Annotated in this window: 65 protein-coding genes and 1 riboswitch (2 of these 66 only partly in view); of the genes, 61 read left to right on the top strand and 4 right to left on the bottom strand. The window is 42.8% G+C overall.

Annotated features, from left to right (window positions below):
* From M0696_RS11495 to ribT, 3 genes are all read left to right on the top strand, one after another.
* A protein-coding gene (locus M0696_RS11495; protein WP_248601969.1) for a bifunctional 3,4-dihydroxy-2-butanone-4-phosphate synthase/GTP cyclohydrolase II crosses the window boundary here: on the top strand, positions 1-785 show its 3' portion. 412 nt of this gene lie to the left of the window's left edge; 785 of the gene's 1,197 nt are visible here — the last part of the coding sequence; the start codon falls outside the window, past its left edge; its stop codon occupies positions 783-785.
* Between the two features lie 33 nt (positions 786-818).
* Positions 819-1,283 (top strand): 6,7-dimethyl-8-ribityllumazine synthase, encoded by a 465-nt coding sequence (gene ribH, locus M0696_RS11490; RefSeq protein ID WP_024121911.1) that lies wholly within the window; start codon positions 819-821, stop codon positions 1,281-1,283.
* 112 nt (positions 1,284-1,395) lie between these two features.
* A complete protein-coding gene (gene ribT / locus M0696_RS11485) occupies positions 1,396-1,770 on the top strand; it encodes a GNAT family N-acetyltransferase RibT (RefSeq protein WP_003223910.1) in 375 nt (124 codons plus the stop codon).
* Positions 1,771-1,986: 216 nt separating this feature from the next.
* On the opposite strand, the gene M0696_RS11480 is transcribed toward ribT, so the two are convergent.
* Positions 1,987-2,511, bottom strand: a complete 525-nt coding sequence (locus M0696_RS11480; RefSeq protein WP_166851219.1) for a DUF309 domain-containing protein — start codon at positions 2,509-2,511, stop codon at positions 1,987-1,989.
* 291 nt (positions 2,512-2,802) lie between these two features.
* On the opposite strand from M0696_RS11480, the gene M0696_RS11475 reads away from it, so the two are divergent.
* The 15 genes from M0696_RS11475 (at position 2,803) to aroD (ending at position 16,680) form a co-directional block, all read left to right on the top strand.
* Positions 2,803-3,558, top strand: a complete 756-nt coding sequence (locus M0696_RS11475; protein ID WP_166854640.1) for a segregation/condensation protein A — start codon at positions 2,803-2,805, stop codon at positions 3,556-3,558.
* Complete coding sequence (gene scpB, locus M0696_RS11470; RefSeq protein WP_166851222.1) at positions 3,548-4,141, top strand: SMC-Scp complex subunit ScpB; 594 nt, start codon at positions 3,548-3,550, stop codon at positions 4,139-4,141. The genes M0696_RS11475 and scpB overlap by 11 nt, the downstream gene beginning before the upstream one ends.
* A gap of 54 nt (positions 4,142-4,195) precedes the next feature.
* Positions 4,196-4,735, top strand: coding sequence for a YpuI family protein (locus M0696_RS11465; protein WP_019714821.1), 540 nt, complete (start codon positions 4,196-4,198; stop codon positions 4,733-4,735).
* A gap of 124 nt (positions 4,736-4,859) precedes the next feature.
* On the top strand, positions 4,860-6,008 hold the full coding sequence (dacB, locus tag M0696_RS11460) for a D-alanyl-D-alanine carboxypeptidase DacB (protein ID WP_019714820.1): 1,149 nt from the start codon (positions 4,860-4,862) through the stop codon (positions 6,006-6,008).
* Positions 5,996-6,586 carry a spore maturation protein SpmA gene (spmA, locus tag M0696_RS11455; protein WP_014114249.1) on the top strand — a complete coding sequence of 197 codons (591 nt, stop codon included), beginning with the start codon at positions 5,996-5,998 and terminating at the stop codon, positions 6,584-6,586. The genes dacB and spmA overlap by 13 nt, the downstream gene beginning before the upstream one ends.
* 4 nt (positions 6,587-6,590) lie before the next feature.
* Complete coding sequence (spmB, locus tag M0696_RS11450; protein WP_003223896.1) at positions 6,591-7,127, top strand: spore maturation protein SpmB; 537 nt, start codon at positions 6,591-6,593, stop codon at positions 7,125-7,127.
* Positions 7,128-7,219: 92 nt separating this feature from the next.
* A complete protein-coding gene (gene rluB / locus M0696_RS11445) occupies positions 7,220-7,954 on the top strand; it encodes a 23S rRNA pseudouridine(2605) synthase RluB (protein WP_019714819.1) in 735 nt (244 codons plus the stop codon).
* 93 nt (positions 7,955-8,047) lie between these two features.
* Positions 8,048-8,587, top strand: a complete 540-nt coding sequence (resA, locus tag M0696_RS11440; protein WP_019714818.1) for a thiol-disulfide oxidoreductase ResA — start codon at positions 8,048-8,050, stop codon at positions 8,585-8,587.
* A complete protein-coding gene (gene resB, locus M0696_RS11435; RefSeq protein ID WP_019714817.1) occupies positions 8,584-10,212 on the top strand; it encodes a cytochrome c biogenesis protein ResB in 1,629 nt (542 codons plus the stop codon). The genes resA and resB overlap by 4 nt, the downstream gene beginning before the upstream one ends.
* A 19-nt stretch (positions 10,213-10,231) precedes the next feature.
* Positions 10,232-11,407 carry a cytochrome c biogenesis protein ResC gene (resC, locus tag M0696_RS11430; protein ID WP_248601968.1) on the top strand — a complete coding sequence of 392 codons (1,176 nt, stop codon included), beginning with the start codon at positions 10,232-10,234 and terminating at the stop codon, positions 11,405-11,407.
* Positions 11,408-11,488: 81 nt separating this feature from the next.
* The gene (gene resD / locus M0696_RS11425; RefSeq protein ID WP_019714815.1) at positions 11,489-12,211 is read left to right on the top strand and encodes a DNA-binding response regulator ResD; all 723 of its coding nucleotides are present in this window, start codon (positions 11,489-11,491) and stop codon (positions 12,209-12,211) included.
* A complete protein-coding gene (gene resE / locus M0696_RS11420) occupies positions 12,208-13,977 on the top strand; it encodes a sensor histidine kinase ResE (RefSeq protein WP_222143089.1) in 1,770 nt (589 codons plus the stop codon). The genes resD and resE overlap by 4 nt, the downstream gene beginning before the upstream one ends.
* Before the next feature lie 203 nt (positions 13,978-14,180).
* Positions 14,181-14,765 carry an RNA polymerase sigma factor SigX gene (sigX, locus tag M0696_RS11415; RefSeq protein WP_166851242.1) on the top strand — a complete coding sequence of 195 codons (585 nt, stop codon included), beginning with the start codon at positions 14,181-14,183 and terminating at the stop codon, positions 14,763-14,765.
* A complete protein-coding gene (locus tag M0696_RS11410; RefSeq protein WP_248601967.1) occupies positions 14,701-15,807 on the top strand; it encodes a sigma-X negative effector in 1,107 nt (368 codons plus the stop codon). The genes sigX and M0696_RS11410 overlap by 65 nt, the downstream gene beginning before the upstream one ends.
* 111 nt (positions 15,808-15,918) lie before the next feature.
* The gene (gene aroD / locus M0696_RS11405) at positions 15,919-16,680 is read left to right on the top strand and encodes a type I 3-dehydroquinate dehydratase (protein WP_222143087.1); all 762 of its coding nucleotides are present in this window, start codon (positions 15,919-15,921) and stop codon (positions 16,678-16,680) included.
* Positions 16,681-16,729: 49 nt separating this feature from the next.
* Here aroD and serA read toward each other — a convergent pair whose 3' ends face one another.
* Positions 16,730-18,307 carry a phosphoglycerate dehydrogenase gene (gene serA / locus M0696_RS11400; protein ID WP_014114240.1) on the bottom strand — a complete coding sequence of 526 codons (1,578 nt, stop codon included), beginning with the start codon at positions 18,305-18,307 and terminating at the stop codon, positions 16,730-16,732.
* Between the two features lie 206 nt (positions 18,308-18,513).
* Positions 18,514-18,648: riboswitch (FMN riboswitch) on the top strand.
* Positions 18,649-18,800: 152 nt separating this feature from the next.
* On the opposite strand from serA, the gene fmnP reads away from it, so the two are divergent.
* Positions 18,801-19,373: a riboflavin transporter FmnP gene (gene fmnP, locus M0696_RS11395; protein WP_222143086.1), complete on the top strand. Its 573-nt coding sequence runs from the start codon at positions 18,801-18,803 to the stop codon at positions 19,371-19,373.
* Between the two features lie 38 nt (positions 19,374-19,411).
* Here fmnP and M0696_RS11390 read toward each other — a convergent pair whose 3' ends face one another.
* The gene (locus M0696_RS11390; protein WP_003225461.1) at positions 19,412-19,660 is read right to left on the bottom strand and encodes a ferredoxin; all 249 of its coding nucleotides are present in this window, start codon (positions 19,658-19,660) and stop codon (positions 19,412-19,414) included.
* A gap of 265 nt (positions 19,661-19,925) precedes the next feature.
* Here M0696_RS11390 and M0696_RS11385 point away from each other — a divergent pair, with 265 nt between their 5' ends.
* The 17 genes from M0696_RS11385 (at position 19,926) to fni (ending at position 35,836) form a co-directional block, all read left to right on the top strand.
* The gene (locus M0696_RS11385) at positions 19,926-20,984 is read left to right on the top strand and encodes a YpbB family protein (protein ID WP_222143408.1); all 1,059 of its coding nucleotides are present in this window, start codon (positions 19,926-19,928) and stop codon (positions 20,982-20,984) included.
* Positions 20,977-22,467 carry a RecQ family ATP-dependent DNA helicase gene (locus M0696_RS11380; protein WP_248601966.1) on the top strand — a complete coding sequence of 497 codons (1,491 nt, stop codon included), beginning with the start codon at positions 20,977-20,979 and terminating at the stop codon, positions 22,465-22,467. Before M0696_RS11385 ends, M0696_RS11380 begins: the two co-directional genes overlap by 8 nt.
* 26 nt (positions 22,468-22,493) lie before the next feature.
* Positions 22,494-23,096 (top strand): CPBP family intramembrane glutamic endopeptidase, encoded by a 603-nt coding sequence (locus M0696_RS11375; protein ID WP_019258774.1) that lies wholly within the window; start codon positions 22,494-22,496, stop codon positions 23,094-23,096.
* The gene (locus M0696_RS11370) at positions 23,047-23,802 is read left to right on the top strand and encodes a LysM peptidoglycan-binding domain-containing protein (protein ID WP_248601965.1); all 756 of its coding nucleotides are present in this window, start codon (positions 23,047-23,049) and stop codon (positions 23,800-23,802) included. Before M0696_RS11375 ends, M0696_RS11370 begins: the two co-directional genes overlap by 50 nt.
* A gap of 62 nt (positions 23,803-23,864) precedes the next feature.
* Positions 23,865-24,308, top strand: coding sequence for a YpbF family protein (locus tag M0696_RS11365; protein WP_166851265.1), 444 nt, complete (start codon positions 23,865-23,867; stop codon positions 24,306-24,308).
* A gap of 83 nt (positions 24,309-24,391) precedes the next feature.
* Positions 24,392-25,171, top strand: a complete 780-nt coding sequence (locus M0696_RS11360) for a metallophosphoesterase (protein ID WP_166851268.1) — start codon at positions 24,392-24,394, stop codon at positions 25,169-25,171.
* 159 nt (positions 25,172-25,330) lie between these two features.
* On the top strand, positions 25,331-25,915 hold the full coding sequence (locus tag M0696_RS11355) for a genetic competence negative regulator (RefSeq protein ID WP_003225475.1): 585 nt from the start codon (positions 25,331-25,333) through the stop codon (positions 25,913-25,915).
* 156 nt (positions 25,916-26,071) lie between these two features.
* Positions 26,072-27,346, top strand: a complete 1,275-nt coding sequence (gene gudB / locus M0696_RS11350; RefSeq protein ID WP_166851271.1) for an NAD-specific glutamate dehydrogenase — start codon at positions 26,072-26,074, stop codon at positions 27,344-27,346.
* Positions 27,347-27,455: 109 nt separating this feature from the next.
* Entirely contained in the window at positions 27,456-28,430 is a 975-nt protein-coding gene (locus M0696_RS11345) for a YpdA family putative bacillithiol disulfide reductase (protein WP_222143084.1), read from the top strand.
* A 119-nt stretch (positions 28,431-28,549) separates the two neighbouring features.
* Positions 28,550-29,206 carry a glutamic-type intramembrane protease PrsW gene (gene prsW, locus M0696_RS11340; RefSeq protein WP_166851277.1) on the top strand — a complete coding sequence of 219 codons (657 nt, stop codon included), beginning with the start codon at positions 28,550-28,552 and terminating at the stop codon, positions 29,204-29,206.
* A 152-nt stretch (positions 29,207-29,358) separates the two neighbouring features.
* Positions 29,359-30,273, top strand: a complete 915-nt coding sequence (gene sleB, locus M0696_RS11335) for a spore cortex-lytic enzyme (RefSeq protein WP_222143082.1) — start codon at positions 29,359-29,361, stop codon at positions 30,271-30,273.
* 35 nt (positions 30,274-30,308) lie between these two features.
* The gene (ypeB, locus tag M0696_RS11330; RefSeq protein WP_166851283.1) at positions 30,309-31,661 is read left to right on the top strand and encodes a germination protein YpeB; all 1,353 of its coding nucleotides are present in this window, start codon (positions 30,309-30,311) and stop codon (positions 31,659-31,661) included.
* Positions 31,662-31,754: 93 nt separating this feature from the next.
* Complete coding sequence (gene dgrA, locus M0696_RS11325; protein ID WP_248601964.1) at positions 31,755-32,408, top strand: cyclic di-GMP receptor DgrA; 654 nt, start codon at positions 31,755-31,757, stop codon at positions 32,406-32,408.
* Between the two features lie 44 nt (positions 32,409-32,452).
* Complete coding sequence (locus M0696_RS11320; protein ID WP_222143080.1) at positions 32,453-32,629, top strand: YpfB family protein; 177 nt, start codon at positions 32,453-32,455, stop codon at positions 32,627-32,629.
* A gap of 78 nt (positions 32,630-32,707) precedes the next feature.
* The gene (gene cmk, locus M0696_RS11315) at positions 32,708-33,382 is read left to right on the top strand and encodes a (d)CMP kinase (protein WP_248601963.1); all 675 of its coding nucleotides are present in this window, start codon (positions 32,708-32,710) and stop codon (positions 33,380-33,382) included.
* Between the two features lie 243 nt (positions 33,383-33,625).
* Complete coding sequence (gene rpsA, locus M0696_RS11310; protein WP_003225495.1) at positions 33,626-34,774, top strand: 30S ribosomal protein S1; 1,149 nt, start codon at positions 33,626-33,628, stop codon at positions 34,772-34,774.
* 12 nt (positions 34,775-34,786) lie between these two features.
* Positions 34,787-35,836: a type 2 isopentenyl-diphosphate Delta-isomerase gene (fni, locus tag M0696_RS11305; RefSeq protein ID WP_248601962.1), complete on the top strand. Its 1,050-nt coding sequence runs from the start codon at positions 34,787-34,789 to the stop codon at positions 35,834-35,836.
* 42 nt (positions 35,837-35,878) lie between these two features.
* Here fni and M0696_RS11300 read toward each other — a convergent pair whose 3' ends face one another.
* Entirely contained in the window at positions 35,879-36,010 is a 132-nt protein-coding gene (locus M0696_RS11300; RefSeq protein WP_003225499.1) for a YpzI family protein, read from the bottom strand.
* A 77-nt stretch (positions 36,011-36,087) separates the two neighbouring features.
* Between M0696_RS11300 and M0696_RS11295 the strand changes: the two genes are divergently transcribed.
* The 25 genes from M0696_RS11295 to trpA all read left to right on the top strand — a co-directional run.
* Complete coding sequence (locus M0696_RS11295) at positions 36,088-36,687, top strand: YphA family membrane protein (RefSeq protein ID WP_166851298.1); 600 nt, start codon at positions 36,088-36,090, stop codon at positions 36,685-36,687.
* A complete protein-coding gene (locus tag M0696_RS11290) occupies positions 36,684-37,577 on the top strand; it encodes a YIEGIA family protein (RefSeq protein ID WP_166851301.1) in 894 nt (297 codons plus the stop codon). The genes M0696_RS11295 and M0696_RS11290 overlap by 4 nt, the downstream gene beginning before the upstream one ends.
* A complete protein-coding gene (locus M0696_RS11285) occupies positions 37,574-37,768 on the top strand; it encodes a capping complex subunit for YIEGIA (protein WP_004398137.1) in 195 nt (64 codons plus the stop codon). Before M0696_RS11290 ends, M0696_RS11285 begins: the two co-directional genes overlap by 4 nt.
* Positions 37,769-37,921: 153 nt before the next feature.
* A complete protein-coding gene (gene der / locus M0696_RS11280) occupies positions 37,922-39,232 on the top strand; it encodes a ribosome biogenesis GTPase Der (protein ID WP_166851303.1) in 1,311 nt (436 codons plus the stop codon).
* Positions 39,233-39,249: 17 nt separating this feature from the next.
* Positions 39,250-40,287, top strand: coding sequence for an NAD(P)H-dependent glycerol-3-phosphate dehydrogenase (locus M0696_RS11275; protein ID WP_222143078.1), 1,038 nt, complete (start codon positions 39,250-39,252; stop codon positions 40,285-40,287).
* Positions 40,288-40,625: 338 nt separating this feature from the next.
* Positions 40,626-40,829 (top strand): DUF2768 domain-containing protein, encoded by a 204-nt coding sequence (locus M0696_RS11270; RefSeq protein ID WP_003225508.1) that lies wholly within the window; start codon positions 40,626-40,628, stop codon positions 40,827-40,829.
* A gap of 21 nt (positions 40,830-40,850) precedes the next feature.
* On the top strand, positions 40,851-41,579 hold the full coding sequence (locus tag M0696_RS11265) for a hypothetical protein (RefSeq protein ID WP_248601961.1): 729 nt from the start codon (positions 40,851-40,853) through the stop codon (positions 41,577-41,579).
* 188 nt (positions 41,580-41,767) lie between these two features.
* Positions 41,768-43,246, top strand: coding sequence for a stage IV sporulation protein A (spoIVA, locus tag M0696_RS11260; protein WP_222143076.1), 1,479 nt, complete (start codon positions 41,768-41,770; stop codon positions 43,244-43,246).
* Positions 43,247-43,620: 374 nt separating this feature from the next.
* Positions 43,621-43,899, top strand: a complete 279-nt coding sequence (gene hbs / locus M0696_RS11255; RefSeq protein WP_003153447.1) for a non-specific DNA-binding protein Hbs — start codon at positions 43,621-43,623, stop codon at positions 43,897-43,899.
* 188 nt (positions 43,900-44,087) lie between these two features.
* Complete coding sequence (gene folE, locus M0696_RS11250) at positions 44,088-44,660, top strand: GTP cyclohydrolase I FolE (protein ID WP_019714786.1); 573 nt, start codon at positions 44,088-44,090, stop codon at positions 44,658-44,660.
* A gap of 21 nt (positions 44,661-44,681) precedes the next feature.
* Positions 44,682-44,909: a trp RNA-binding attenuation protein MtrB gene (gene mtrB, locus M0696_RS11245; protein ID WP_003230576.1), complete on the top strand. Its 228-nt coding sequence runs from the start codon at positions 44,682-44,684 to the stop codon at positions 44,907-44,909.
* Between the two features lie 163 nt (positions 44,910-45,072).
* On the top strand, positions 45,073-45,828 hold the full coding sequence (hepS, locus tag M0696_RS11240; protein WP_064812849.1) for a heptaprenyl diphosphate synthase component 1: 756 nt from the start codon (positions 45,073-45,075) through the stop codon (positions 45,826-45,828).
* Positions 45,829-45,834: 6 nt separating this feature from the next.
* Positions 45,835-46,536, top strand: a complete 702-nt coding sequence (gene menG / locus M0696_RS11235) for a demethylmenaquinone methyltransferase (protein WP_166851315.1) — start codon at positions 45,835-45,837, stop codon at positions 46,534-46,536.
* Positions 46,537-46,561: 25 nt separating this feature from the next.
* Positions 46,562-47,524, top strand: a complete 963-nt coding sequence (gene hepT, locus M0696_RS11230) for a heptaprenyl diphosphate synthase component II (RefSeq protein ID WP_003246013.1) — start codon at positions 46,562-46,564, stop codon at positions 47,522-47,524.
* Between the two features lie 115 nt (positions 47,525-47,639).
* Positions 47,640-48,089 carry a nucleoside-diphosphate kinase gene (gene ndk, locus M0696_RS11225; RefSeq protein WP_079287909.1) on the top strand — a complete coding sequence of 150 codons (450 nt, stop codon included), beginning with the start codon at positions 47,640-47,642 and terminating at the stop codon, positions 48,087-48,089.
* 236 nt (positions 48,090-48,325) lie between these two features.
* The gene (gene cheR / locus M0696_RS11220; RefSeq protein WP_222143074.1) at positions 48,326-49,096 is read left to right on the top strand and encodes a protein-glutamate O-methyltransferase; all 771 of its coding nucleotides are present in this window, start codon (positions 48,326-48,328) and stop codon (positions 49,094-49,096) included.
* Between the two features lie 74 nt (positions 49,097-49,170).
* A complete protein-coding gene (gene aroC / locus M0696_RS11215; protein ID WP_222143073.1) occupies positions 49,171-50,343 on the top strand; it encodes a chorismate synthase in 1,173 nt (390 codons plus the stop codon).
* Positions 50,343-51,431 carry a 3-dehydroquinate synthase gene (aroB, locus tag M0696_RS11210; protein WP_222143072.1) on the top strand — a complete coding sequence of 363 codons (1,089 nt, stop codon included), beginning with the start codon at positions 50,343-50,345 and terminating at the stop codon, positions 51,429-51,431. Before aroC ends, aroB begins: the two co-directional genes overlap by 1 nt.
* Positions 51,428-51,811, top strand: coding sequence for a chorismate mutase (gene aroH, locus M0696_RS11205; RefSeq protein ID WP_019258756.1), 384 nt, complete (start codon positions 51,428-51,430; stop codon positions 51,809-51,811). Before aroB ends, aroH begins: the two co-directional genes overlap by 4 nt.
* A gap of 215 nt (positions 51,812-52,026) precedes the next feature.
* A complete protein-coding gene (gene trpE, locus M0696_RS11200; RefSeq protein WP_222143071.1) occupies positions 52,027-53,574 on the top strand; it encodes an anthranilate synthase component I in 1,548 nt (515 codons plus the stop codon).
* Positions 53,546-54,562, top strand: a complete 1,017-nt coding sequence (trpD, locus tag M0696_RS11195) for an anthranilate phosphoribosyltransferase (protein ID WP_222143070.1) — start codon at positions 53,546-53,548, stop codon at positions 54,560-54,562. The genes trpE and trpD overlap by 29 nt, the downstream gene beginning before the upstream one ends.
* Complete coding sequence (gene trpC / locus M0696_RS11190; RefSeq protein ID WP_222143069.1) at positions 54,555-55,307, top strand: indole-3-glycerol phosphate synthase TrpC; 753 nt, start codon at positions 54,555-54,557, stop codon at positions 55,305-55,307. Before trpD ends, trpC begins: the two co-directional genes overlap by 8 nt.
* Positions 55,308-55,311: 4 nt before the next feature.
* A complete protein-coding gene (locus tag M0696_RS11185) occupies positions 55,312-55,959 on the top strand; it encodes a phosphoribosylanthranilate isomerase (protein WP_222143068.1) in 648 nt (215 codons plus the stop codon).
* Entirely contained in the window at positions 55,940-57,142 is a 1,203-nt protein-coding gene (trpB, locus tag M0696_RS11180; RefSeq protein ID WP_166851356.1) for a tryptophan synthase subunit beta, read from the top strand. The genes M0696_RS11185 and trpB overlap by 20 nt, the downstream gene beginning before the upstream one ends.
* A protein-coding gene (gene trpA, locus M0696_RS11175) for a tryptophan synthase subunit alpha (RefSeq protein ID WP_166851359.1) crosses the window boundary here: on the top strand, positions 57,135-57,243 show its 5' portion. Its footprint extends 695 nt past the window's final position; only the first 109 of its 804 coding nucleotides appear in the window; the start codon lies at positions 57,135-57,137; the stop codon falls past the right edge of the window. Before trpB ends, trpA begins: the two co-directional genes overlap by 8 nt.

Genomic DNA, 57,243 nt, shown 5'->3' with positions numbered 1-57,243 from the left:
GAGCGGGTCATACAGAAGCTGCTGTAGATCTTGCTGAAGCCTGCGGATCTCAAGGAGCCGGCGTCATTTGTGAAATTATGAATGAAGATGGATCAATGGCAAGAGTGCCTGAGCTCATTGAAATTGCAAAAAAACATCAATTAAAAATGATTACTATTAAAGATTTGATTCAATACCGTTACAATCTAACAACACTAGTCGAGCGTGAAGTCGACATTACGCTGCCTACTGATTTTGGCACATTTAAGGTTTACGGATACACAAATGAGGTAGATGGAAAAGAGCATGTCGCATTTGTGATGGGAGATGTGCCCTTCGGTGAAGAACCGGTGTTGGTCCGGGTGCATTCAGAATGTCTCACAGGTGACGTGTTTGGATCTCATCGCTGTGACTGCGGCCCGCAGCTGCACGCCGCGCTGACGCAAATTGCTGCAGAAGGCCGGGGAGTGCTCTTGTATTTGCGCCAAGAAGGCCGGGGCATCGGTTTAATCAATAAATTAAAAGCTTATAAGCTTCAGGAACAAGGCTATGACACCGTAGAAGCCAACGAGGCGCTTGGATTCTTGCCTGACCTTCGCAACTATGGCATCGGTGCACAAATGTTACGCGATCTCGGTGTGCGGAATATGAAGCTTTTGACGAATAATCCGCGAAAAATCGCAGGCCTTGAAGGTTATGGACTCAGTATTTCAGAAAGAGTGCCGCTTCAAATGGAGGCGAAAGAGCACAATAAAAAATATTTGCAAACCAAAATGAACAAGCTGGGTCATTTACTTCATTTCTAATCACAAATATCACAAAAAAAGGATGGGAATCATATGAATATCATACAAGGAAATTTAGTTGGTACAGGTCTTAAAATCGGAATCGTAGTAGGAAGATTTAATGATTTTATTACAAGCAAGCTATTGAGCGGTGCAGAAGATGCGTTGCTCAGACACGGCGTAGACACAAACGATATCGATGTGGCTTGGGTTCCAGGCGCATTTGAAATTCCGTTTGCCGCGAAAAAAATGGCGGAAACAAAAAAATATGACGCCGTCATCACATTGGGCACTGTAATCAGAGGCGCGACAACACATTACGATTATGTCTGCAATGAAGCTGCCAAAGGCATCGCGCAAGCAGCAAACACTACTGGTGTGCCTGTCATCTTTGGAATTGTGACAACTGAAAACATCGAACAGGCAATTGAGCGTGCCGGCACAAAAGCCGGTAACAAAGGTGTAGATTGTGCCGTTTCTGCCATAGAAATGGCAAATTTAAACCGTTCATTTGAATAATTTGCTGAAAACAGTTTAAAAATATGGCGAAAATGATATAATGTGAGAAAACGGATCACCTATTCGTATCCGTTAATAGCAGACTGGACATTTTGGATATAGAGGGGTTTTTATGTTAATTCGTTATAAAAAATCGTTTGAAAAGATTGCGATGGGACTTCTTTCGTTCATGCCGAATGAAAAAGACCTTAAGCAGCTTCAGCAGACAATTAAGGACTACGAAACGGATACAGACCGCCAGCTCTTTCTTTGGAAAGAGGACGAGGATATCGTCGGAGCAATCGGAGTCGAAAAAAAGGATTCTGAGGTTGAAATCCGGCATATCAGTGTGAATCCTTCTCATCGCCATCAAGGAATCGGAAAACAGATGATGGATGCCTTAAAGCATTTATTCAAAACGCAGGTACTGGTTCCGAATGAATTAACGCAGAGCTTTTTCGAACGTTGTCAAGGTCAGCAGGATCAAGACATTTCATACAATAATTAAACAGAGGCTGTTATAGCCTCTGTTTCAGATTGGTGGCAAAATCCTAAAACAGTTTTCGTTTTAGGATTTTGCCATCCTTTTCTATCGTGATTAATGCCCTTGAAGTCTAGGAAAGCTGAGCATTAGAGCGGAGCGAATGTTTTAATTCGTGAGCGCCAACGCACAGGCTTGACAACGAATGCGAGGGTTTGTCGACACGCTGAGCAGAGGCTGAAATCAGCCTCTGCTTTTTTTTCTGCGTTCTATTTCTTTTTCACGTTCAAGGATGACGTCAGTCCGATCCCGCAAACGGTGCTTGTCGATAAGAAATGAATCGGTGAGTGTGCTGGGCTGCCCCCATGTGTAGCCTTTTTTCTTGCATTCGATGCGGCATGCTTCCTCCAGCTTCTCATCTTTGATGGGCAGCATAATGCTTTGATAGGAAGAGCCTGTTTCGATTTGTTCGTAAACCGATTGCATAAGCTGGAGTAAACGGATATGATCAAGTCCCAAGTCTTCGACCGCTTGTCTTTCTGCTTGAAGAATCCTTATGCTGTTCGTCATCAATCTTTTTGCCCCGGCAGTATTCTGCCTTCTATAATGATACAAAGCAACCGCAAGCTGAATAAAGCCGACCCAATAAACTTTTCGTTTATTTGGAGGATCTTTCTTCCAATATTCTTCTAATATTTCATGGCATTCAAAATAATCCCGTGTCGCGTGAAATTCAACGAGATAATCGATATAAGCTTTCGGGTACAAGATGCTTCCTCCTTTAATCTGCCTTTAGTGTAACACAGGAAGGATAAAAGGAAAAAAGAACGCTAAGCCCTGATTGCTTCTTTTTAGCACGGTAATGGAAGGGGATCCGTCGCTAAGGCTTTTCCTCCTTTGTTATAGTCAAATCGAATGTCTTTGTTGTTTTGAATATTCTGTACAAACTGCTTCAAAACGGGAAATGAAATAGTATTGGACGAGAGCTTTTTGGTGGCTTATACTAAAGGGTAGCCAGTTTATTTGGCAATGAGAGTGATACTTGAAAATGGTGAGATGATGGAAGAATATCAAGTGAAAATTGATACGTTTGAGGGCCCATTGGACCTGCTGCTTCATTTAATCAATCGTCTTGAAATTGACATATATGATATACCTGTGGCGAAGATCACTGAACAATATTTATTATATGTACATACGATGCGTGTGCTTGAGCTCGATATTGCCAGCGAGTATTTGGTCATGGCTGCCACGCTGCTCAGCATTAAAAGCAGAATGCTGCTCCCGAAGCAAGAGGAGGAGCTTTTTGAAGATGAATTACTTGAAGAAGAAGATCCGCGGGAAGAATTGATTGAAAAGCTTATTGAGTATAGAAAATATAAAGATGCGGCGAAGGATTTAAAAGAACGGGAAGAAGAAAGACAAAAATCGTTCACGAAACCGCCGAGTGATTTGAGTGAATATGCCAAAGAAGTAAAACAATCGGAGCAAAAGCTCTCTGTCACGGTCTATGATATGATCGGGGCTTTTCAAAAAGTGCTGAAACGCAAAAAAATAACAAGGCCGATGGAAACAACAATTTCCAGGCAGGACATACCAATCGAAGACAGAATGAACGAAATCGTGCATAGCCTAAAATCAAGAGGAACGAGAATCAACTTTATGGACCTGTTTCCGTATGAGCAAAAAGACCATTTGGTTGTGACTTTCCTAGCCGTTCTCGAGCTGATGAAAAATCAGCTCGTTCTCATTGAACAGGAGCACAATTTTTCAGATATTTACATTACGGGGAGTGAATCCATTCATGGGGCTTGATATCGTGAATTGGAAAGCTATAGTGGAAGCCCTTCTTTATGCGGCAGGCGATGAAGGGCTCACAAAAAAGCAGCTGTTAACAGTGCTTGAAATCGAAGAGCCTGAACTGAACACCATCATGGCGGAAGTGGCGGACGAATACCGGGGGGAGACAAGGGGCATTGAACTTATTGAATATGCAGATACGTACATGCTCTCTACCAAAAAAGACTTTGCGCCTTATTTGAAAAAACTGATTGAAGTGCCGTCAAAGGGCCTTTCTCAAGCATCTTTAGAAGTGCTGGCCATTGTTTCATATAAACAGCCGATTACGAGAGCAGAAATTGAAGAAATCAGAGGCGTGAAATCAGAGCGGATTTTACACAGTCTTGTCGCGAAGGCGCTACTGTGTGAAGTCGGACGGGCTGACGGTCCGGGACGGGCTATTTTATACGGCACAACGCCGACTTTTCTTGAACAATTTGGTCTAAAAACGCTGGACGAGCTTCCGCCGCTGCCTGAAAATGCGGAAGAAGACGTTCTTCAAGAAGAAGCAGATTTATTTTTTGAAAACTTTAACCAAACCTTCGAAGATATAAAATAGAAGTTTAATGAATCGCGCTTTTTCATCATCATAAGATATAAGGAAGAAGCTATCATGAAAGAAGCAAAATGTGAGAGACAAAGACATGAGGGGAAGATACCAAACGAAATGGGACATTCGATTGTGCGAGCGCAGACTCAAAAAACAGGCGAATTCTTATCAATGGTTGTCAATACCGTTAACGATTACCTAAATCAAACGACGCTGGAGTCCTTACAGGCTGAATTGCCTACTGAGAAAGGGTATTGCTGTGATGTGCTGAGCACTCTGAGAAGAATGACAGTATTTTGTGAAGGAGGCGCAGAAGCGTGCCGCCGTCTCCTGACGCAGGAGCCTTTTCAGGAAGCCAGGGCGGAAAAAACACTTTATAATGTATATCACCAATGCATTGAAGAGTTCTTTATGCCGAAAAAAGACACGTGGTGTGAAAATAGCCGGGCATCTTATACCGGGGTCAGCGCAATTGAGTTTTACCATGCTGTTCCTGCATCCCTTGAGCAATTATTATTGCCGCTGAGCGCAGCCTTTCTGAAGATGAGGGAAGAGCTGGCTCATTACGAGGCGTCCGGATCAAGCATGGCGCCAATCAGATAATTTTTACTCTCCCTTTTTCAGGGAGAGTTTTTTTATGTTTGCCTGCAGATCCATATTTGTTATTCATAACTGGTGGACATGCGCATAAACTTGTACAAACCACCACAAGGACGTGAGAGCAAACATGCGCATTTTCAAAAAAACAGTATTTATGGTCATGATTTTATTTCTGATTGCAAATGTAAATGTGAACACAGCACATGCTGCTATAGATGTCAGTGCAAAAAGCGCGATCGTTATTGACGGAGCGTCAGGCAGAGTGTTATTTGCCAAAGATGAGCATCAGAAAAGGCGGATTGCAAGCATCACAAAAATCATGACGGCCGTTCTCGCCATCGAATCCGGCAAAATGGATGAAACGGTGACGGTTTCGTCAAATGCTGTCAGAACAGAAGGCTCTGCCATTTATTTAACAGAAGGTCAAAAAGTGAAATTAAAAGATCTTGTGTATGGCCTCATGCTGAGATCAGGAAACGACGCCGCTGTCGCAATTGCTGAACATGTCGGTGGAAGCCTCGATGGATTTGTTTATATGATGAATCAAAAAGCCGAGCAGCTTGGCATGGAGAATACCCGTTTTCAAAATCCGCATGGATTGGACGACCATGAAAATCATTACTCAACAGCTTATGACATGGCCATATTAACCAAATACGCTATGAAGCTGAAAGACTATCAAAAGATTTCCGGTACGAAAATATACAAAGCAGAATCGATGGAAAGCGTCTGGAAAAACAAAAATAAACTGCTGACTATGCTTTATCGATACAGTACAGGAGGAAAAACAGGCTATACAAAACTTGCAAAACGGACACTGGTCTCAACGGCTTCAAAGGACGGCATAGATCTGATAGCCGTCACCATAAATGACCCTAACGATTGGGATGATCATATGAAGATGTTTAACTATGTATTTGATCATTATCAAACCTATTTAATTGCGAAAAAAGGGGACATTCCAAAGCTGAAAGGCACATTTTATGAATCGAAGGCATTTATCAAACGTGACATCACCTATTTGCTAACCGAAGAGGAAAAAGAAGATGTTAACATTCAAACCACGCTCCTTAAGCCGAAGAAAACATGGGAAAAAGACGCCTCGAAAATTCCCGACATCGTAGGGCATATGAAGATCATGTTCAACGATGAAACCATCGCAAAAGTGCCGATCTACTATGAAAATGAACGACATCAAAAACCGAAGAAACGATTTTTTGAAACGTTTAAATCAATCTTTTTGAATGCGGCTGGCGGGGCAAAATGGTCAATATAATTTGGGTCAGCTTAACTGTGATCGGACTTGTTTTTGCGATGTGCAACGGAACTCTGCAAGATGTAAATGAAGCCGTATTTAAGGGTGCAAAGGAAGCCGTTACAATTTCATTCGGACTGATGAGCGTACTTGTTTTCTGGCTTGGTTTAATGAAAATAGCCGAGCAATCAGGGCTTTTGGATATTTTCAGCCGGATGTGCAGGCCTTTTATATCTAAGCTGTTCCCTGATATACCGCCGGATCACCCGGCAATGGGCTACATTTTATCTAATCTCATGGCGAACTTCTTCGGTCTCGGGAATGCAGCAACTCCGCTTGGCATTAAAGCAATGGAGCAAATGAAAAAGCTAAATGGGAACCGAACGGAAGCAAGCCGGTCGATGATTACTTTTTTAGCGGTGAATACGTCCTGCATCACCCTCATTCCGACAACCGTAATCGCTGTTCGAATGGCTTATTCCTCCAAAACGCCGACGGATATCGTCGGACCTAGTATTTTAGCGACACTTATTTCCGGAATCGGCGCCATTATCATTGACCGGTATTTTTATTACCGCCGCAAAAAGAAGGGAAGGTGAGCGGATGGAAATCATCAACTGGCTGTCTTTAGCCATGATTCCGATCATAATTGCCGGAATTCTTCTTTATGGAACTATTAAAAAGGTTCCCACATATGAATCGTTCGTCGAAGGCGGAAAAGAAGGGATAGAAATCGCTTTTTCCATTATCCCCTACTTAGTCGGAATGCTTGTCGCCATAACTGTTTTCAGATCATCAGGCGCGCTTGATTTTATAATGGACCTTTTAAAACCAGTTTTCTCTGCTATCGGCATCCCCGCTGAGGTAGTGCCGCTTGCGCTGATCCGTCCGATCTCCGGTACGGCTGCACTTGGCATGACGACAGACTTAATTGCAGTATACGGACCTGATTCCTTTATCGGCAGGCTGGCTTCGGTCATGCAGGGATCAACAGATACAACGCTTTACGTACTGACTGTGTATTTTGGAGCGGTCGGCATTAAAAAAATGGGTGATGCATTAAAGGTGGGACTTCTTGCAGATTTAATCGGCGTAGTTGCATCTATCATCATCGTTACGTTATTATTTGGGAGCGCCTGAAAACGGCGTTTTTTTTTAGATTTGGCATAGGAATTTGAAAAAGCTTGTTTGTTAGGGTTGAAAAAAGTAAGATAATACTTGAGGTGAAAGACATGGAAAGACTGCAAAAAGTGATTGCTCATGCCGGAGTTGCATCGCGCAGAAAGGCAGAAGAGCTGATTAAAGAAGGAAAAGTAAAGGTGAATGGCAAAGTAGTAACAGAGCTTGGTGTAAAAGTTACCGGTTCTGATCAGATTGAGGTAAACGGGTTAAAGGTTGAACGTGAAGAGCCGGTTTACTTTCTCTTATATAAACCAAGAGGCGTTATTTCTGCAGCCCAAGATGACAAAGGGCGCAAAGTCGTGACGGACTTTTTTAAAGAAGTCCCGCAGCGCATTTACCCGATTGGGCGTCTGGATTATGATACGAGCGGTCTTTTGCTTTTAACCAATGACGGCGAGTTTGCCAATAAGCTGATGCACCCTAAGTATGAAATCAACAAAACATACGTGGCGAAGGTGAAAGGGATCCCGCCTAAAGAGCTGCTCAGAAAGCTGGAGCGCGGCATCAGGCTTGAAGAAGGCAAAACGGCGCCTGCGAAAGCGAAGCTGCTGTCTTTGGATAAGAAGAAGCAAACAAGCATTATTCAGCTGACGATTCATGAAGGACGCAACAGACAGGTGCGCCGGATGTTCGAAGCGATCGGGCATGAGGTAATCAAGCTGAAGCGTGAAGAATACGCGTTTTTAAACCTGCGAGGCTTGCACACGGGAGATGCCAGAGAGCTAACACCGCATGAAGTCAAAAGGCTCAGAGCGCTGGCGGATCATGGTAAAAACGCTTTCTAAATTTCACATAACCTTCAAAAAGTAAGAAATGTGAAATGAACGTGCAATGATATAATTGAATGGATCTGCAATAGGGGAAGGGGGCAGTGGACAATGAAGAAGAAAAGGCGTTTATTCATTCGGACCGGCATCCTTCTCGTTTTAATCTGTGCACTTGGCTATACCATTTACAACGCTGTATTTGCCGGTAAAGAGAGTATATCCGAAGGGTCCGATGCACCTAATTTTGTCCTTGAAGATACGAATGGGGAACGTATCAAGCTGAGTGACTTAAAAGGAAAAGGTGTTTTTTTGAACTTCTGGGGTACATGGTGTGAACCGTGCAAAAAAGAATTCCCTTATATGGCGAACCAATATAAGCATTTTAAAGACCAAGGTGTCGAAATTGTCGCGGTAAATGTTGGGGAGTCAAAGATAGCAGTACATAATTTTATGAAATCCTACGGAGTCAATTTCCCGGTTGTTCTGGATACAGATCGCCAAGTGCTTGATGCCTATGACGTATCTCCGCTTCCGACAACCTTTTTAATCAATCCGGAAGGAAAAGTTGTCAAGGTGGTGACCGGCACTATGACAGAAAGCATGATACATGACTATATGAATCTAATAAAACCCGGAGAGACTTCGGGATGAAACAAGTCAAATGTGAATGCGGACATGTAAACCCGGTCGGAACCGTTCTATGTGAATCGTGCGGCAGAGCTCTCCAAGAAACTCAGCCTCCGCTTGCTGATATGAGATATGACGGAAGTGCAAGACGTTCACAAACCTATAACAAAACGATCATCGATAAAATTTGGAATTTCTTTTCTTCGGTTAAGGTGGGAATTTGGCTTATCGTCATAACCCTTGCCGCATCAGCGTTCGGCACCATTTTTCCCCAAGAAGCTTATTTGCCTCCGGGCGCACAGGCTGATACTTATTACAAAGAGCAGTACGGTACGTTCGGCCAGCTTTATTATTTGCTCGGGTTTCACCATTTATATGGATCTTGGTGGTATTTGCTGCTCATTGCATCGATCGGCATTTCACTTGTGATTTGCAGCCTCGACCGGGTCATTCCATTGTATAGAGCGTTAAAAAACCAAGGTGTCAGAAGGAGTCCTGCTTTTTTAAGAAGGCAGCGCTTGTTCAGTGAAACGGATACTGTACTGGACGGGGAAGCAAAAGAAAAGATTGCTGCTCTCTTAAAGAAAAAGCATTATAGGATCAGAGAAAAAGAGGGCAGTCTTCTTGCCGAAAAAGGGCGTTTTTCACGCTGGGGCCCGTATGTCAACCACATTGGATTGATTATCTTTCTGATAGGTGCGATGCTGAGATTTGTTCCTGGCATGTACGTCGATGAAACGCTTTGGGTCAGAGAAGGCGAAACTGCAGCAATTCCGGGAACAGAAGGAAAATATTATTTGAAAAACAATCAATTCAGCGTAGAGACCTATAACAGCAAAACAGAAAAAAAGGTATTCGCAGATGCCATTGACAGAGTCGGGGACGGCAGAGTTGCAAAGAACTTCCAAACAGATGCCGTACTCTACAAGAGAGAAGGAAAAATTGTTTATGGCGAGAAACCAAAGCTGAAAAAAGTAACAGAAAAGGACATTCGTGTCAATCAGCCACTGCGTTTTGATTCCTTTTCCGTTTACCAGGTGGATTATAAAGAGAATCAGCTTGATCAGATGGTGTTCCAACTAATAGATAAAAAAACCAAAAAATCCTTTGGGAGCTTGAAGATCAACCTTCTGGATCCAGATTCGGTTTATGATCTTGGTAACGGTTACAAAGTTGAAGTTGCCAGCTATCTGCCAGATTTCTATTTTAATCAGGATGGAGAGCCGAGTACAAAAACAAAAATCCCTAACAACCCGGCTTTTGTTTTTAATATCATAACGCCGGACAAACCGAAGGGTGAAAAAAGCTTTGTTGCCATCCAAGAAACAATCGAAGGCTCAGGCAGCAATAAATACAAGCTGAAATTTGACCATGTCGAGACGAAAAACATTACCGGACTCACAGTCAGAAAGGATTTGACGCTCTGGGTGCTTGCCGTCGGCGGAGCCATTTTTATGATCGGTGTCATTCAAGGTATGTACTGGCAGCACCGAAGAATCTGGCTGCACTCGCAGGATGGCACAGTCATGGTGGCGGGGCATACGAATAAAAACTGGTATGGCCTGAAGAAGGATTTAGCCTTTGTATTGGCTGATTCCGGATTGACTGAACCGGAGGACCAAAAAGAATTAATCAAAACACAGAAATAGGCGAAAAGGGAGTGATGTCATGGCAGAGCTGAGCGGAAATTTTCTTTATGCGGCCTTTCTTGTGTATTTAATCGCTGTCCCGATTTTCGGCGGGGCCATACGCGGAAATAAAGATAAAAAGGGCAAGCCAAACCGATGGGCCAACATAGGAATTACCCTTTCTATTATTGGTTTTCTCTGCCACTTGGGATATTTCATCACAAGGTGGGCTGCCAGCGGCCATGCGCCTGTCAGCAATATGTTTGAATTCACCACTGCCTTTGGCATGATGCTTGTTTTGGCGTTTATTATTTTATATTTCATCTATAGATTGCCTTCGTTGGGCCTGTTTACGCTGTCAATCGCTTTATTGCTGATCGCTTATGCAAGCATGTTTCCGACGGATATCTCACCCTTAATTCCGTCACTGCAGAGCAATTGGCTGTATATTCACGTAACAACAGCCGCGCTTGGGCAAGCTATACTTGCCATCAGCTTCGTCGCAGGTGTCATCTTTCTATTGAAGCACGTAGACCAGACAAAACCAAGCAAAAAAACGTTCTGGCTTGAAGCGATTATGTTTATCCTGGTCACAAATGTCGCCTTTATTGCGATCACATCAGCTTTTCGTATCGCAGGCTATGAAGCGGAGTTTAACTGGGTGGATAAAAATAAAGAAAAAAGCGTGATGGTGTACGAAATGCCTGCGCTTGTCGGCCCGCATCAGGGGGAGCTTTTGACCGAGGGGAGAATGGAGCCGCTTGCTGAGCTTCCTGCCCATTTCTCAGGGAGAAAGGTGAACACAGTGATTTGGTCATTTGGAGCAGGGCTTGTTTTGTATGGCGCGCTTCGTCTGATCATCAGAAAAAGAATTAGCGCTCTGTTACATCCGCTTGTAAAAAACGTCAATCTTGATCTGGTGGATGAGGTTGGGTACAGGGCCGTTTCCATCGGGTTTCCAATCTTTACGCTCGGCGCGCTGATCTTTGCGATGATTTGGGCTCAGCTCGCGTGGACCAGATTTTGGGGCTGGGACCCGAAGGAAGTATGGGCGCTGATCACGTTTTTGTTCTATGCCGCTTACTTGCACTTAAGACTGTCAAGAGGCTGGCACGGTGAGAAGTCAGCATGGCTGGCCGTAATCGGTTTTGCTATTATTATGTTTAATTTAATATTCGTAAATCTAGTGCTTGCCGGACTTCATTCTTATGCATAGTCCTTAGAAAGCGACACAGTTCTCAAACTTTCTCATGATTTGATAAAATGAAAGTAACAGAAGGAAAGCAGGGGGAAAACGATGGACCAAACGAACGAAACCAAAATATTAGTAGTTGATGACGAAGCCAGAATTCGCCGCCTTTTAAGAATGTACCTTGAACGTGAAAATTATGTCATAGACGAAGCGGAAAATGGTGATGAAGCCATTGCCAAAGGGCTTGAAGCCAATTATGACTTAATTTTGCTTGATCTGATGATGCCGGGGACTGACGGAATTGAAGTGTGCCGGCAAGTTCGGGAGAAAAAAGCGACACCAATCATCATGCTGACTGCAAAAGGAGAAGAAGCAAACCGGGTGCAGGGATTTGAAGCGGGAACAGATGATTATATTGTCAAGCCGTTCAGCCCGAGAGAAGTCGTGCTGCGGGTAAAAGCCCTTTTGAGAAGAGCATCCCAAACCTCTTATTTGAATGCCAATACACCGACGAAAAATGTACTCGTGTTTTCACATCTGTCCATTGACCATGATGCCCATCGCGTAATGGCTGATGGAACAGAAGTAAGCCTGACGCCGAAAGAGTATGAGCTCCTATACTTCTTAGCGAAAACACCTGATAAAGTGTATGATCGGGAAAAGTTGCTGAAAGAAGTGTGGCAATATGAGTTTTTTGGTGATCTGCGGACAGTAGACACTCACGTTAAACGCTTGAGAGAGAAGCTGAACAAGGTATCTCCGGAAGCTGCGAAAAAAATTGTCACCGTATGGGGTGTAGGCTATAAATTTGAGGTAGGCGCTGAATGAAATTTTGGAAAAGCGTAGTAGGCAAGCTGTGGTTTACGATCCTTTCACTCGTCTTGATCGTATTATTCATTTTGACGGTTCTTTTGCTAGAATTTATTGAGAATTACCATGTGGAAGAAGCCGAGAATGATTTAACACAGCTTGCGAATAAAGTTGCTGTCATCATAGAAAATCACGAGGACCAGGCACTGGCAAGATCAATTACTTGGGAGCTCGCTGATAACTTAACAAGCATTGCCATCGTTCAGGATGAGAAAAAGTATTGGTATTCTCCGAATGATAAAAATCGGCTGTCGTCCATTACGGTTGAGCAAATACAGCATGACAAAGACTTAAATAGAGCTCTCCAAGACCATAAAAAAGTAAGCAAACGAACGGGGCTGAGCAATACAGACACGGATAATGAACGCCTGATTGTAGGTGTCCCGTATGAAAAAGACGGAAAGAAAGGCATGGTCTTTTTATCCCAGTCTTTGCTTGCCGTTAAAGATACAACCAAACACACGACCCGCTATATTTTTCTTGCCGCGGGGATTGCGATTGTACTGACGACGTTTTTCGCTTTCTTTTTATCAAGCAGGGTCACGTACCCGCTCCGAAAAATGAGAGAAGGCGCACAGGATTTGGCGAAGGGCAAGTTCGATACAAAAATCCCGATTTTAACCCAAGATGAAATCGGTGAACTGGCAACCGCTTTTAATCAAATGGGCCGGCAGCTTAACTTTCATATTAATGCGCTCAATCAAGAAAAAGAGCAGCTTTCTAATATTTTAAGCAGTATGGCTGACGGCGTCATTACTATTAATATCGATGGTACAATTCTTGTGACAAACCCTCCGGCTGAACGGTTTCTTCAGGCGTGGTATTATGAGCAGAATATGAATATCAAAGAAGGCGATAACCTTCCGCCTGAAGCAAAAGAGCTGTTCCAAAACGCTGTCAGCACTGAAAAAGAACAAATGATTGAGATGACGCTGCAAGGCAGATCATGGGTGCTCTTGATGTCGCCGCTTTATGCGGAATCGCATGTCAGAGGAGCGGTTGCTGTGCTTCGTGACATGACTGAAGAGCGGCGCCTTGATAAGCTGCGGGAGGACTTTATCGCAAATGTCAGCCATGAGTTGAGAACACCGATCTCTATGCTTCAGGGGTACAGTGAAGCAATTGTCGATGACATTGCAAGTTCAGAAGAAGACCGGAAAGAAATTGCTCAAATCATTTATGACGAATCGTTGCGAATGGGCCGTCTAGTCAATGATTTGCTTGATTTAGCCCGAATGGAGTCAGGCCATACAGGCTTGCATTATGAAAAAATCAATGTTGATGAATTTTTAGAGAAGATCATTCGGAAATTTTCCGGTGTTGCTAAAGAAAAAAATATTACTTTACATCAAGACATTTCTCTCACAGAAGAGGAATTTATGTTTGATGAAGACAAGATGGAGCAGGTATTTACCAATTTGATCGATAATGCGCTGCGGCATACTTCATCCGGCGGCAGTGTTTCCATTGAAGTCCATACTGTGAAGGATGGATTGAAAATTGATATCAAAGACTCTGGATCTGGCATTCCGGAAGAAGATCTGCCATTTATCTTTGAGCGGTTCTACAAGGCAGATAAAGCGCGAACAAGAGGCAGAGCAGGAACCGGTCTTGGGCTAGCTATCGTAAAAAATATCGTGGAAGCCCACAACGGATCGATTACGGTGCACAGTCGAATGGATAAAGGAACGACATTTACATTTTATATTCCGACAAAACCATAAAATCGAGTCTGAATTTGCCGAAGAATCTTGTTCCATAAGAAACACCCGCTAATCGAGCGGGTGTTTTTTTAAGAGCCAATATTAATAAAATTTAAGGATATGTTAATATAAATTCCCTTCCAAATTCCAGTTTCTCGTAATATAGTTGTAATGTAACTTTTCAAGCTATTAATACGACAAAAAAGTGAACGGAGGGGTTTCAAATGGAAGAAACCTTTCAATTGTTATATGACACATATCATCAAGATTTGTATCAATTTTTATTTTATATGGTAAAGGATAAAAGCCAGGCAGAAGATCTTCTGCAGGAGGTTTATATTCGGGTATTAAATTCTTATCATACGTTTGAAGGAAGAAGCAGTGAAAAAACATGGCTTTTGTCAATCGCACGCCATGTTGCGATAGACTGGTTCCGTAAACAGCAGACGATCAGACAGCGTATACTCGGCACATTTGATTGGGATACACAGGATGTCAGAGATCAGCAATTGCTTCCGGACGAACTTGCGGTTCAACATGAAAATGTCCGGGAAATTTATGCTGCGCTTGATCAATGCACGATCGATCAAAGAGCTGTGATTATCTTGCGGTTTATTCATGGATATTCAATTCAGGAAACAGCCAATGCTCTGCGCTTCTCGGAAAGCAAAGTCAAAACGACCCAACACAGAGGGCTCAAAGTACTTCGGAAACATATGGAGCTTTTGAGGGAGGAGCTAATGGATGATGAAGTCAGAATGGAACGAAGAACAGATAAAGGAGTTGTTAAGTCAACTTCCGGCAGTTAAAGACCATCGTTCGCCACAGGATATTTACAAGCGGCTGACGATGGCAAAAAGCAAAAAAAAGCCTGCTGTTAGGTGGATTGGCCCCGCATGTGCCGCTGCAATTGCGGTTTATATCGCCTTCATTATAACTCCTCATTTCTTTGACCAGGCACAGCCTCAACAAAAAGAAGCGTCCCAAGAGAACACTGTGACAAAAACAGAGACAGCAGACAGCCCAAAAGCTGGATCATCCCTGGATCAGAATTCATTTGTTGTTCCTGAAAAGGAACAGAACAATTACATCACTGTAGCAATTGCTGATGCCAAAACATCCGCAATCATACCCATCAGCATCAAAAAAACAAACGAAGACCAAACGATACAGGATATGCTGTTTGAAAGTGGTGAACTGGGTATCCTTGATCATGCCATTACGATCCCATCCTTCATAGATGAAGTGGAGGTAAAGGAAAATCAAAGGCAAAAGGAATTAAGTGTACGAGTCCATCAGCCCATTGAGGCTTTTTCTGTAAAAGATGATACACTGTTAAAAAAATTGCTGAAAGAATCCCTAAAATGGAGTCCTTATGAAAAAATCAAATTTTTATCGGATCAAAATGAGGGCGGTGCCATTATTGGCTCATATGGAGCTTTTACAGAAATTCGTATTCCAAAACAGTCGAAAAGAGCCTACTACTTGTACCAAAATAAACAAGGACAAGACTTTCTCGTTCCGTCAGAAAATACATTTGATACAGTAAAAGAAGCGATTAAGGATATGGAATCGAGCAGCCAAAAAGGTACAATACCCCTAATTCAAGCGGGTGCAGTCAAATCTGTAACGAAGAAACAGAAACACTTATATATCCGCTTCTCAAAAGACTCAGAAGTTGAGGATTCTATTGCCGGTATCTTAATGCTTGAAGGACTTCTTTTAACGGCAAAAGAGTTTGGCTTTAATGAAGTGACCTTTACGGAAACCAGAACAAAAAAAATCGGCAGATATAATGTATCAGATGCAATTCCGGTACCCGCTGCTCCAAATCCGATTTCCTTAAACTAAAAAGGGCCTTTCAGGCTCTTTTTTAGTTGCTGTTCATATAATAGAAATTTTCAAAAAAATAGTTGTACGTGTATAATAAAACAAGGTAACGATTGAAAGGATTTGAGACGAGTGAACGTGTTAACAATCAAAGGAGTTTCTATCGGAGAAGGGATGCCGAAAATCATCGTTCCGCTGATGGGAAAAACGGAAAAACAAATTTTGAACGAAGCAGAAGCTGTAAAAGTACTCAAACCGGACATTGTGGAGTGGCGAGTCGACGTATTTGAAAAAGCAAATGACAAAGAAGCCGTCACGAAGATGATTTCAAAACTTCGGGAGTCTTTAGCAGACAAGCTGTTTCTATTTACATTCAGAACCCATAAAGAAGGCGGGAACATGGAAATGGATGAAAGCTCCTATATTGCTTTGCTGGAAGCGGCAGTCCAAACAAAAGACATCGATCTTATTGACGTTGAATTATTTTCAGGAGATGCAAATGTGAAAGCGTTAGTGTCGCTGGCGGAAGAAAACAATGTCTATGTGGTGATGTCAAATCATGATTTTGAGAAAACGCCTGCGAAAGATGAGATTCTTTCAAGGCTTCGAAAAATGCAGGATTTAGGAGCGCATATTCCAAAAATGGCTGTCATGCCGAATGATACAGCAGATCTCTTAACACTGCTGGATGCGACGCATACAATGAAAACAAGATATGCAGACCGTCCGATTATTACAATGTCAATGGCTGCAACAGGGCTGATCAGCAGGCTGAGCGGTGAAGTTTTTGGATCAGCTTGTACTTTTGGCGCGGGAGAAGAGGCATCGGCACCTGGTCAAATACCTGTTTCTGAGCTGAGGCATGTCTTAGAGATTTTGCACAAAAACACATGAAAATAGAACAATAAAAAAACTCAAGCTTTATAGCTTGAGTTTTTTTAGATTATGGAAGATCAATGAGCTTCACAGACACAATATCAGGAACATCTGTTAGTTCTTTCACAATTTTATCTTCAAGATGTCTGTCAAAGGAAAGCATCATGATGGCCTCTCCGCCTTTTTCTTTACGGCCAACCTGCATGGTTGCAATGTTAATATCGTTATCTCCGAGAATACGTCCTACTCGGCCGATGACACCTGTTGTATCCTGATGCTGGATATATACCAGGTGACCCGTCGGATAAAAATCGATATTAAATCCGTTGATCTCGACAATACGTTCTCCGAAATGAGGAATATACGTAGCTGTCACAGTAAAGGTGCTGCGGTCTCCTGTCACTTTTACGCTGATGCAGTTATCGTATCCAGATTCAGAAGAGGAAATTTTTTCACTGAAGCTGATGCCGCGTTCTTTTGCGACACCCCCGGCATTGACTTCGTTAACAGTTGAGTCAACGCGCGGTTTTAAAAAGCCTGACAGAAGGCTTTTTGTAATGAACGATGTTTCAAGTTTGGCAATTGTACCTTCGTATTGAATGGCAACATCCTGTACGGGTTCTTTCATGCATTGGGATACTAGGCTGCCAATTTTTCCAGCGATTTGATGGTAAGGCTTAATCTTAGCGAATTCATCTTTTGTCATGGCAGGCAGGTTGATAGCTGACATAACAGGGAGACCTTTTGCGAACTGCAGAACTTCTTCTGACACTTGAGCCGCGACATTTAGCTGAGCTTCTTTAGTCGATGCTCCTAAGTGAGGAGTGGCAATGACTAATGGATGATCAACGAGTTTATTGTCAACTGGCGGTTCAACTTCAAAAACGTCAAGCGCCGCTCCGGCAACATGCCCGCTTTCCAAAGCTTCGAGAAGCGCTGCTTCATCGATAATACCGCCTCGCGCGCAGTTAATTAAGCGAACACCTTTTTTCGTTTTTGCAATCGTTTCTTTATTCAATAATCCTTTTGTTTCTTTAGTTAAAGGCGTGTGAACGGTAATAATATCCGCGCTTTCAAGCACTTCTTCAAATGAACGGCTGTTTACGCCGATTTTTTTCGCTCTTTCTTCAGTTAAGAAAGGATCAAAAACGTGAACGGTCATACCGAATGCTCTCGCACGCTGTGCAATTTCGCTTCCGATTCGGCCTAATCCTACAATCCCAAGCGTTTTACCATAAAGCTCTGAACCGACGTAAGCTGTGCGGTTCCACTCTCTGGATTTTACTGAGATATTAGCCTGAGGAATGTGCCTCATTAATGAAGAGATCATCGCAAATGTATGCTCAGCTGTCGAAATGGTGTTGCCGTTTGGAGCGTTAATCACGATAACCCCGTGTTTAGTCGCCTCGTCAATATCGATATTATCTACACCGACACCGGCTCTTCCGACAATTTTTAAAGAGGTCATTTTTTTAAAAAGGTCTTCTGTTACTTTTGTCGCACTTCGCACCAAAAGAGCATCAAAAGTATGTAATTCATCTTCTGCATCTGCTGCGTTTTTTTGAACTATTTCAATAAAATCTGATTCAATAAGTGGCTGTAAGCCGTCGTTGCTCATTTTGTCTGAGACCAATACTCGAAACATCGTTAGATTTCCTCCTAAATTGACAAACTAAATATCTGATAATTTAACATATTCTCAATAGAGTGTCAACGTGTATTGACGCAGTAAAGGATAAAAGGAAAGCTTAAAAATCAATGTTTTTATAGCTTTCAGGTATTATATATAATTTGAAGCAATTCTCTATACAGCCAACCAGTTATCGTTTATAATGGAACTAAATTCATATGATCAATCTTCGGGGCAGGGTGAAATTCCCTACCGGCGGTGATGAGCCGATGGCTCTAAGCCCGCGAGCTGTTTTTACAGCAGGATTCGGTGAGATTCCGGAGCCGACAGTACAGTCTGGATGGGAGAAGATGGAGGTTCATAAGCGTTTTGAAATTGGATTTTCAAACGTTTCTTTGCCTAGCCTAATTTTCAAAACCCCGCTTTTATACATGAAGCGGGGTTTTTATTGGCTGGAAAAGAACCTTTCCGTTTTCGAGTAAGATGTGATCGAAAAGGAGAGAGTGAAGTGAAAGTAAAAAAATTAGTTGTGATCAGTATGCTGAGCAGCATTGCATTTGTTTTGATGCTGTTGAATTTCCCGTTTCCGGGTCTACCGGATTATTTGAAAATTGATTTTAGCGACGTGCCCGCTATTATTGCTATTCTCATTTACGGGCCTTTAGCGGGTATTGCCGTAGAAGCGATAAAAAACGTTCTTCAATATATCATTCAGGGAAGCATGGCCGGGGTTCCTGTAGGGCAAATTGCGAATTTTATCGCAGGAACACTCTTTATATTGCCGACTGCTTTCTTATTTAAAAAGCTGAATTCAACAAAGGGCTTAGCTGTCAGCCTGCTTTTAGGTACTGCAGCAATGACCATTTTGATGAGTATTTTAAATTATGTTCTGATTCTTCCGGCATACACGTGGTTTTTACATTCGCCGGCATTATCTGACAGCGCGCTGAAAACAGCGGTCGTCGCTGGCATCCTTCCTTTTAACATTATAAAAGGCATTGTGATTACGATTGTATTCTCACTGATTTTCATCAAGCTTAAGCCATGGATTGAACAGCAGCGAAGCGCACATATCCATTAAATAAAAAAAGCTCCCGCAGGGGAGCTTTTTTGTTTCTTCTATTCAAATTTAAGCGGGTCGCCTTCAAATGGCTCATCCGCCACTTTGATGGAATCAGTAGGACATCCTTCAAATGCATCAATCATATCTTCTTCCAGTACCTCAGGAACTTCGACAACGCCTTTGTTTTCATCAAGCGTTACGAACGCGATGCCTTCATCATCGTAATCGTAAATGTCTGGTGCAGCAGCTCCGCAAGCGCCGCATGCAATACATGTATCTTTGTCTACGATTGTGTACTTTGCCATGAATAAAACCTCCCAGATTGTTCTTGGTGGAACAAATGGATCAATCTTTTTATTTAATCAATTTAACACCTATTCCTCTTACTTATTGTAATGATGTTGCTGCCACATTTCAACAGAAAAATGATTGAGAATGCTTATCACATAAGGGGTTATCTACATAACATCCCCCTTAATGATGACTTTAAACGTCGATTTCTGCTTAAAATCTGTTAAAATAAAGAGAGTAAATCAACGATTTTTGTCAGGAAGAATGTGGGTGGATAGGTTGTCGTTAAATTACTTCGATATTATGGTTCTCGATTGCCTTTGGAAAATAAACGGAGAACGGTCGGGAAGCGCTGTTTTTCACCTATTCAAAGGCAAAAGATCGTCACAAACCATTCAAGATGCCGGCTTATTTCAGACTGCAAAGTATTTTGGAATGGCGGCGCAATGTTCGAGAAGCGATATTTCAGCGTCACTCACCAAGCTCGAACAGCATTCATATCTCGAATCAATGTCTGAAACAGATACATACAAAGTGACATCCAGCGGCGCAGCAGCATTAAGGCAAGCCCTTTGTGAACGGCCTTGGCCCGAACATTGCCACGGCGCTTATTATCAGCCTGCTGCCGGCGTGCTTTGGAAAAGGCTTTCGCTGCTTGTGCAGGTCTTATCTCATAAACTGCAAGGGAGCAGGCAGTATATCCCTGTCACAAAGGATTATAAGACACTTCATTGGGTAAAGAAATACCTGTCCCGGCATACGGATCATATAGAGATGGCAAGCAGTCTTTTTGCCATGCTGGAGTCTCATTTACATAAGGTTGATGACAAAGCAGCGCAAATTTTTGTCTACTCCTTAACCTCTTACGATAGGATCGGTTATACGAGCAGGCAGCTTGCTGACACGCTGAAAGAAGATGAATGGTATGTTTATATCATGTTTTGGGCTTCGGTACATTATTTTATTCATTCTCTTCCGGAGTGTGAAGATACTTTGTTAAAGGATCTCCTTTCTGATGTACATTTAGATAATGCCCTGACAGAGTCAACGAGGAAAACATGGCAGATGATCAAACAAGGGATTCCGATACATCGTATTGCTGAAATCAGAAAGCTGAAAACAGCGACCATCGAAGACCATATTGTCGAGATTTCTCTTCACGAGCCTGCGTTTATGATTGATGACTATGTATCAGCGGAAGACCAGCTCCAAATTGCAGAGTTTGCCAAACGGATGCGGACGAACAAAATCAAACAAATTAGAGACGGGCTGGAGCAGCGGTTCAGCTACTTTCAAATCAGATTGGCATTAACAAAGCAGGTGCAGCAATATGACTAAATTACAGCAAACGTTACATCAATTTTTTGGTTTTACTTCCTTTAAAAGCGGGCAGGAGGACATTATTAGAAGCATACTCAGCGGGAAGGATACCATTGCGATGCTTCCGACTGGGGGAGGAAAATCGCTTTGCTACCAGCTCCCTGGCTATATGCTTGACGGCATGGTATTAATCGTTTCTCCATTGCTTTCTTTAATGGAGGATCAGGTACAGCAGCTAAAAGCACGGGGGGAAAAACGTGCTGCCGCTTTGAACAGCATGCTTAGCAGACAGGAAAGACAATTCGTTTTGGAGCATATTCACCGCTATAAATTTTTGTACTTGTCTCCCGAGGCTTTGCAGTCGCCATATGTATTGGGAAAATTGAAAACCGTCCCCATCAGCCTATTCGTTATTGATGAAGCACATTGCATATCTGAATGGGGGCATGATTTCAGGCCTGACTATTCAAAGCTTGGACAGCTGAGAAAAAAACTTGGGCACCCTCCGGTTCTTGCATTGACCGCTACAGCTACAAAGGATACGCTGCAAGATGTCATGAACCTGCTAGAACTGCAGCATGCCGAACGGCATCTCAACTCAGTCAATCGACCAAACATCGCGCTCAGGGTGGAAAATGCGGCGGATACTGCCGAAAAAATAAATAGGGTCATTCAGCTGGTTGAAAACCTGCAAGGTCCGGGAATTGTTTATTGCCCGACACGGAAATGGGCTGAGGAATTAGCGGGTGAAATTAAAAGCAAAACGAGCAGCAGAGCCGACTTTTACCATGGCGGTATGGAGTCTGGCGACAGGATTTTAATTCAGCAGCAGTTTATTCATAATCAGCTTGATGTGATATGTTGTACGAATGCGTTTGGAATGGGTGTCGATAAACCTGATATCAGATATGTGATTCATTTTCACCTCCCGCAGACGGCTGAAGCTTTTATGCAGGAAATCGGCAGAGCGGGACGCGATGGAAAACCTAGTGTCAGCATTTTGCTGCGGGCGCCAGGGGATTTTGAATTGCAGGAGCAGATTATCCAAATGGAGAGTGTTACAGATGAAGAAATCGCCAATGTGATCCGTGTGCTTGAGGAGACGGAGGAGCGGGATGAGAGAAGGCTGCGTGATGTATTAATGCAGTATGGTGTCGGAGAGACACAAGCCCGTATGATGATTCATCTCTTTATGCAGGGGAAAACATCAATTGAACTGATAAAGCGGGAGATTTCATATCGCATGGAGCTGAAGCTGGAAAAAATGCGCCGCGTATCTTTTCTGCTTCAGCGTGATGGCTGTTTAAGGCAATCTATGTTAACCTATTTTGATGAATCATACGAGCCTGATGACGGAAACCTCCCGTGCTGTTCACATTGCGGTTTTGATCTATCCTTGTATGAACAAAAAGGAGAACGGAGTAAAAAGGCGCCATTAGACAGCTGGAGTTCGGAATTGCAACGGATATTCAGCTTGCAGACTGTAGGTGAGCTGAACTGAAACAGCAAAAGGATTTCATTCAGTATATGTCTGACCGTGATATGCTGAAGCAGTTATATTTGACGCAGCTTTTGATCATCATCGTCGCAACTGGAGCTGGATTGTTCTTTTTTACGGATGCAAGGGACGTACTAAAGCTCTGGGATATTCGCGATATGCGAATCATATGGTATGGTGTTTCTGTTGCGGTTATTGTTATTTTAGCCGATATGGCAGTAATGAAATGGTGTCCGCCTCATTTATATGATGACGGCGGAATCAATAAAAAAATATTCAGTAAGAGGTCAATCCCTCATATTATATTTTTAACGCTTCTGATTGCTTTCGCGGAAGAAATGTTATTCAGAGGAGTGCTTCAGACTCATATCGGTTTATGGGCTGCCAGCATTGTATTTGCCGTTCTGCACTTTCGATATTTGTCAAAATGGCTGTTATTTATCATGGTGACAGCAATCAGCTTTTTGCTCGGTCTGATATATGAATGGACCGGTAACTTATTTGTTCCGGTGACGGCACATTTTATCATTGATGCTGTGTTTGCCTGTCAGATTCGTTTTGAACATGTGAGGAGGGATATACATGACGAACATGTCGAGAGTAGAGAGAAGAAAAGCCCAGAATCTTTATGAAGATCAAAACGCCGCCGCATTGGCGGACGATTATGTCGATGATGATGGAGAAAGCCTTCCGACAAGACAATCTGTAAAAAAACAAAGAGAACAGAAAAAAAAGCAAGGCAAAACAAAAACGCCATTATTCACTGTACTCGCTGTATTATTTGTATTTGTGCCGGTTATCGTGTTAGTCACCTTATTTTATCTAAAAAGCCACCCGGATAATCATAACGATTATGAAGATGTTTTTATCGACAGCAGCCAAAGCAAATATGAGGTTGTGCCGAAACCAGAGGATAAAAATGATACCGCAGATAACAAAGAGGCCCAAGAGTCCAAAGAGACCGCACTGCAGCAAGAGTCAAAAAAAAAGTCTGAGGATACAAAGGCAAAAGAGCCTGCAAAAACAACAACTGATAAGAAACAGCCTGCTGTAGCGGAAAAAGAACATTCAGCAGATAAGGAGGAAGCAACCGCAGCGGCTGCTTCCTCTCCCCAACAAGAAGCAGCATCGGAAGTACAGCAGTCCGCTGAACCAGTTCAATATGAGCCGAAACGCGTTGTCAAGCACACCGTCCAAAAGAAAGAAACGTTGTACCGCATTTCTATGAAGTATTATAAAAGCCGGTCGGGAGAAGAAAAAATTCGTGTGTATAATCATCTGAACGGAAATGATGTTTACACCGGACAAGTTTTGGACATCCCCTTAATGGATGAATAGGGCATTTTTTTTATTTTCCGCTCATATATTGTAGCAATGAAAATGGACAAGGTGTGAAGCGTATGGAAACCTTATGGAATCAGATGGATCAGTATACAGACGCGCCGACCAAACAGATGCTCCAAGCGCTGGTGAAACGAAAACAAAAATTTGAAAATTATGCAACGCAATGTCGCAGATGGCGATGGACTTCACTCATCTGTTTAGGCTTATTGTGTATTATGATTATGATCAAAAGCCCGGCGCCTCAGCTCGTTCTTCAAGAAATGCTTAGCCATACCTTTTATTTATTTTGGATGATGGCAACCGCTTTTGCATACTGCACTTCATATTATTTTAAGAAAAAGGAAGAAAAAGCTGAGGGCGATTTTCATAAACTGAGATGCGAAATTATTCAGAAAAGCACTGATCTTTGGCCGCAGCCGGATAAATGGAAGGCGAGAGAATCTGTTTTTCAAATGATGAAGCACAAATATGACATTAATCTATATTTTGAAAGTAAATAAAATCGGGCGTTTTCTCAAACGATAGAAACGTCTTTTTTTATTGCCCGTCTTATTGATAAGTTCTAAAAGAATGGAGAGTTTTTATGAAGCTATCAGTAAAAATTGCCGGTGTGCTAACTGTGGCGGCAGCGGCAATGACGGCAAAAATGTATTCAACAGCAAAAGGCAACCATTTGAAAACACATACGTTTTCTTTATCAAAAATGAAGGGCAAGCCGCCTCTTACAATCTTTTTTATTTCGGACATTCACAAACGTCTCATCGATGAAGACCTTTTAGAAAAAGCGCGATGCCATGCCCCTCACCTGGTTATCATCGGCGGTGATTTAGCCGAGGGCGGAGTGCCCAGTATGAGAATCGAGGAGAACATCAAAAGGCTCGCGGCTTTCGGGGTTCCTGTCGTGTTTGTATGGGGGAATAATGATTATGAAGTCAGGCAGCATAAGCTGTATTCCATTTTCAAAGCGCACGGTGTCATCACTCTGAGGAATGAGTCAGTTCCGTTTTCGTACAACGGCCATACCATTGCGATTGCCGGAGTTGATGATATCAGGATGGAGATGGATCATTATGAGGAAGCCATTAAAGAACTCGACAAAAGCCAGCTGAATATTCTGGTTTGTCATAACCCGGAGATTCATGAACAAATTAATGAAGCTGACGGTATTGATGCGATATTCAGCGGACATACCCACGGAGGTCAGATCAGGTTTGGAAAATTCGGCCCGTATGAACTCGGGAGAACAGGCATTGTTAAAAATGCAGCGTATCTCATCAGCAACGGATATGGCACAACAAAAGTGCCTCTTCGTTTAGGTGCTGAGCCGGAAACACACATTGTGACTCTTTGTGCGCCAGAATAACTTCTCAAAAGCAAAAATCCATATGGGCAATAAAAACTGCATTGTGCTTGTCTTACTAGTGAACTCAGTGTAAACTGATAACAATTAAGAACCTATGACTCATCATCTCATATAATGTGTTATATGATTTGTGTGCAAGTAGAGGCAGGAGGGAACGTTATGCGGCTTGAGCGTCTGAATTATAATAAGATCAAAATCTTTTTGACCCTCGATGATTTGACAGACCGGGGATTGACAAAAGAAGACCTCTGGAAGGACTCATTTAAAGTCCACCAGTTATTTAAAGATATGATGAATGAAGCTAATACAGAGCTCGGCTTTGAAGCGAATGGACCGATTGCAGTGGAAGTGTATTCTCTCCAAGCACAAGGGATGGTTGTGATCGTAACAAAGAACCAAGACGCCGATTCAGAAGACGATGAGTATGATGATGATTACATCGAAATGCAAGTCAAGCTTGATGAAAGTGCGGACATCATTTATCAATTCCATTCCTTTGAAGATATCATTCAGCTTTCAGAAAGCTTACAGCGAATCGGTATCAATGGGGGAACTGTCTACCACTATGACGGACAGTACTTTTTAAGCCTTGAAGATCTGGGATCGCATACGGCTGAAGGGGTTGTGGCGGTTCTGGCGGAATACGGCAATCCGACAACTTTAACGATTTATCGCTTGCAAGAGTATGGTAAGCTCATTATGGACGGTAATGCCGTTGAGACGATACAGACTCATTTCTCATAAGAATGCAACGGAAGACTGCTGATTTCACAGCAGTTTTTTTTCGTTAAAAACATGGAAAAACATAACGTTTATTCTATGCATAGATCATATGAAGGTGTATACTATTCTCTGAAAGGGAGCATGTGAGAAACAGAAGATTCTAGGAGGTTAACTCAAATGGCAGCCGATCGAAACACCGGTCATACAGAAGAGGACAAACTTGATGTATTAAAATCAACCCAAACCGTAATACATAAGGCTCTGGAAAAATTGGGATATCCAGAAGAAGTATACGAACTGTTAAAAGAGCCGATGAGATTATTAACGGTAAAAATACCTGTTCGTATGGACGACGGTTCAGTAAAGATTTTTACAGGTTACCGTGCGCAGCATAATGACTCTGTCGGTCCGACGAAAGGCGGGATACGTTTTCACCCGAACGTAACAGAAAAAGAGGTGAAGGCGCTTTCTATTTGGATGAGTTTAAAATGCGGCATAATTGATCTTCCATATGGCGGTGGTAAAGGCGGAATTGTTTGTGATCCAAGGGATATGTCGTTTAGAGAGCTGGAGCGTCTGAGCAGAGGGTATGTCAGAGCAATCAGCCAAATTGTCGGCCCGACAAAAGACGTGCCGGCGCCGGATGTATTTACAAACTCACAAATCATGGCTTGGATGATGGATGAGTATTCAAGAATTGATGAATTTAATTCGCCTGGATTTATTACAGGCAAGCCGCTTGTGCTTGGCGGATCTCATGGGAGAGAATCTGCGACAGCAAAAGGTGTAACCATCTGTATTAAAGAAGCGGCTAAGAAAAAAGGCATAGATATTAAAGGTGCCCGTGTCGTTGTCCAAGGCTTCGGAAACGCGGGAAGCTATTTGGCGAAATTTATGCATGATGCAGGAGCAAAGGTTGTCGGTATCTCAGATGCGTATGGCGGACTTTATGATCCTGAGGGCCTCGATATTGATTACTTACTCGACCGCCGCGACAGCTTCGGTACCGTAACAAAGCTTTTCAACGATACCATTACGAACCAAGAGCTGCTGGAGCTGGATTGTGATATCCTCGTTCCTGCTGCGATCGAAAATCAAATAACAGAAGAAAATGCCCATAATATCCAGGCTAAAATTGTCGTTGAAGCGGCAAATGGGCCAACAACGCTTGAAGGAACAAAAATTCTTTCGGACCGGGACATTTTGCTTGTACCAGACGTGCTTGCAAGTGCCGGGGGCGTAACAGTTTCTTACTTTGAATGGGTTCAGAATAACCAAGGCTTCTACTGGAGTGAAGAAGAGGTAGAAGAAAAATTAGAAAAAATGATGATCAAATCATTTAACAATATTTATGAAATGGCTAAAAACCGAAGAATTGACATGAGACTCGCTGCTTATATGGTCGGCGTTCGCAAAATGGCTGAAGCTTCGCGTTTTAGAGGCTGGATATAAGTTGATGATTTGCATAAAAATAAAAAATCTCCTATGATAAAATAGGAGATTTTTTTATTCGGAAATAGAAAAATATGAAGTGAATTGCCAATCGCAGGAGTTGACGGAAATGATTCATGAAAAAGCAATAATTATAGGCGGAGGACCTTGCGGACTATCTGCTGCCATTCACCTAAAACAAATTGGCATTGATGCCCTCGTCATCGAAAAAGGAAATGTCGTTAACAGTATTTACAATTATCCGACGCATCAAACCTTTTTCAGCTCAAGTGAAAAGCTTGAAATCGGAGACGTGGCATTTATTACGGAAAACAGAAAGCCTGTCAGAATTCAGGCGCTGTCGTATTACCGGGAAGTCGTCAAAAGGAAAAACATCCGTGTAAATGCGTTTGAGATGGTGCATAAAGTAACGAAAGCGGAAAACAATACATTCGTTATAGAGACGTCAAAAGGAACCTACACGACGTCATATTGTATTATTGCAACAGGCTACTATGATCATCCAAACTATATGAATGTACCCGGTGAGGATTTGCCGAAAGTATTTCATTATTTTAAAGAAGGCCATCCATACTTTGATAAAGATGTTGTCGTCATCGGCGGGAAAAATTCAAGTGTAGACGCTGCCCTTGAACTCGTAAAATCTGGAGCGCGTGTCACAGTTTTATACAGGGGCAAGGAGTATTCGCCAAGCATTAAGCCATGGATTCTGCCTGAATTTGAATCACTCGTCAGAAACGGTACAATCCGTATGGAATTTGGCGCTAGTGTCGAAAAAATCACCGAGGATGAAGTTGTATTCCGTTCCGGCGAAAAGGAACTCATCACCATTAAAAATGATTTTGTATTTGCGATGACAGGCTATCATCCCGACCATCAATTTCTTGAAAAAATGGGTGTTAAAATTGATGAAGAAACAGGACGCCCGTTTTTCAATGAAGAAACGATGGAAACGAACGTTAAAGGTATTTTTATTGCAGGGGTCATTGCTGCAGGGAACAATGCAAATGAAATATTTATTGAAAACGGCAGATTTCACGGAGGACATATCGCAGCGGAAATCGCAAAAAGAGAAAATCATTAAAGAAGGGGAGCATATGATGAAATCGTATGCTCTTTTTGTTTTTTTAAGTTCAGACAGATGTAAAATCATAAACAACATGGTAGGATAGATTTAGGAATATAAAGGAAAGAGGTTGCCTGATGTTTGCAATCATCTCTGCAGGAATTGCTCCCGGCATCGCGCTGTTAAGTTATTTTTATTTAAAAGATCAGTATGATAACGAACCTGTACATATGGTGCTTCGGTCGTTTTTTCTAGGGGTTGTTCTTGTATTTCCCACAATGTTTATCCAGTACGTGCTTGAAAAAGAGAATGTGGGAGGCGGAAGCTTTTTCGTTTCTTTTTTAACTTCAGGGTTTTTGGAAGAATCATTAAAATGGTTTATTCTGATGGTCAGTGTTTACCCTCACGCCCACTTTGATGAGCATTATGACGGGATTGTATACGGGGCAAGTGTATCGCTCGGTTTTGCTACCCTCGAAAATATTCTTTATTTAATTGGCCACGGTGTGGAGCATGCGTTCGTAAGGGCGCTCCTGCCTGTTTCGTGCCATGCCTTAATAGGCGTTATTATGGGATTTTACCTTGGGAAAGCCCGTTTTTCCACTGATAAGGCGCGTGTGAAGTGGCTTGTTCTTTCTTTAGCTCTCCCGTCACTTTTGCATGGATCGTATGATTTTATCCTGACAGCACTCAGCAATTGGATTTATTATATGTTTCCATTTATGTTATTTTTATGGTGGTTTGGTTTGCGAAAAGCGAAAAAAGCCCGTTCCGTTAATATGATGCAAGTATAGAAGCCGCACAGTAATCGTGCGGCTTTTTTGTGTGTCGATTTATCAAAAGAGATTTTATGTTCTGAGGGATAACAAGGAAAGGGTGTATAAAAATAACCTCTTTACAGAAAATACGATTACACTTAAAAATTTGCTGTAGGAGGCTTGAAAAGATGAAGTCCAAAGGATCGATTATGGCATGTCTCATCCTTTTTTCCTTTACAATAACGACGTTTATCAATACTGAAACCATCTCTGCCTTTTCGAATCAGGTCATTCAAAGAGGGGCAACAGGGGATGACGTGGTCGAACTCCAGGCGCGCCTTCAGTACAACGGATACTACAACGGAAAAATTGACGGGGTTTATGGATGGGGAACGTACTGGGCAGTTCGAAACTTTCAGGATCAATTCGGGTTAAAAGAGGTTGACGGCCTTGTCGGGGCTAAAACAAAGCAAACCTTAATATCTAAATCAAAATACTATCGTGAATATGTCATGGAACAGCTTAATAAAGGGAATACCTTTACGCATTACGGAAAAATTCCGCTGAAATACCAGACGAAACCATCAAAAACTGCAACACAAAAGGCAAGACAACAAGCAGAAGCAAGGCAGAAACAGCCTGCGGAAAAAACAACGCAGCAACCTAAAGCGGATAAACAACAGCAAAACAATACACCTGCAAAAGCAAGAAAACAGGATGCGGTCGCAGCTAACATGCCTGGCGGATTTTCCAACAATGATATCAGGCTCCTTTCTCAGGCAGTTTATGGTGAAGCCCGGGGCGAGCCGTACGAGGGACAGGTTGCCATTGCAGCAGTCATTTTGAACCGATTGAACAGTCCGTTATTTCCGAATTCTGTAGCGGGGGTTATTTTTGAGCCGCTAGCCTTCACAGCAGTAGCCGACGGGCAAATTTACATGCAGCCGAATGAAACGGCCAGAGAAGCAGTGCTGGATGCCATCAATGGATGGGACCCATCAGAGGAAGCGCTGTATTACTTTAACCCTGATACGGCTACAAGTGCTTGGATTTGGGGACGTCCGCAGATTAAAAGAATCGGTAAACACATTTTCTGTGAGTAGCAGGACATGAGAAAGCATAAAAAGAGGTGTGATAAATGATCAGAGGAATTTTAATCGCCGTGCTTGGTATTGCAATAGTCGGTACAGGCTACTGGGGATACAAAGAGCACCAGGAAAAAGACGCAGTTCTTCTTCATGCTGAAAATAACTATCAGCGGGCGTTTCATGAACTTACCTATCAAATGGATCAGCTTCATGATAAAATCGGAACAACTCTTGCCATGAACAGCAAAAAATCACTGTCACCTGCATTGATAGACGTGTGGAGGATTACATCTGAAGCTCATAACAGCGTCAGCCAGCTGCCGCTTACATTAATGCCATTTAACAAAACAGAAGAGCTATTATCAAAGATCGGGGATTTCAGTTATAAAACGTCAGTCAGGGATTTGGATCAAAAACCGCTTGATAAAAACGAGTATACATCACTAAATAAGTTATATCAGCAGTCCGAAGATATACAAAATGAACTGCGTCACGTTCAGCACCTTGTCATGAGCAAAAACCTTCGCTGGATGGACGTAGAGATGGCGCTGGCTTCTGATGAAAAACAAAGTGATAATACGATTATCAACAGTTTTAAAACTGTTGAAAAAAATGTTGGTGCATTCTCCACGGGAACAGATCTTGGCCCGAGTTTCACCAGCACCAAAAAAGAAGAGAAAGGTTTCGACCATCTGAAAGGAAAACAAATTTCTGAACAGGAAGCAAAACAAATTGCTGAGCGCTTTGCCCCGGATGACAATTATTCCATTAAAGTGGTAAAGAGCGGAAAAAAAACAAATCGCGACGTTTATAGCATCAGCATGAAAGATCCAGACCATAAAGCAGCGATTTATATGGATATTACGAAAAAGGGCGGGCATCCGGTATATTTGATCCAAAACAGAGAAGTGAAAGATCAGAAAATCAGTTTGAATGACGGATCGAACCGTGCACTCGCCTTTTTAAAGAAAAATGGATATGAGACAGATGATTTGGAAATTGATGAAAGTGCCCAATATGATAAAATCGGCGTATTTTCATATGTTCCTGTTGAAAATAAAGTCCGGATGTATCCGGAAGCGATTCGTATGAAAGTGGCCTTGGATGACGGTGAGGTTGTAGGCTTTTCAGCAAGAGATTTCCTAACAGCCCATAGAAAAAGAGATATACCTAAGCCGGCTATTACTGAAGCAGAAGCAAAATCTAAATTAAATAAAAATGTACAAGTGAGAGAGACAAGGCTCGCTTTGATTACAAATGAACTTGGCCAAGAAGTGTTATGCTATGAACTGCTCGGAACAATTGAAAATGACACATTCAGAATGTATATAAATGCCAAGGACGGATCGGAAGAAAAGGTTGAAAAACTAAAAAATGCAGAACCTATATATAAAGACCTATAAAAAACAGGAGGAAAGGACTAAATGTCTTTTCCTTTTTTTCATTACGTGCTTTAATAAAAAAGCGAGTATATTGAATACGAAAGAGTGAAGTCAATGATAGAGATTGGAGAAAATGTACTTTTAGAATATATAGAAGGAAATGAATTGAAAAAAGCAAAGAGCAAGGCAGTCAGCATGGAAAACAATGAGCTTTTGATTGCGTATCCGGTTGATATAGTGACAGGGCGAACTGTGATTTTACATAACGATATGGAAGTAATGGTAGAGTTTGTAGGCAAAGACGAAGTTCCTTATCGTTTTACAAGCCATATAAAAGGTAAAGTGAAGGACAAACTACAAATGATCTGTCTTGAAGTGCCACCCCGTGATAAAATGAAACGAATCCAGCGCCGCCAGTATGTAAGATCTGATGCGGTATTGGATGTGCACATTCAGCCGGCAAATAAAGAAGAGTTCCGCACTCTTTCCTATAACATCAGCGCAGGCGGCATCGCCGTGATTTTAGCTGATGGCATTTCTTTTCAATCCGGGGAATCATTGCGACTTATCATCAGTCTGTCTGAAGAGGAGAACACGCGTCAAATAGAAACAGAAGCCGTTGTCAGACGAATCTTTGATGACCCGAAATCAGGGAAACGTAAAATGACCCTTGAGTATACAGGAATCGCAGCAAGTGACCAGCAGTTCCTGCTTCAATATTGCATCCGGCGTCAGTTAAATAAGAGAAGAAAGGCAAGGGTGGAATAAACATCGGCAAAGACTTCCATACTATTTGTGATGGAGGTGCTCCGATGAAAACATTTGAACGGATGCTGATTAAATTATTGTTCATTCAGGCCATCATTTTACTTGGTGTACAGATTCTTTTTCACTATGAGCATATTGAACCTTATGTATCAAAAGTGATTCAATATGAAGGGGTGGATAAAATGGAGGAGAACAATAGGATTGAAACCTTCAAACCTTAATTATTCATCAATTTTTCACCCTTTTTCATAAAGTTCGTGATACAATCCATAGAGGAGAAAAGAGCAAGGAGAGGAATTATGGAAAAGAAATTATCTATTGCAATTGACGGCCCGGCAGCTGCGGGGAAAAGCACCGTTGCCAAAATTGTGGCTGGGAAAAAATCGTACATATATATTGATACAGGAGCAATGTATCGGGCGATAACGTACACGGCTTTACAAGAAAACGTTGACCTGACAAATGAAGAAAAACTGGCTGAACTGCTAAAGCGGACGGACATTGAACTGGTTACAACAAAAGAAGGACAAAAAGTGCTTGTTAACGGCACCGATGTAACTGAGGCGATCAGAACAGACGAAGTCAGCAACCAAGTTTCAATAGCAGCTAAGCATAGAAGCGTCAGGGAAGAAATGGTGAAGCGCCAGCAGCAGCTTGGGGAAAAAGGCGGCGTCGTTATGGATGGACGTGATATCGGGACTCACGTGCTGCCAAATGCAGAAGTGAAAATTTTTCTTTTGGCATCTGTTGAAGAGAGAGCGAAACGCCGTTATGAAGAAAATGTGAAAAAAGGCTACGATGTCAACTATGAAACATTGATTGAGGAAATTGCAAGAAGAGACAAGCTTGATTCAGAGCGCGAAGTATCTCCTCTGCGCAAAGCAGAAGACGCTTTGGAAATCGACACGACATCACTTTCCATTCAAGAGGTAGCTGATAAAATCCTTGAGGCAGTGGAGCAAAAGTCCCACTGATAATGGCGAATGCACTTTTTTTGAATTTTTCAACGAAGAAAGAATGTTATTGCTTGACAAACCTGTCCTTTTATTAGAAGTTAATACTAATAAAACTTTTTATTGATCATTCAAAAAACTTTCAAAAACTTTTTTGGATGATTCTTTAATACATATTCGGCTAAAAAGCGGGCATGTTTATATGTTCAGCTTTCAAACCGTTTTAATTAAGCTGTGTAGGTTTGGACCAAGGAGGTTATTCAAATGACAGAGGAAATGAATCAAATTGATGTTCAAGTGCCAGAGGTTGGAGATGTAGTTAAAGGGATTGTGACAAAGGTAGAGGACAAACATGTGGATGTTGAAATTATCAATGTCAAACAGTCTGGCATTATTCCAATCAGTGAATTATCAAGTCTTCATGTAGAGAAAGCATCGGATGTTGTTAAAGTAGACGACGAGCTTGACCTGAAAGTAACAAAAGTGGAAGACGATGCTTTGATTTTATCTAAACGTGCTGTTGATGCAGACCGCGCTTGGGAAGACCTTGAGAAAAAGTTTGAAACAAAAGAAGTGTTTGAAGCTGAAGTGAAAGATGTCGTGAAAGGCGGCCTTGTCGTTGATATCGGCGTTCGCGGTTTTATTCCAGCATCACTTGTGGAAGCGCATTTCGTTGAAGATTTCACTGACTATAAAGGAAAAACACTGTCTCTGCTCGTTGTAGAGCTTGACCGTGACAAAAACCGTGTCATCCTTTCACACCGTGCTGTTGTTGAAAGTGAACAAGCAAATAAAAAACAAGAACTTCTTCAGTCTCTTGAAGTTGGAAGTGTACTTGATGGCAAAGTGCAGCGCCTGACTGATTTTGGCGCATTTGTTGATATCGGCGGTATCGACGGACTTGTACACATTTCACAGCTCTCACACTCCCATGTAGAGAAGCCGTCTGATGTTGTTGAAGAGGGACAAGAAGTAAAAGTAAAAGTATTATCGGTAGACCGTGATAATGAACGTATTTCTTTGTCTATCAAAGATACACTTCCTGGACCGTGGAGCCAAATCGGCGAGAAAGTGAAGCCTGGCGATGTGCTTGAAGGAACTGTGCAGCGACTTGTCAGCTTCGGTGCCTTTGTTGAAATCCTTCCAGGTGTTGAAGGTCTCGTTCATATTTCTCAAATTTCCAATAAACACATCGGCACGCCGCATGAAGTTCTTGAAGAAGGACAGACTGTAAAAGTGAAGGTTCTTGATGTGAATGAAAATGAGGAGCGCATTTCATTAAGCATGCGTGAACTTGAAGAAGCACCTAAAGCCGATCAAGAGGATTACCGTCAATATCAGGCGAAGGAAGAAACAAGCACTGGCTTCCAGCTTGGAGACCTGATCGGAGATAAGCTGAATAAACTAAAATAATTGGTGATAAACGTGACTCGAGCAGAACGGAAAAGACAACACATCAATCATGCCCTGTCCACCGGCCAAAAGCGTGAAACAGGTCTTGATGATATTACGTTTGTTCATGTCAGTCTGCCCGATCTTGCATTAGAACAAGTAGATATTTCCACAAAAATCGGCGAACTTTCAAGCAGTTCGCCGATTTTTATCAATGCAATGACTGGCGGCGGCGGACAACTTACATATGAAATTAATAAATCTCTTGCACGAGCGGCTCGTCAAGCTGGAATACCTCTTGCTGTCGGATCACAGATGTCAGCATTAAAAGATCCCTCAGAGCGTGTTTCGTATGAAATCGTTCGAAAGGAAAACCCAAACGGACTGATTTTTGCCAATCTGGGAAGCGAGGCGACAGCTGATCAGGCAAAGGAAGCAGTTGATATGATTAAAGCAGATGCGCTGCAGATTCACTTGAATGTGATTCAGGAAATTGTGATGCCTGAAGGGGACAGAAGCTTTAGCGGCGCACTGGACCGCATTGAGCAAATTTGCAGCCAGGTCAGTGTGCCAGTCATTGTGAAAGAAGTCGGCTTTGGCATGAGCAAAGAATCAGCAGGGAAGCTGTATGAAGCTGGTGCTGCAGCTGTTGATATTGGCGGCTACGGGGGGACGAATTTTTCGAAAATCGAAAATCTCCGAAGACAGCGGGAAATCTCCTTTTTTAACTCGTGGGGTATTTCGACAGCTGCAAGTTTGGCGGAAATTCGCTCTGCGTTTCCCGCAAATACAATGATTGCCTCCGGCGGCCTGCAGGATGCGCTTGATGTGGCAAAGGCAATTGCGCTAGGGGCCTCTTGCACCGGAATGGCAGGACACTTTTTAAAGGCGCTGACAAATAGCGGTGAGGAAGGACTGCTTGAGGAGATTCAGCTGATCCTTGAGGAGTTAAAGATGATTATGACCGTGCTGGGCGCCAGAACGATTGCTGATTTGCAAAAGGCGCCTCTTGTGATTAAAGGTGAAACCCATCACTGGCTCACAGAGAGAGGGATCGATACGTCCAGCTATAGTGTGAGATAAATGATAAAAGCCCAAAACCTAATGAGTTTTGGGCTTTTTGTATTATGATTTCCGCTTTTTAAATCTTCCGTTTTGTTCAAGGCTTGTCGCTCCGTCATAGTGAATGGACTGGTCCCGGTCTGATTCGACTCTGCCCGAAGCTTTGAGTTTTTTCTCCTGTCTGTCTTTTCCCATGATCATACTCCTTAATGTTGAGATGGATTGTTTAAAAAATGCGCCTGAACTCCATACTGGGAGTAGGAGGAAGCAAAATGGAACAATTTTATTACTATTGGTCAATGTGGTTTCTGTGGGTTCTGACAACCTTTATTTTTGCGAAGACGAAAAGACGATTTGCCGTCTCTGTCTTTATTTTAACTAATATTATTTTAAGCATACATGACATCACTTTATATTTTTCCCTGAATGCTGCTTATATGATGTTTTTCGTCTGCGGGTGTATCTATGCCGGGTATTTGGGAATGTATCGTTTTCGTTATCTCATGGTCTATTTGACGCTTGTTGCCGGATATGCGTTTGTTTATCTTTTTGCATTATATGATCCGGTTTGGTTCATCATAAAACCTGAGTGGGCTTCCGTTATTTTAATAGTGCTTTTGGCAGCTTCAGTTGAAAGGGATTTCGAGAAGCAGCTTGCCTTATTTGTCCTAGGGATGTGCCAAGGTGAACTAGTGTATTCATTTGTGATTCAAAAGTTCGCCGGGGCTTTGGCTGTCGGCGGCTTTCAATGGCTGAATGCGTGTTCTGCGGGCATGATATTGCTGTTTGGCATATCCAAATATGAACAGCTCGCAAGTCAGATTGGTCAAAAAAGCAAAAGATCAAACAAAGGAGCTACCAAAATGTCATGAGTGATTACATCTATCCGATTATTGCCGGGGTCATTGCCGGAGTCGCGACAAGGCTTTATATGCTCAAAACGGATTACCGCCAGTATCCGACCTATGTTCATGGGAAAGTGATTCACATCGCACTAGGGCTGATAGCTGCTGGGTTAGGGGCAATTATTATGCCGGCGCTTTTGCAGGAGGAATTTACGGCCATCACATTTTTAACGTTAGCAGCGACACAATTTAGAGATGTCCGAAACATGGAGCGGAACACGCTGACGCAAATGGATTCGTATGAACTTGTCTCAAGGGGAAGCACATATATTGAGGGAATTGCTATTGCGTTTGAAAGCAGAAATTATATCGTGATCTTTACAGCGCTTTTAACAACCTCTGCGTATGTGTTTTTATCCATTTGGGCTGCAGTCATAGCGGCTATTGTTTGTTTTTTGCTGGCAATGAAATTTATGTCGGGCAGTGTGCTGAAGGATATTGTAGACATCGAGTACATAAAGCCTCACTTTGACGGTCCGGGACTGTTTGTTGATAATATTTATATGATGAATATCGGGCTTCCGGAGAAACAAGAGCTGATTTTAAAGCATGGTATGGGGTTTATTTTAACGCCGAAAAACTTTAATTCAGCAGCGACGATCGCCAATTTAGGGCAGCGTCAGGCGATTTTATTTGATGTATCCAATGTGCTCGGGGTTTATCGGGATTCAGGCGAGCCGTCTTTGACACCCATCGCAAAACGTGATTTAAATGATGGGAGAGTGGCAGTCTTTGTACTGCCGCAAATTAACCACCCCGAAACGGCTGTTCAGATCATCAGCAATGTTCCAACCTTGGAAAACGCGATCAGAATGCCGACAGAATTTATCAAGAAACAGGATAAGGTGATAGGATGAGCGAATCTCTCACAAAAGTGATTTTGTCTGTGATCACGACGAACCGAAACCGGGCTGCGGGGGGAGCGCCTGTCTTTTTTTGCAATGACCAAAAGGAGATGGAGCTTTTCGCTAAAAATCTTGAGGCGATCCTTGATGGAATAGCGCATAGAATTGGAGATGACGTGTATTTGATCGTGAAACATTTCTAAGAATAGTTGTGATCCCAGTAAAAACTGATATAATAAATGAGTTAAGCCCTTCCTCTGAAGGGTTTCTTTTCATAAAAGTGAATGAAATGATTTTAATAACCGGTTGAAAATTTATGTAAAAATGAAAGCGGCTGGATCGAAAGGAAGGGTACTATGGGTAAACCTGTCGTAGCCATTGTCGGGAGACCAAATGTAGGAAAATCCACAATCTTTAACCGGATTGCGGGAGAAAGAATTTCAATAGTAGAAGATACCCCTGGAGTGACAAGGGATCGGATATACAGCTCGGCTGAATGGCTGAATTATGATTTTAATTTGATTGATACTGGCGGTATTGATATCGGTGATGAGCCGTTCTTAGCGCAAATTCGCCAGCAGGCTGAAATCGCCATGGATGAAGCGGACGTCATTATTTTTATGGTGAATGGCCGTGAAGGCGTAACAGCTGCTGATGAAGAAGTAGCAAAAATTTTGTACCGCACGAAAAAGCCTGTTGTTTTGGCAGTTAATAAACTGGATAACACAGAAATGAGAGCGAATGTTTATGATTTTTATTCGCTTGGCTTTGGCGAGCCGTATCCAATTTCGGGAACACACGGACTCGGACTGGGTGATTTACTGGATGCCGTTGCAGAGCATTTTAAAAACATTCCCGAAACGAAATATGATGAAGAAGTTGTTCAATTTTGCCTGATCGGACGCCCGAATGTCGGAAAGTCCTCACTTGTGAACGCGATGCTCGGCGAGGAACGCGTCATTGTGAGCAATGTGGCGGGAACGACAAGAGATGCTGTTGATACGGCATTTACGTACAACCAGCAGGAGTTTGTCATTGTCGATACTGCCGGTATGCGAAAAAAAGGAAAAGTCTATGAAACGACTGAAAAGTACAGTGTGCTGCGGGCTCTGAAAGCAATTGACCGCTCTGAAGTCGTCGCGGTTGTGCTGGATGGCGAAGAAGGCATTATTGAACAGGACAAGCGTATCGCCGGTTATGCACACGAAGCGGGCAAGGCCGTCGTGATCGTCGTAAACAAATGGGATGCTGTTGACAAAGATGAAAGCACGATGAAAGAATTTGAAGAAAATATCCGTGATCATTTTCAATTTCTTGATTATGCGCCAATCCTATTCATGTCAGCCTTAACGACAAAGCGGATTCATACGCTCATGCCTGCGATTATCAAAGCAAGCGAAAACCATTCGCTTCGAGTTCAAACGAATGTCTTGAATGATGTCATTATGGATGCTGTGGCAATGAACCCGACGCCGACTCATAACGGTTCCCGCTTGAAGATTTATTACGCAACTCAAGTGTCGGTGAAGCCGCCGAGTTTCGTTGTGTTTGTAAACGATCCGGAATTGATGCATTTTTCGTACGAACGCTTTTTGGAAAACCGAATCAGAGATGCGTTCGGTTTTGAGGGGACACCAATCAAAATATTTGCAAGAGCTAGAAAATAAAAAGGTGTGAAGCAAATATGAAAAGAGTCACTATGCTCGGAGCGGGAAGCTGGGGGACGGCATTGGCTTTAGTGTTAGCCGATAATCATCACGATGTAACCATGTGGGGGCACCGTGCAGATCTGATTCATCAAATCAATGATCAGCATGAAAATAAGGATTATTTGCCGAACGTCAAGCTTCCAGAATCATTAGAGGCAACAACGGATATAGGGAAAGCTGTTTCGGACGCAGATTTCATAATCGTTGCGGTTCCGACAAAAGCGATTCGGGAAGTGTTGAGACAGGCTGTGCCTTTTATAACGAAAAAGGCAGTCTTTGTTCATGTCAGCAAGGGCATAGAGCCGGATTCACTCCTGCGCATTTCTGAGATTATGGAAATTGAGCTCCCTGGCGATGTCAGAAAAGATATTGTTGTCCTTTCCGGACCAAGCCATGCGGAAGAAGTGGGACTACGGCATCCGACGACAGTTACTGCATCTTCAAAGAGCATGCGGGCAGCAGAAGAGGTGCAGGATTTATTTATTAATCACAATTTCCGGGTTTACACAAACCCTGACGTTATCGGAGTTGAAATCGGGGGGGCTTTAAAAAATATTATTGCCCTCGCCGCAGGAATCACAGACGGTTTAGGGTATGGTGACAATGCCAAAGCTGCTTTGATTACTCGCGGACTTGCCGAAATCGCGAGACTTGGAACGAAAATGGGCGGGAATCCCCTGACGTTTTCTGGATTGACAGGAGTAGGCGATCTGATTGTGACGTGCACAAGTGTTCATTCCAGAAACTGGCGTGCCGGCAATTTGCTCGGAAAAGGGTACAAGCTTGAAGACGTTCTTGAAGAGATGGGAATGGTAGTCGAAGGCGTCCGCACGACAAAAGCGGCTTACCAGCTTTCGAAGAAATATGATGTGAAAATGCCGATTACAGAAGCACTCCATCAAGTACTATTTAACGGACAAAAAGTGGAAACTGCTGTTGAATCTTTAATGGCAAGAGGGAAAACCCACGAGATGGAGGATCTTGTCAATACGTTTGAAAATCAAGTGAAGTAAAAGTGTCAATCGTATAGGAGATCGCATATCTTATTTGAACGAAAGCCCGAAAAACAGAAGGACACCCAGGTCTTGGGATATCCTGAAACATTTTGCCGATTTAGGCAATAGAGGATGCATCTGTATGCCAAGTCGCATACTATAGCATCGAAGTCCAAGAGAGTGTTTCTTAAACGTGCAGGTGAATATAGTCAAGTTGACTGAAGCGAAGGTCCCCCTCTTTGCTTCAGTTTTTTTGTTCTATCAAAGGATGGAAAATCTGGTTGATCTTTTCCCGGGCTGTATATTAAAATTAAAATATAACGCTTACATCATACATATTAGGGAGGCGCAGGTCATTGAGTCTGGCATTGATGAAAATGTGGTTTGCACTAGGGTCCATGGGTCTGATGTTTCTGGCTGTAGCTTCCATCTATTTAAGCCGTTTTAAGTGCCAAAACCGTTTTCTGAAGATTGCGGTTTCGTCATTCGCTTTCATGTGTATGCTCATATCTGGAATTATTGTGTTTGTCGTGGTATTCAGCGGCCCTGTCAATGAATAAAGCTGTAAAAGGAAGTGCTGTATGGGTAAACTGAAGTGCGCTATGATTTTTGCGGCAGTCGTGTTTTTATCAGGCTGTTTATATCCAAATGAGCGGAAAAGCAGTGTACATGCCATTCCTTATCAGGACCAGCTAAAGCAGGTCCAGTCTGCTGTTGATGAATTTCAAAAGGCAAATGGAGGGCTGCTTCCCATTCAAACAAAAGATATGTCGACACCGCTATATCAAAAGTATCCGATAGACTTTAACCGTTTAGCGCCGAGATATATGGCCGAACCTCCAAGCACGGCATATGAAAGCGGGGGAGACTATCAATACGTGCTTGTTGACGTAGAGAACGATCCAACTGTTAAATTGATTGATCTAAAGATGGCTGAAAAAATCCGCGACGTAAAAATGCGTGTCCAAATGTACCGCCAGGAGCATCAATATCCGCCTTACAAGGATGTGCTATCACGTGATTTATTTACACTTGATGAGAAGAAGCTGGGAGATGGAAGCTCTCTTACAGTGACAAGCCCAATCTCAGGGAATTCTCTGCCGCTTATGATTGACGGAGACGGAGAAATATATGCCGATTACCGGACTGAGCTGGCTTCTTGCCTCAAAAAAAGCAAAAAAACGTTTAAACCCGGGTCTGAAATCCAGGATATGATTTGGCAAGAAACCCCCTTTGTCCCCGCGTTTTCTGTGAAATATACGGTAAATGACAAACAGGAACCTGTTTTTTTAGAAAATGATATGAAATAGGAATGAACCTTTTTCCCGTGCATACAAATAGGGAGAAAGGTTTTTTTATACTTTAATAGATTGAGGATGGGAAATTTTCTAAAGTTGTCATATTGAAATAGGACAACGTCATACACATATAGTGTCCTGTGTTTGATTGAAAGAGCTTAATAAAATTGATAAGGATAGGAAGTCCGGGAGGGGATCACTTGGAAAAGGTCGATATTTTCAAGGATATCGCTGAACGAACAGGAGGCGATATATACTTAGGAGTCGTAGGTGCTGTCCGTACAGGAAAATCCACGTTCATTAAAAAATTTATGGAGCTTGTGGTGCTCCCGAATATCAGTAACGAAGCAGACCGGGCCCGTGCGCAGGATGAACTTCCGCAGAGCGCAGCCGGCAAGACGATTATGACTACCGAGCCTAAATTTGTTCCGAATCAGGCGATGTCTGTTCACGTGTCAGACGGACTCGATGTCAATATAAGATTAGTAGATTGTGTAGGTTACACAGTGCCCGGCGCAAAAGGATATGAAGATGAAAACGGGCCGCGGATGATCAACACGCCATGGTACGAAGAACCGATCCCATTTCATGAGGCTGCTGAAATCGGCACACGAAAAGTCATTCAAGAACACTCGACCATCGGAGTTGTCATTACGACTGACGGCACCATTGGAGATATCGCCAGAAGTGACTATATAGAGGCTGAAGAAAGAGTTATTGAAGAGCTGAAAGAGGTTGGCAAACCCTTTATTATGGTCATCAATTCAGTCAGGCCGTATCACCCGGAAACAGAAGCCATGCGTCAGGATTTAAGCGAAAAATATGATATCCCGGTATTGGCAATGAGCGTTGAAAGCATGCGGGAATCAGATGTGCTGAATGTGCTCAGAGAGGCCCTCTACGAGTTTCCAGTGCTTGAAGTGAATGTCAATCTCCCAAGCTGGGTAATGGTGCTGAAAGAAAACCATTGGCTGCGTGAAAGCTATCAGGAATCCGTAAAGGAAACTGTTAAGGATATTAAGCGTCTCCGGGATGTAGACAGGGTTGTCGGCCAATTCAGCGAGTTTGAGTTCATTGAAAGTGCGGGATTAGCCGGAATCGAGCTGGGCCAAGGGGTAGCTGAAATTGATTTGTATGCGCCGGACCAATTATATGATCAAATCCTGAAAGAAGTGGTTGGTGTTGAAATCAGAGGAAGAGACCATCTCCTTGAGCTCATGCAAGACTTTTCTCATGCGAAAACAGAATATGATCAAGTGTCCGATGCCTTAAAAATGGTCAAACAGACGGGATACGGCATTGCAGCGCCTGCTTTAGCTGATATGAGTCTCGATGAGCCGGAAATTATACGGCAGGGCTCACGATTCGGTGTGAGGCTGAAGGCTGTCGCTCCGTCGATCCATATGATTAAAGTAGACGTCGAAAGCGAATTCGCGCCGATTATCGGAACGGAAAAACAAAGCGAAGAGCTTGTACGCTATTTAATGCAGGACTTTGAGGATGATCCGCTCTCCATCTGGAACTCCGATATCTTCGGAAGATCACTGAGCTCAATTGTGAGAGAAGGGATTCAGGCAAAGCTGTCATTAATGCCTGAAAACGCACGGTACAAATTAAAAGAAACGTTAGAAAGAATTATAAACGAAGGTTCAGGCGGCTTAATCGCCATCATCCTGTAATACCGGAAGGCCTCTTTATTGAATGGGAGGTCTTTTTTCTTTTCTCTTAATAATGGAAAAGGATCAAGGAATAGGATGAAAAAAGGAAAAAAAGGAATATTTGTTCGATAAATCACGTTAAATCCTTGACGAGCAAGGGATTGACGCTTTAAAATGCTTGATATGGCTTTTTATATGTGTTACTCTACATACAGAAATTCTTCACTTTGTTGGACAAACATTCCTCAGAGTGCAGTTTTTCTTAAAAAGCCGTTTAATTGTCTTTCTCTTGCCTGCTCTGATTTTTTTCTGAGACAGGTTTAGAATCAGACTGAACTGTGAAGAAATGATAATAAACGAACTGAATGTATTCCTTTTGGGAGGAGGTGAAAGGCATGAACAAAACAGAACTTATCAATGCGGTTGCTGAAGCAAGCGAATTGTCTAAAAAGGACGCTACAAAAGCAGTTGACTCTGTTTTTGATACGATCTTAGATGCACTTAAAAACGGTGATAAAATCCAACTGATCGGTTTTGGTAACTTCGAGGTGCGCGAACGTTCTGCACGTAAAGGACGCAACCCTCAAACAGGTGAAGAAATCGAAATTCCAGCAAGCAAAGTACCTGCTTTCAAACCAGGTAAAGCGCTTAAAGATGCAGTTGCCGGAAAATAATTGTGAATATAGATCGTGTATGCATCTAGCTTACATACACTTTATTTCTTCACAGAAAAGCCCCTTTCTAAGGGGCTTTTCATATTTCCAAGAGCATGGGCTTCCTGACAGGGCATTCACTTTGCTTTTAGCGGGGCATGTGTGCTAGAATCGAAATTAAATGTATTCATTGGTGGAGGACATAGAACATGAAAGAAGTTAATAAAGAGCAAATCGAACAAGCTGTTCGTCAAATTTTAGAAGCGATCGGAGAAGACCCGAATAGAGAAGGGCTTCTTGATACTCCGAAAAGAGTCGCAAAGATGTACGCCGAAGTATTCTCCGGCTTAAATGAAGATCCAAAAGAACATTTCCAGACTATCTTCGGTGAAAACCATGAGGAGCTTGTTCTTGTAAAAGATATCGCGTTTCATTCTATGTGTGAGCATCACCTTGTTCCCTTTTATGGAAAAGCACACGTTGCATATATACCGCGAGGCGGAAAGGTCACAGGGCTCAGCAAACTGGCACGTGCCGTTGAAGCCGTTGCAAAGCGTCCGCAGCTTCAGGAACGCATCACGTCTACAATTGCGGAAAGCATCGTAGAAACGCTTGATCCGTACGGCGTAATGGTAGTGGTTGAAGCAGAACACATGTGCATGACGATGCGCGGTGTAAGAAAACCGGGTGCAAAAACTGTCACTTCAGCAGTCAGAGGCGTTTTCAAAGATGATGCTGCTGCCCGCGCTGAAGTATTGGAACATATTAAACGCCAGGACTAATAAAGATAGAGGGTGCTATAAATGAACCAAAAGCATTCAAGTGACTTTGTCGTCATTAAAGCGGTTGAGGACGGAGTGAATGTGATCGGCCTGACAAGAGGAACAGACACAAAGTTTCACCATTCCGAAAAACTCGACAAGGGAGAGGTAATCATCGCTCAGTTCACAGAGCATACTTCTGCCATTAAAGTCAGAGGAGAGGCACTCATCCAAACCGCATATGGAGAAATGAAAAGCGAAAAAAAATAAGCTGGCTGTCCCCGCTGTTAAAAGCAAATGTTCGCAAACAGCGGGAGGATACAGCCAATTTCTTTTTTTTATGCTATAATGATACCTGCGTAAGTGAATGAAAAAATAAAACTCATACATAGATTAAGAAATAAATGTGAATTTGGGGACAAGGGTGATATTTTTGCAAGACATCTACGGAACTTTAGCCAATCTGAACACGAAATTAAAACAAAAGCTGTCTCATCCTTATTTAGCGAAGCATATTTCTGCGCCAAAAATTGATGAGGATAAGCTTCTTCTTTTTCATGCTTTATTTGAAGAAGCTGACATAAAAAACAATGACAGAGAAAATTATATTGTAACAGCGATGCTTGTACAAAGCGCCCTTGATACCCATGATGAAGTGACGACAGCCAGAGTCATAAAACGAGACGAAAACAAAAACCGCCAATTGACTGTACTCGCAGGCGATTATTTCAGCGGGCTGTACTACTCTTTACTATCTGAAATGAAGGATATCTATATGATTCGGACGCTTGCTACAGCCATCAAAGAAATCAATGAACATAAAATTCGTCTATATGACCGTTCTTTCAAGGACGAACATGATTTTTTCGAAAGTGTCGGCATCGTTGAATCAGCTTTATTCCATCGGGTGGCGGAACACTTTAACCTCCCGCGCTGGAAAAAGCTGTCGAGTGATTTTTTTGTATTTAAGCGGCTGATGAACGGAAATGATACATTTCTGGATGTGATCGGCAGTTTTATACAGCTGGGAAAAACAAAAGAAGAGATATTAGAAGATTGTTTTAAAAAAGCGAAAAACAGCATTGAGTCACTTTTGCCTCTAAATTCACCTATTCAGCACATTTTATTAAACCGTCTGAAGACAATCAGCCAAGATCAAACCTATCATCAGAAAGTGGAAGAAGGGTAAACCATTATGCAAGAATCAAAAGAACAGCGCGTTCATGGAGTATTTGAAAAAATATCTAAAAACTACGACCAAATGAACTCTGTCATCAGTTTTCAGCAGCATAAAAAATGGCGCGAAAAAACGATGCGCATCATGGATGTAAAAGAAGGCGCCAAAGCGCTTGATGTCTGTTGCGGAACGGCTGACTGGACGATCGCTCTTGCAAAAGCAGCCGGGAAAAGCGGCGAGATCAAGGGCTTGGATTTCAGTGAAAATATGCTGAGTGTCGGACAGCAGAAAGTAAAAAACGGCGGATTCAGTCAAATTGAATTGCTGCACGGAAATGCGATGGAGCTTCCTTTTGAAGATGATACATTTGATTATGTCACGATTGGTTTCGGACTTCGCAATGTCCCTGATTACTTGACCGTATTGAAAGAGATGAGACGTGTGGTAAAGCCGGGCGGCCAAGTAGTATGCCTGGAAACGTCCCAGCCGGAAATGTTTGGGTTCAGACAGGCTTACTTTATGTACTTTAAGTATATTATGCCGTTTTTCGGGAAACTGTTTGCGAAGAGCTATAAAGAATATTCTTGGCTTCAAGAATCAGCCAGAGAATTCCCTGGAATGAAGGAATTGGCAGGCCTGTTTGAAGAGGCGGGCCTGAAAAATGTCAAATATCATTCGTTTACTGGCGGAGTCGCTGCCACGCATATCGGATGGAAATGAAAACACAGATGTTTGGGTGAATGATATGAAATTTAAAATGGCCTACTCTTTTTTAAATGACGATATTGATGTAATCGAAAGAGAACTTGAACAAACCGTACGTTCCGATTACCCGCTTTTAAGCGAGGCGGGTCTTCACCTGCTGCAGGCCGGAGGGAAACGTATTCGGCCCGTTTTCGTGCTGCTTTCCGGCATGTTTGGCGATTACGATATTAATAAGATTAAATATGTCGCCGTCACTCTGGAAATGATTCACATGGCATCTTTAGTTCATGATGATGTCATTGATGATGCGGAGCTTCGCAGAGGAAAGCCGACAATCAAAGCAAAATGGGATAATCGCATTGCGATGTACACAGGCGATTATATGCTTGCGGGATCTCTTGAAATGATGACGAGAATTAATGAACCGAAAGCCCATAGGATTTTGTCACAAACAATCGTTGAAGTTTGTCTGGGGGAAATCGAACAGATCAAAGACAAATACAACATGGAACAAAATCTCCGAACGTATCTCCGCCGCATCAAAAGAAAAACGGCTCTCCTGATCGCGGTCAGCTGCCAGCTCGGTGCCATTGCGTCCGGAGCTGATGAAAAGATTCATAAGGCGCTGTACTGGTTTGGGTATTACGTCGGCATGTCTTATCAAATCATCGATGATATCCTTGACTTTACTTCAACAGAAGAAGAGCTGGGCAAACCCGTTGGAGGAGATTTGCTTCAAGGGAATGTCACATTGCCAGTGCTGTATGCTCTGAAAAATCCAGCATTAAAGAATCAGCTTAAATTGATTAACAGCGAGACAACACAGGAACAACTTGAACCAATCATTGAGGAAATCAAAAAAACAGATGCGATTGAAGCTTCTATGGCAGTAAGCGAAATGTATCTGCAGAAAGCTTTCCAGAAATTAAACACGCTTCCGAGAGGGCGTGCACGTTCGTCTCTTGCGGCTATCGCAAAATATATCGGTAAAAGAAAATTTTAATTTTTGTAGATATTATTAAATTTCTCCGCCCCGGATTGATTAATTATCAGAAAGATGTTACGATTTCGGTGTGCAGTGTGAAAGCCTATACATACATAATGATGGGGTGGAGAATGTGATGGAAAAGACTTTTATCATGGTGAAACCAGACGGTGTCCAACGTCAGCTCATTGGGGATATTTTATCCAGATTCGAACGTAAGGGCTTACAATTAGCTGGTGCCAAGTTAATGAGAGTGACTGAACCAATGGCTGAGAAACATTACGCCGAACATCAAGGGAAGCCTTTCTTCGGAGAACTCGTTGAGTTTATTACTTCAGGACCTGTATTCGCAATGGTTTGGGAAGGCGAGAATGTCATAGAGGTAACGAGACAGCTGATCGGAAAGACCAATCCTAAAGAAGCTTTGCCTGGTACGATTCGGGGAGATTATGGCATGTTTGTCGGAAAAAACATCATCCACGGCTCTGATTCTCTCGAAAGTGCAGAACGCGAGATTAACATTTTCTTTAAGAATGAAGAATTAGTATCATATCAACAGCTCATGGCAGGCTGGATCTATTAATCTTTGTGAAAATAAGTAACAGAGCCGGCATCAAGTAACGCCGCCGGTTTTTGATTTATTTTGTAAAGGTTTACATTAAAGTGAATAAAGGGTTTAATGGCAGGTTGCATCAGACTTCTGTCTTTCCCGACGATCTAAAATCAGCTGCAAAGCTGATTTTTTTATTGAAACAATACAATTTACTGATAAAACAAGCTATACTAGGACAAAAAGACAGCGAGACTGGGAGAGTAGAGATGGATACATACAGCGTATTTACAACGAAATGGAAACAATTAACCGGAGTCGATTTGACATTATATAAAGAAGCGCAAATGAAAAGAAGACTGACGTCGCTTTATGAGAAAAAGGGGTTTCAAAGCTTTAAGGACTTTGCGGAGGCATTGGAAAAAGATCAAGTCCTCTTAAATGAAACATTGGACAGAATGACGATCAATGTTTCAGAATTTTATCGTAATTATAAAAGATGGGAAGTTCTGGAGACTGCTATTCTGCCGTTAATCAAGAACTCTAAGCCATTAAAGATATGGAGTGCCGCCTGCTCAACGGGTGAGGAGCCTTACACGCTTGCCATGCTTTTGGATCAGCAAAAAGGTCTTCCTGGCTTTCAGATCTTGGCGACTGATATTGATGAAAAAGCATTGGAGAAAGCGAAAAAAGGCGTCTATCAGGAGAGGTCTTTACAGGAAGTGCCTCCATCTGTGAAGGATCGTTATTTTAATCAAAACGAAAATAGAAATTATGAAGTAAAACCGGAAATCAAAAAGAATATTACATTCAAAAAGCACAATCTGCTGGCTGATCGTTATGAACAAGATTTTGACTTAATCGTGTGCCGCAATGTATTTATTTATTTTACAGAAAGCGCGAAGGAAGAGCTTTATTTAAAAATGGCACGAAGCTTGAAAAAGAATGGAGTTCTTTTTGTCGGCAGCACCGAGCAAATTTTCAATCCGGAGAAATTTGGTCTGGCTCCAGCCGATACATTCTTTTATCAAAAAAGATAGACTGACTTTTTGCTGAAAAATATGTTATAGTAGTTTTACTTAAAAGCGTTAATGCGATGAAGGGAGAAGAAGTCATGAGATATTTAACAGCCGGAGAATCACACGGCCCCCAACTGACAACCATTATTGAAGGTGTGCCTGCCGGGCTTTACATAACGGAGGAAGATATCAATTTTGAGCTTGCCAGACGCCAAAAAGGCCACGGCCGCGGGCGCCGCATGCAGATTGAAAAAGACCAGGCCAAAATTATGAGCGGGGTGCGCCATGCACGTACACTCGGTTCACCAATTGCTCTCGTAGTTGAAAATAACGATTGGAAGCATTGGACTAAAATCATGGGCGCCGCTCCGATTACAGAAGATGAAGAAAAGGAAATGAAGCGCCAAATCTCCAGACCAAGACCTGGGCACGCTGACTTAAACGGTGCGATTAAATATAATCACCGTGATATGAGAAATGTGCTTGAGCGCTCTTCAGCAAGGGAAACAACTGTCAGAGTGGCGGCAGGAGCTGTCGCTAAAAAGATTCTTTCTGAGCTTGGCATTAAGGTGGCAGGTCACGTATTGCAAATAGGCGCAGTTAAAGCTGAAAAAACAGAATATACGTCAATTGAAGACCTGCAGCGTGTAACGGAGGAGTCTCCAGTAAGATGCTACGATGAAGAAGCGGGCAAAAAAATGATGGCTGCCATCGATGAAGCGAAGGCAAACGGCGATTCCATCGGCGGAATTGTAGAAGTCGTTGTCGAGGGAATGCCGGTAGGCGTGGGCAGCTACGTCCATTATGACCGCAAGCTGGACAGCAAGCTTGCTGCTGCTGTGCTGTCAATTAACGCATTTAAAGGTGTGGAATTCGGCATCGGCTTTGAAGCAGCCGGAAGAAATGGAAGCGAAGTCCATGACGAGATCATTTGGGACGAGGAAAAGGGATATACCCGCGCTACAAACAGACTCGGAGGACTGGAAGGCGGCATGACGACAGGAATGCCGATTGTTGTTCGCGGAGTCATGAAGCCGATTCCGACTTTGTATAAACCGCTGAAAAGTGTGGATATTGAAACGAAAGAACCGTTTTCTGCCAGCATTGAACGTTCAGACAGCTGTGCCGTGCCTGCGGCAAGTGTAGTAGCTGAAGCGGCTGTCGCATGGGAAATTGCGAACGCAGTCGTTGAACAATTCGGCTTAGATCAAATCGACCGCATTAGAGAAAATGTGGAGAATATGAGAAAACTGTCGAGGGAATTTTAATGAAAACACTGGATGTTCAAACCGCTTCCTCGTCGTATCCTGTTTTTATCGGACAAGGCATCAGAAAAGAGGCTTGCGAACTATTAAACTCTCTAAACAGGCCTTTAACGCGGATTATGCTTGTCACGGATGAAGAGGTAGACCGCCTGTATGGTGATGAAATGCTTCATTTGCTGCAAGAAAAATGGCCTGTGAAAAAAGTGACGGTGCCGAGCGGAGAGCAGGCGAAGTCCATGGACATGTACACAAAACTGCAGAGTGAAGCGATTCGTTTTCATATGGATCGCTCCTCATGCATCATCGCGTTCGGTGGCGGTGTTGTAGGAGATCTTGCCGGTTTTGTGGCTGCCACTTTTATGCGTGGCATTGATTTCATCCAAATGCCTACAACGCTTTTGGCGCATGACAGCGCAGTCGGAGGAAAAGTAGCTGTGAACCATCCGCTCGGAAAAAATTTAATTGGTGCGTTTTATCAGCCGAAGGCCGTGCTCTACGATACAGACTTCCTGCGTTCTCTGCCCGAAAAAGAGCTTCGGTCCGGAATGGCAGAAGTGATTAAACACGCTTTTATCTATGACAGAGCGTTTCTGGAAGAGCTGCTGAATACCCGCTCACTGCGCGATATCACCAGTGATCAGCTGAATGACATGATTTTTAAAGGCATTGCAATTAAAGCGTCTGTCGTTCAGCAGGATGAAAAAGAAGCGGGGATCAGAGCTTACTTAAACTTCGGACATACGCTCGGTCATGCCGTTGAGGCGGAATATGGATACGGACAGATCACCCACGGTGATGCCGTGGCCCTCGGGATGCAGTTTGCTTTATATATAAGCGAAAAGACAGCGGGCTGTAAAATGGACAGGAAACGTTTGGTCAGCTGGCTAAAAAGTCTCGGCTATCCAAGTCGAATTAAAAAAGAGACGGAAACATCGGTTCTATTGGACCGTATGATGAATGATAAGAAAACCCGCGGCGGAAAGATTCAATTTATCGTGCTTAAAGAATTAGGAAAAGTTGCTGATCACACATTTTCCAGAAATGAACTTGAGAGCTGGCTGAACAAATGGCGATTGGAGGAGACATCATGATGATTCGCGGAATTCGCGGAGCAACTACAGTTGAAAGGGATACTGAAGAAGAAATTTTACAAAAAACAAAACAGCTGTTAGAGAAAATCATAGAAGAAAACAAAACAAAACCTGAAGATGTTGTTCAAATGCTTCTCTCGGCGACACCTGATTTGCACTCCGTTTTCCCGGCAAAAGCCGTTCGTGAGCTTTCAGGGTGGCAGTATGTGCCGGTAACCTGTATGCAGGAAATGGATGTAACCGGCGGCCTGAAAAAGTGCATCAGAGTGATGATGACTGTCCAAACTGATGTTCCTCAGGATCAGATCAGACATGTATACCTAGAAAAAGCCGTAGTATTAAGACCTGATTTATCATTGACAAAAAATACTGAATTGTAATACGATGAGAACAGCTTAGAAATACACAAGAGTGTGTATAAAGCGATTGAATGAGTTGAGTTAGAGAATAGGGTAGCAGAGAATGAGTGTAGTTGAGCTGAGACATGTATGTTTATTCTACCCAAAAGAAGCCTTTCTTTTGGGTTTATTTGTTATATAATGTTTTATCCTCTCATGCCATCTTCTCATTCTCCTTGCCATAAGGAGTGAGAGCAATGAATTTCCAATCCAACATTTCTGCGTTTTTACAGGACAGCTTGTCCTACCACACCATACCGATTGTGGAGACCTTCACAGTCGATACGATGACACCCATTCAAATGATAGAGAAGCTCGACAGGGAGATTACGTATCTTCTTGAAAGCAAGGATGATACATCCAATTGGTCAAGATATTCGTTTATCGGCCTAAATCCATTCCTTACGATTAAAGAAGAGCAGAGCCGTTTTACAGCTACAGATCAGGCTGGCAGATCTCTTTACACAGGAAATGAACTTAAAGAAGTTCTGAATTGGATGAATACCATGTACAACATCAAAACGCCAGAGCTAGACATTCCTTTTGTCGGCGGAGCTGTCGGGTACTTAAGCTATGATATGATCCCGCTGATTGAGCCTTCTGTTCCTCCGCATACAAAAGAAACAGGAATGGAAAAGTGTATGCTGTTTGTTTGCCGGACATTAATTGCGTACGATCATGAAACCAAAAACGTCCACTTTATCCAATATGCAAGGCTCAATGGACAGGAGACCGAAAACGAAAAAAACGATGTGTTTCATCAAAATCATCAAGAACTTCAAGATATCATTGAAAAAATGATGGGTCAAAAAAACATAAAAGAGTTGTTTCTCTCTGCTGATTCATATAAGACACCCAGCTTTGAGACAGTATCTTCTAATTATGAAAAATCCGCTTTTATGGCTGATGTAGAAAAAATCAAAGAATATATAAAAGCGGGCGATATCTTCCAAGGCGTTCTGTCACAAAAATTTGAGATCCCGATAAAATCAGATGCCTTTGAGTTATACCGAGTGCTTAGGATCGTCAATCCTTCTCCTTATATGTATTATATGAAACTCCAAGACAGAGAAATAGTCGGCAGTTCTCCGGAACGGTTAATTCACGTTAAGGACGGTCACTTGGAAATCCATCCAATTGCGGGTACGAGAAAACGAGGCGCAGACAAAGAGGAGGATGAAAAACTCAAAGTTGAGCTGATGAAGGATGAAAAAGAAAAAGCGGAGCACTACATGCTCGTTGATCTTGCCCGGAACGATATCGGCAGAGTAGCAGAGTATGGATCTGTTTCTGTGCCGGAGTTCACAAAAATTGTCTCCTTTTCGCATGTCATGCACATTATTTCGGTGGTTACAGGCCGATTGCAGGAAGGGGTTCATCCTGTCGATGCACTGATGTCCGCTTTCCCGGCGGGAACTTTAACAGGTGCTCCCAAAATCCGTGCCATGCAGCTTTTGCAAGAGCTCGAGCCAACACCGAGAGAGACATACGGCGGCTGTATCGCCTACATCGGATTTGACGGTAATATCGACTCTTGTATTACGATTCGCACGATGAGCGTAAAGGACGGTGTTGCATCGATACAGGCAGGTGCTGGAATTGTTGCGGATTCTGTTCCGGAAGCCGAATACGAAGAAAGCTGTAATAAAGCCGGTGCGCTGCTGAAAACGATTCATATTGCAGAAGACATGTTCCATAGCAAGGAGGATAAAGGCGATGAACAAATTTCTACAATTGTGCGTTGACGGAAAAACACTCACTGCCAGAGAGGCAGAAGCGCTGATGAATATGATGATGACAGCGGAAATGGCTCCTTCTGAAATGGGCGGTATATTGTCTATTCTTGCTCATCGGGGGGAGACGCCAGAAGAGCTTGCGGGCTTTGTGAAGGCGATGCGGGCGCGCGCTCTTACAGTAGATGGACTTCCTGATGTTGTAGATACATGCGGAACCGGAGGAGACGGTATTTCCACTTTTAATATCTCAACGGCATCTGCAATTGTTGCCTCAGCAGCCGGTGCGAAAATTGCTAAGCACGGCAATCGCTCTGTCTCTTCTAAAAGCGGAAGCGCTGATGTTTTAGAGGAGCTAGAGGTTCCAATTCAAACCACTCCCGAAAAGGTCAAAAGCAGCATTGAAACAAACAACATGGGATTTCTTTTTGCGCCGCTTTATCATTCGTCTATGAAACATGTAGCGGCTACTAGAAAGGAACTAGGCTTCAGAACGGTATTTAATCTGCTCGGACCGCTCAGCAATCCTTTGCAGGCGAAGCGTCAGGTGATCGGGGTCTATTCCGCTGAAAAAGCGGGACTGATGGCAAGCGCACTGGAAACGTTTCAGCCGAAGCATGTCCTGTTCGTATCCAGCCGCGACGGTTTAGATGAGCTTTCAATTACAGCACCAACTGATGTGATTGAATTAAAGGGCGGAGAGCGCAGGGAATACACCGTTTCACCCGAAGATTTCGGTTTTACAAATGGCAGAATTGAAGATTTACAAGTGCAGTCACCGAAAGAGAGTGCCTGTCTCATTCAGAATATTTTTGAAAATAAAAGCAGCAGTTCCGCTTTATCTATTACTGCTTTTAATGCAGGGGCTGCGATATACACGGCGGGGATAACCGCCTCACTGAAGGAAGGTACGGAGCTCGCGTTAGAGACGATTACAAGCGGAGGCGCTGCTGCGCAGCTTGAACGACTAAAGCAGAAAGAGGAAGAGATCTATGCTTGAAAATATCATCAAACAAAAGAAAGAAGAAGTAAAAACACTGGTACTGCCGGAAGAGCAGCCTTTCGAAAAACGTTCATTTAAAGAGGCACTGTCAAGTCCGAATCGGTTTATCGGATTGATTGCCGAAGTGAAGAAAGCGTCACCGTCAAAAGGGCTTATTAAAGAGGATTTTGTCCCTGTGCAGATTGCAAAAGACTATGAAACTGCGCAGGCAGATGCGCTTTCCGTTTTAACAGACACCCCGTTTTTTCAAGGGAAAAACAGCTATTTATCAGACGTGAAATGCGCTGTTTCGATCCCTGTACTCAGAAAAGATTTTATTATTGATTCTCTTCAAGTGGAGGAATCGAAAAGAATCGGAGCTGATGCCATATTGTTAATCGGCGAAGTGCTAGATCCCTTACATCTTCATGAATTATATCTTGAAGCAGGTGAAAAGGAGATGGACGTGTTAGTAGAGGTTCATGATCCAACAACGCTTGAACAAATTTTGAAAGTATTTACGCCTGCTATTCTCGGCATAAACAATCGAAACCTAAAAACATTTGAAACCTCTATCAAACAGACAGAACAAATCGCTTCTCTTGCTCCAAAAGAATCACTGCTTGTCAGCGAAAGCGGAATCGGTTCTTTAGAACATTTAACATTTGTCAAAGAACATGGAGCACGAGCTGTGCTTATCGGTGAATCATTGATGAGACAAACATCACAGCAAAAAGCAATCCATGCTTTGTTTGGAGAGTGAGGATGTGAAGAAGCCGGCATTAAAATATTGCGGCATACGGTCACTGCAGGATTTGCAGCTTGCAGCGGACTCACAGGCTGATTATCTGGGCTTTATTTTTGCTGAAAGCAAACGAAAAGTATCTCCGCAAAATGTGAAAAAGTGGCTGAGTCAAGTTCGTGTCGAAAAACAGGTTGCAGGGGTTTTTGTTAATGAATCGATAGAGACGATCTCACGCATTGCCGAAGACTTGAATCTCGACGTCATTCAGCTTCACGGTGATGAGGAACCTGCGGATGCCGATGCGCTTCGCATGCTGACAGATTGTGAAATATGGAAGGCGCTTCACCATCATGAGAACACAACTCGAGAAATAGCCCACTTTAAAGATAATGTGGACGGCTTTGTGATTGATTCGTCTGTAAAAGGAGCAAGAGGCGGCACTGGTGTTTCTTTTTCTTGGGACTGTGTGCCGGAATACCAGCAGGCTGCTATAGGCAAACGTTTTTTTATCGCAGGCGGCGTGAATCCCGACACTGTCACAGACCTATTGAAATATCAGCCGGCAGGAATTGACCTTGCCAGCGGAATCGAAAAACACGGGAAAAAAGATCAGAATCTGATGAGGCTTTTAGAAGAAAGGATGAACCGATATGTATCCATATCCGAATGAAATAGGCAGGTACGGCGATTTTGGCGGGAAGTTTGTTCCGGAAACACTGATGCAGCCGTTAGAAGAAATTGAAACCGCATTTAAAGAGATCAAAGATGATCCTGTTTTTCGTAATGAATATTACAAGCTGTTAAATGATTATTCCGGCAGGCCGACTGCACTCACATTCGCTGATCGAGTTACTGAGTATTTCGGCGGCGCGAAAATTTATTTGAAACGGGAAGATTTGAACCATACAGGGTCTCATAAAATCAATAATGCGTTAGGTCAAGCGCTGCTCGCTAAGAAAATGGGAAAAACGAAAATCATTGCTGAAACCGGTGCAGGTCAACACGGCGTTGCTGCTGCGACAGTCGCAGCCAAATTCGGCTTTTCCTGTACCGTGTTTATGGGCGAGGAGGATGTTGCCCGCCAGTCTCTGAACGTTTTCCGCATGAAGCTTCTTGGAGCGGAAGTTGTGCCTGTAACGAGCGGAAACGGCACGTTGAAGGATGCCACAAATGAAGCGATTCGGTATTGGGTTCAACATTGCGAGGATCATTTTTACATGATTGGATCAGTTGTCGGACCGCACCCTTATCCGCAAGTGGTTCGTGAATTTCAAAAAATGATCGGAGAGGAAGCAAAGAATCAGCTGAAAAGCATTAATGGCGCTCTGCCTGATAAAGTAGTGGCGTGTGTAGGCGGAGGAAGCAATGCGATGGGCATGTTTCAGGCGTTTTTAGATGAAGATGTTGAACTGATCGGCGCTGAAGCAGCCGGAAAAGGAATTGATACTCCTCTTCATGCCGCTACTATTACGAAAGGAACCGTAGGCGTTATTCACGGTTCATTGACTTATCTCATTCAAGATGAGTTCGGGCAAATTATTGAGCCTTACTCCATTTCAGCAGGACTCGACTATCCTGGAATCGGTCCGGAGCACGCTTATTTGCATAAGAGCGGCCGTGTCACTTATGACAGTATTACAGATGAAGAAGCGGTGGATGCATTAAAACTCTTGTCAGAAAAAGAGGGGATTTTGCCGGCAATCGAATCTGCCCATGCGTTAGCAAAAGCATTCAAACTCGCTAAAGAGATGGATCGCGATCAAACCATTCTTGTCTGTTTATCAGGACGGGGAGATAAGGATGTCAACACATTAATGAATGTATTGGAAGAAGAGGTGAAAGCGCATGTTTAAATTAGATCTTCAACCATCAGAAAAATTGTTTATCCCATTTATTACGGCGGGAGATCCATCGCCTGAGGTTTCGGTTAAACTAGCGAAGTCTCTCCAAAAAG

This window comes from Bacillus rugosus, assembly GCF_023238245.1.
GTDB lineage: Bacteria > Bacillota > Bacilli > Bacillales > Bacillaceae > Bacillus > Bacillus rugosus.
This window is presented reverse-complemented; position numbering and strand designations above follow the sequence as displayed.

Coding starts and splice junctions, on each gene's coding strand:
- hbs (WP_003153447.1), top strand. CDS start 43,621: ATGAACAAAACAGAACTTATCAATGCGGTTGCTGAAGCAAGCGAATTG.
- trpB (WP_166851356.1), top strand. CDS start 55,940: ATGTATCCATATCCGAATGAAATAGGCAGGTACGGCGATTTTGGCGGG.
- M0696_RS11365 (WP_166851265.1), top strand. CDS start 23,865: ATGGAAACCTTATGGAATCAGATGGATCAGTATACAGACGCGCCGACC.
- aroC (WP_222143073.1), top strand. CDS start 49,171: ATGAGATATTTAACAGCCGGAGAATCACACGGCCCCCAACTGACAACC.
- hepT (WP_003246013.1), top strand. CDS start 46,562: ATGAAATTTAAAATGGCCTACTCTTTTTTAAATGACGATATTGATGTA.
- trpC (WP_222143069.1), top strand. CDS start 54,555: ATGCTTGAAAATATCATCAAACAAAAGAAAGAAGAAGTAAAAACACTG.
- ypeB (WP_166851283.1), top strand. CDS start 30,309: ATGATCAGAGGAATTTTAATCGCCGTGCTTGGTATTGCAATAGTCGGT.
- sigX (WP_166851242.1), top strand. CDS start 14,181: ATGGAAGAAACCTTTCAATTGTTATATGACACATATCATCAAGATTTG.
- M0696_RS11265 (WP_248601961.1), top strand. CDS start 40,851: ATGGGTAAACTGAAGTGCGCTATGATTTTTGCGGCAGTCGTGTTTTTA.
- dgrA (WP_248601964.1), top strand. CDS start 31,755: ATGATAGAGATTGGAGAAAATGTACTTTTAGAATATATAGAAGGAAAT.
- cheR (WP_222143074.1), top strand. CDS start 48,326: ATGGATACATACAGCGTATTTACAACGAAATGGAAACAATTAACCGGA.
- scpB (WP_166851222.1), top strand. CDS start 3,548: ATGGGGCTTGATATCGTGAATTGGAAAGCTATAGTGGAAGCCCTTCTT.
- M0696_RS11355 (WP_003225475.1), top strand. CDS start 25,331: ATGCGGCTTGAGCGTCTGAATTATAATAAGATCAAAATCTTTTTGACC.
- M0696_RS11295 (WP_166851298.1), top strand. CDS start 36,088: ATGGAACAATTTTATTACTATTGGTCAATGTGGTTTCTGTGGGTTCTG.
- M0696_RS11410 (WP_248601967.1), top strand. CDS start 14,701: ATGATGAAGTCAGAATGGAACGAAGAACAGATAAAGGAGTTGTTAAGT.
- folE (WP_019714786.1), top strand. CDS start 44,088: ATGAAAGAAGTTAATAAAGAGCAAATCGAACAAGCTGTTCGTCAAATT.
- M0696_RS11370 (WP_248601965.1), top strand. CDS start 23,047: ATGACGAACATGTCGAGAGTAGAGAGAAGAAAAGCCCAGAATCTTTAT.
- sleB (WP_222143082.1), top strand. CDS start 29,359: ATGAAGTCCAAAGGATCGATTATGGCATGTCTCATCCTTTTTTCCTTT.
- trpE (WP_222143071.1), top strand. CDS start 52,027: ATGAATTTCCAATCCAACATTTCTGCGTTTTTACAGGACAGCTTGTCC.
- resE (WP_222143089.1), top strand. CDS start 12,208: ATGAAATTTTGGAAAAGCGTAGTAGGCAAGCTGTGGTTTACGATCCTT.
- M0696_RS11390 (WP_003225461.1), bottom strand. CDS start 19,660: ATGGCAAAGTACACAATCGTAGACAAAGATACATGTATTGCATGCGGC.
- M0696_RS11375 (WP_019258774.1), top strand. CDS start 22,494: ATGTCTGACCGTGATATGCTGAAGCAGTTATATTTGACGCAGCTTTTG.
- gudB (WP_166851271.1), top strand. CDS start 26,072: ATGGCAGCCGATCGAAACACCGGTCATACAGAAGAGGACAAACTTGAT.
- spmA (WP_014114249.1), top strand. CDS start 5,996: ATGGTCAATATAATTTGGGTCAGCTTAACTGTGATCGGACTTGTTTTT.
- menG (WP_166851315.1), top strand. CDS start 45,835: ATGCAAGAATCAAAAGAACAGCGCGTTCATGGAGTATTTGAAAAAATA.
- rluB (WP_019714819.1), top strand. CDS start 7,220: ATGGAAAGACTGCAAAAAGTGATTGCTCATGCCGGAGTTGCATCGCGC.
- resA (WP_019714818.1), top strand. CDS start 8,048: ATGAAGAAGAAAAGGCGTTTATTCATTCGGACCGGCATCCTTCTCGTT.
- dacB (WP_019714820.1), top strand. CDS start 4,860: ATGCGCATTTTCAAAAAAACAGTATTTATGGTCATGATTTTATTTCTG.
- M0696_RS11285 (WP_004398137.1), top strand. CDS start 37,574: ATGAGCGAATCTCTCACAAAAGTGATTTTGTCTGTGATCACGACGAAC.
- prsW (WP_166851277.1), top strand. CDS start 28,550: ATGTTTGCAATCATCTCTGCAGGAATTGCTCCCGGCATCGCGCTGTTA.
- resC (WP_248601968.1), top strand. CDS start 10,232: ATGGCAGAGCTGAGCGGAAATTTTCTTTATGCGGCCTTTCTTGTGTAT.
- M0696_RS11300 (WP_003225499.1), bottom strand. CDS start 36,010: ATGGGAAAAGACAGACAGGAGAAAAAACTCAAAGCTTCGGGCAGAGTC.
- M0696_RS11360 (WP_166851268.1), top strand. CDS start 24,392: ATGAAGCTATCAGTAAAAATTGCCGGTGTGCTAACTGTGGCGGCAGCG.
- trpD (WP_222143070.1), top strand. CDS start 53,546: ATGAACAAATTTCTACAATTGTGCGTTGACGGAAAAACACTCACTGCC.
- M0696_RS11345 (WP_222143084.1), top strand. CDS start 27,456: ATGATTCATGAAAAAGCAATAATTATAGGCGGAGGACCTTGCGGACTA.
- aroB (WP_222143072.1), top strand. CDS start 50,343: ATGAAAACACTGGATGTTCAAACCGCTTCCTCGTCGTATCCTGTTTTT.
- serA (WP_014114240.1), bottom strand. CDS start 18,307: ATGTTTCGAGTATTGGTCTCAGACAAAATGAGCAACGACGGCTTACAG.
- aroH (WP_019258756.1), top strand. CDS start 51,428: ATGATGATTCGCGGAATTCGCGGAGCAACTACAGTTGAAAGGGATACT.
- spmB (WP_003223896.1), top strand. CDS start 6,591: ATGGAAATCATCAACTGGCTGTCTTTAGCCATGATTCCGATCATAATT.
- der (WP_166851303.1), top strand. CDS start 37,922: ATGGGTAAACCTGTCGTAGCCATTGTCGGGAGACCAAATGTAGGAAAA.
- M0696_RS11290 (WP_166851301.1), top strand. CDS start 36,684: ATGAGTGATTACATCTATCCGATTATTGCCGGGGTCATTGCCGGAGTC.
- M0696_RS11465 (WP_019714821.1), top strand. CDS start 4,196: ATGAAAGAAGCAAAATGTGAGAGACAAAGACATGAGGGGAAGATACCA.
- mtrB (WP_003230576.1), top strand. CDS start 44,682: ATGAACCAAAAGCATTCAAGTGACTTTGTCGTCATTAAAGCGGTTGAG.
- M0696_RS11320 (WP_222143080.1), top strand. CDS start 32,453: ATGAAAACATTTGAACGGATGCTGATTAAATTATTGTTCATTCAGGCC.
- resB (WP_019714817.1), top strand. CDS start 8,584: ATGAAACAAGTCAAATGTGAATGCGGACATGTAAACCCGGTCGGAACC.
- ribH (WP_024121911.1), top strand. CDS start 819: ATGAATATCATACAAGGAAATTTAGTTGGTACAGGTCTTAAAATCGGA.
- rpsA (WP_003225495.1), top strand. CDS start 33,626: ATGACAGAGGAAATGAATCAAATTGATGTTCAAGTGCCAGAGGTTGGA.
- M0696_RS11475 (WP_166854640.1), top strand. CDS start 2,803: ATGGAAGAATATCAAGTGAAAATTGATACGTTTGAGGGCCCATTGGAC.
- M0696_RS11380 (WP_248601966.1), top strand. CDS start 20,977: ATGACTAAATTACAGCAAACGTTACATCAATTTTTTGGTTTTACTTCC.
- resD (WP_019714815.1), top strand. CDS start 11,489: ATGGACCAAACGAACGAAACCAAAATATTAGTAGTTGATGACGAAGCC.
- ribT (WP_003223910.1), top strand. CDS start 1,396: ATGTTAATTCGTTATAAAAAATCGTTTGAAAAGATTGCGATGGGACTT.
- cmk (WP_248601963.1), top strand. CDS start 32,708: ATGGAAAAGAAATTATCTATTGCAATTGACGGCCCGGCAGCTGCGGGG.
- M0696_RS11275 (WP_222143078.1), top strand. CDS start 39,250: ATGAAAAGAGTCACTATGCTCGGAGCGGGAAGCTGGGGGACGGCATTG.